This is a genomic window from Plantactinospora sp. BB1, from assembly GCF_003030385.1.
In the GTDB taxonomy this organism is placed as follows: Bacteria; Actinomycetota; Actinomycetes; order Mycobacteriales; family Micromonosporaceae; genus Plantactinospora.
The window spans coordinates 2410754-2468424 of record NZ_CP028159.1 but is presented as its reverse complement, the minus strand read 5'-3'; the positions used below and the strand labels follow the sequence as shown (position 1 = coordinate 2468424).

Annotated in this window: 44 protein-coding genes, 2 tRNA genes and 2 pseudogenes (2 of these 48 running past the window's edge); 14 read left to right on the top strand and 34 right to left on the bottom strand. The window is 72.8% G+C overall.

What is annotated here, in order from left to right; all coding sequences use genetic code 11:
- Positions 1–376: the 3' portion of a glycerol kinase GlpK gene (gene glpK / locus C6W10_RS10615; RefSeq protein WP_107263831.1), read on the top strand. 1145 nt of this gene lie to the left of the window's left edge; the window shows 376 of its 1521 coding nt (coding positions 1146–1521); the start codon falls outside the window, past its left edge; its stop codon occupies positions 374–376.
- 28 nt (positions 377–404) lie between these two features.
- Positions 405–1343 carry a phosphotransferase family protein gene (locus tag C6W10_RS10610; protein ID WP_107257922.1) on the top strand — a complete coding sequence of 313 codons (939 nt, stop codon included), beginning with the start codon at positions 405–407 and terminating at the stop codon, positions 1341–1343.
- A gap of 24 nt (positions 1344–1367) precedes the next feature.
- Here C6W10_RS10610 and C6W10_RS10605 read toward each other — a convergent pair whose 3' ends face one another.
- Together C6W10_RS10605 and C6W10_RS10600 are read right to left on the bottom strand one after the other, a co-directional pair.
- The gene (locus C6W10_RS10605; RefSeq protein ID WP_107257921.1) at positions 1368–1772 is read right to left on the bottom strand and encodes an MmcQ/YjbR family DNA-binding protein; all 405 of its coding nucleotides are present in this window, start codon (positions 1770–1772) and stop codon (positions 1368–1370) included.
- A 73-nt stretch (positions 1773–1845) separates the two neighbouring features.
- Complete coding sequence (locus C6W10_RS10600; protein ID WP_107257920.1) at positions 1846–2385, bottom strand: hypothetical protein; 540 nt, start codon at positions 2383–2385, stop codon at positions 1846–1848.
- Between the two features lie 152 nt (positions 2386–2537).
- On the opposite strand from C6W10_RS10600, the gene C6W10_RS10595 reads away from it, so the two are divergent.
- Positions 2538–6344 (top strand): PD40 domain-containing protein, encoded by a 3807-nt coding sequence (locus C6W10_RS10595; RefSeq protein ID WP_107257919.1) that lies wholly within the window; start codon positions 2538–2540, stop codon positions 6342–6344.
- Between the two features lie 21 nt (positions 6345–6365).
- Here C6W10_RS10595 and C6W10_RS10590 read toward each other — a convergent pair whose 3' ends face one another.
- From C6W10_RS10590 to C6W10_RS10550, 9 genes are all read right to left on the bottom strand, one after another.
- The gene (locus C6W10_RS10590; RefSeq protein ID WP_107257918.1) at positions 6366–9062 is read right to left on the bottom strand and encodes a sugar-binding protein; all 2697 of its coding nucleotides are present in this window, start codon (positions 9060–9062) and stop codon (positions 6366–6368) included.
- A gap of 587 nt (positions 9063–9649) precedes the next feature.
- Entirely contained in the window at positions 9650–10702 is a 1053-nt protein-coding gene (locus tag C6W10_RS10585) for an ROK family protein (RefSeq protein ID WP_234361691.1), read from the bottom strand.
- Positions 10699–12165, bottom strand: a complete 1467-nt coding sequence (locus C6W10_RS10580; RefSeq protein WP_107257916.1) for an argininosuccinate lyase — start codon at positions 12163–12165, stop codon at positions 10699–10701. The genes C6W10_RS10585 and C6W10_RS10580 overlap by 4 nt, the downstream gene beginning before the upstream one ends.
- 71 nt (positions 12166–12236) lie before the next feature.
- Positions 12237–13190, bottom strand: coding sequence for an amidohydrolase family protein (locus C6W10_RS10575; protein ID WP_199853907.1), 954 nt, complete (start codon positions 13188–13190; stop codon positions 12237–12239).
- Positions 13187–14017: a creatininase family protein gene (locus C6W10_RS10570; RefSeq protein WP_234361690.1), complete on the bottom strand. Its 831-nt coding sequence runs from the start codon at positions 14015–14017 to the stop codon at positions 13187–13189. The genes C6W10_RS10575 and C6W10_RS10570 overlap by 4 nt, the downstream gene beginning before the upstream one ends.
- Positions 14005–15801 (bottom strand): iron ABC transporter permease, encoded by a 1797-nt coding sequence (locus C6W10_RS10565; RefSeq protein WP_107257915.1) that lies wholly within the window; start codon positions 15799–15801, stop codon positions 14005–14007. Before C6W10_RS10565 ends, C6W10_RS10570 begins: the two co-directional genes overlap by 13 nt.
- Positions 15798–16871 carry an ABC transporter ATP-binding protein gene (locus tag C6W10_RS10560; RefSeq protein ID WP_107257914.1) on the bottom strand — a complete coding sequence of 358 codons (1074 nt, stop codon included), beginning with the start codon at positions 16869–16871 and terminating at the stop codon, positions 15798–15800. Before C6W10_RS10560 ends, C6W10_RS10565 begins: the two co-directional genes overlap by 4 nt.
- Positions 16872–17059: 188 nt before the next feature.
- On the bottom strand, positions 17060–18112 hold the full coding sequence (locus C6W10_RS10555) for an extracellular solute-binding protein (protein WP_107257913.1): 1053 nt from the start codon (positions 18110–18112) through the stop codon (positions 17060–17062).
- 33 nt (positions 18113–18145) lie between these two features.
- Positions 18146–19306 (bottom strand): ROK family protein, encoded by a 1161-nt coding sequence (locus tag C6W10_RS10550; protein WP_107257912.1) that lies wholly within the window; start codon positions 19304–19306, stop codon positions 18146–18148.
- 205 nt (positions 19307–19511) lie between these two features.
- On the opposite strand from C6W10_RS10550, the gene C6W10_RS10545 reads away from it, so the two are divergent.
- From C6W10_RS10545 to C6W10_RS10535, 3 genes are all read left to right on the top strand, one after another.
- Positions 19512–20687, top strand: a complete 1176-nt coding sequence (locus C6W10_RS10545) for a hypothetical protein (protein ID WP_107257911.1) — start codon at positions 19512–19514, stop codon at positions 20685–20687.
- 134 nt (positions 20688–20821) lie between these two features.
- On the top strand, positions 20822–21994 hold the full coding sequence (locus C6W10_RS10540) for a glycosyltransferase family 1 protein (protein ID WP_107257910.1): 1173 nt from the start codon (positions 20822–20824) through the stop codon (positions 21992–21994).
- A gap of 68 nt (positions 21995–22062) precedes the next feature.
- Entirely contained in the window at positions 22063–23214 is a 1152-nt protein-coding gene (locus C6W10_RS10535) for a glycosyltransferase (protein ID WP_107257909.1), read from the top strand.
- Here C6W10_RS10535 and C6W10_RS10530 read toward each other — a convergent pair.
- Positions 23195–24025: a phosphoribosylaminoimidazolesuccinocarboxamide synthase gene (locus tag C6W10_RS10530; protein WP_107263828.1), complete on the bottom strand. Its 831-nt coding sequence runs from the start codon at positions 24023–24025 to the stop codon at positions 23195–23197. The two genes, C6W10_RS10535 and C6W10_RS10530, sit on opposite strands and share 20 nt — an antisense overlap.
- Before the next feature lie 228 nt (positions 24026–24253).
- Between C6W10_RS10530 and C6W10_RS10525 the strand changes: the two genes are divergently transcribed.
- Positions 24254–25555 carry an ABC transporter substrate-binding protein gene (locus C6W10_RS10525; protein ID WP_234361689.1) on the top strand — a complete coding sequence of 434 codons (1302 nt, stop codon included), beginning with the start codon at positions 24254–24256 and terminating at the stop codon, positions 25553–25555.
- A 138-nt stretch (positions 25556–25693) separates the two neighbouring features.
- On the opposite strand, the gene C6W10_RS10520 is transcribed toward C6W10_RS10525, so the two are convergent.
- The 8 genes from C6W10_RS10520 to C6W10_RS10485 all read right to left on the bottom strand — a co-directional run bounded on the left by C6W10_RS10520 (position 25694) and on the right by C6W10_RS10485 (position 33682).
- Complete coding sequence (locus C6W10_RS10520; protein ID WP_107257907.1) at positions 25694–25945, bottom strand: hypothetical protein; 252 nt, start codon at positions 25943–25945, stop codon at positions 25694–25696.
- Positions 25946–26012: 67 nt separating this feature from the next.
- A complete protein-coding gene (locus C6W10_RS10515) occupies positions 26013–26516 on the bottom strand; it encodes a DUF1772 domain-containing protein (protein WP_234361688.1) in 504 nt (167 codons plus the stop codon).
- 145 nt (positions 26517–26661) lie between these two features.
- Complete coding sequence (locus C6W10_RS10510) at positions 26662–27858, bottom strand: NAD(P)/FAD-dependent oxidoreductase (protein WP_107257906.1); 1197 nt, start codon at positions 27856–27858, stop codon at positions 26662–26664.
- Positions 27859–27973: 115 nt separating this feature from the next.
- Positions 27974–28924 (bottom strand): RNA polymerase sigma factor SigJ, encoded by a 951-nt coding sequence (gene sigJ, locus C6W10_RS10505; RefSeq protein ID WP_107263826.1) that lies wholly within the window; start codon positions 28922–28924, stop codon positions 27974–27976.
- A 139-nt stretch (positions 28925–29063) separates the two neighbouring features.
- Positions 29064–29140 (bottom strand) — tRNA-Met (locus tag C6W10_RS10500).
- Positions 29141–29344: 204 nt separating this feature from the next.
- Positions 29345–29421 (bottom strand) — tRNA-Met (locus C6W10_RS10495).
- Positions 29422–29526: 105 nt separating this feature from the next.
- Positions 29527–32559, bottom strand: a complete 3033-nt coding sequence (locus C6W10_RS10490; RefSeq protein ID WP_199853354.1) for a UPF0182 family protein — start codon at positions 32557–32559, stop codon at positions 29527–29529.
- 106 nt (positions 32560–32665) lie between these two features.
- A complete protein-coding gene (locus C6W10_RS10485; RefSeq protein ID WP_107257904.1) occupies positions 32666–33682 on the bottom strand; it encodes a PDZ domain-containing protein in 1017 nt (338 codons plus the stop codon).
- Between the two features lie 182 nt (positions 33683–33864).
- On the opposite strand from C6W10_RS10485, the gene C6W10_RS10480 reads away from it, so the two are divergent.
- Positions 33865–35070, top strand: a complete 1206-nt coding sequence (locus C6W10_RS10480) for a zinc-dependent metalloprotease (protein ID WP_199853488.1) — start codon at positions 33865–33867, stop codon at positions 35068–35070.
- Positions 35071–35212: 142 nt separating this feature from the next.
- On the opposite strand, the gene C6W10_RS10475 is transcribed toward C6W10_RS10480, so the two are convergent.
- Both C6W10_RS10475 and C6W10_RS10470 read right to left on the bottom strand, forming a co-directional pair.
- Positions 35213–35812 carry a hypothetical protein gene (locus C6W10_RS10475; RefSeq protein ID WP_107257902.1) on the bottom strand — a complete coding sequence of 200 codons (600 nt, stop codon included), beginning with the start codon at positions 35810–35812 and terminating at the stop codon, positions 35213–35215.
- Between the two features lie 84 nt (positions 35813–35896).
- The gene (locus C6W10_RS10470; RefSeq protein ID WP_107257901.1) at positions 35897–36427 is read right to left on the bottom strand and encodes a M48 family metallopeptidase; all 531 of its coding nucleotides are present in this window, start codon (positions 36425–36427) and stop codon (positions 35897–35899) included.
- A gap of 515 nt (positions 36428–36942) precedes the next feature.
- On the opposite strand from C6W10_RS10470, the gene C6W10_RS37930 reads away from it, so the two are divergent.
- From C6W10_RS37930 to C6W10_RS10460, 3 genes are all read left to right on the top strand, one after another.
- Positions 36943–37110, top strand: coding sequence for a DUF5679 domain-containing protein (locus C6W10_RS37930; protein WP_165436864.1), 168 nt, complete (start codon positions 36943–36945; stop codon positions 37108–37110).
- 225 nt (positions 37111–37335) lie between these two features.
- Complete coding sequence (locus C6W10_RS10465; protein WP_234361687.1) at positions 37336–38505, top strand: hypothetical protein; 1170 nt, start codon at positions 37336–37338, stop codon at positions 38503–38505.
- A gap of 272 nt (positions 38506–38777) precedes the next feature.
- Positions 38778–40169, top strand: a complete 1392-nt coding sequence (locus C6W10_RS10460) for an AarF/ABC1/UbiB kinase family protein (RefSeq protein ID WP_107257900.1) — start codon at positions 38778–38780, stop codon at positions 40167–40169.
- Positions 40170–40284: 115 nt separating this feature from the next.
- Here the strand turns inward: C6W10_RS10460 and C6W10_RS10455 are convergent, their stop codons facing one another.
- From C6W10_RS10455 to C6W10_RS10440, 3 genes are all read right to left on the bottom strand, one after another.
- Positions 40285–40542: a hypothetical protein gene (locus C6W10_RS10455; protein ID WP_234359501.1), complete on the bottom strand. Its 258-nt coding sequence runs from the start codon at positions 40540–40542 to the stop codon at positions 40285–40287.
- 1 nt (position 40543) lies between these two features.
- Positions 40544–40909, bottom strand: coding sequence for a WhiB family transcriptional regulator (locus C6W10_RS10450; protein WP_101369728.1), 366 nt, complete (start codon positions 40907–40909; stop codon positions 40544–40546).
- A gap of 570 nt (positions 40910–41479) precedes the next feature.
- Positions 41480–43648: an ATP-dependent DNA helicase UvrD2 gene (locus C6W10_RS10440; protein ID WP_369938191.1), complete on the bottom strand. Its 2169-nt coding sequence runs from the start codon at positions 43646–43648 to the stop codon at positions 41480–41482.
- 141 nt (positions 43649–43789) lie between these two features.
- Here C6W10_RS10440 and C6W10_RS10435 point away from each other — a divergent pair, with 141 nt between their 5' ends.
- Positions 43790–44035 (top strand): mycoredoxin, encoded by a 246-nt coding sequence (locus C6W10_RS10435; RefSeq protein WP_107257897.1) that lies wholly within the window; start codon positions 43790–43792, stop codon positions 44033–44035.
- 59 nt (positions 44036–44094) lie between these two features.
- Here C6W10_RS10435 and C6W10_RS10430 read toward each other — a convergent pair whose 3' ends face one another.
- Positions 44095–45423 carry an MFS transporter gene (locus tag C6W10_RS10430; protein WP_107257896.1) on the bottom strand — a complete coding sequence of 443 codons (1329 nt, stop codon included), beginning with the start codon at positions 45421–45423 and terminating at the stop codon, positions 44095–44097.
- Between the two features lie 407 nt (positions 45424–45830).
- Between C6W10_RS10430 and C6W10_RS10425 the strand changes: the two genes are divergently transcribed.
- Complete coding sequence (locus C6W10_RS10425) at positions 45831–46805, top strand: helix-turn-helix transcriptional regulator (protein WP_107257895.1); 975 nt, start codon at positions 45831–45833, stop codon at positions 46803–46805.
- Between the two features lie 388 nt (positions 46806–47193).
- Positions 47194–47427: pseudogene (locus C6W10_RS10420) on the top strand (hypothetical protein); the annotation flags it as partial.
- 285 nt (positions 47428–47712) lie between these two features.
- Here C6W10_RS10420 and nudC read toward each other — a convergent pair.
- The 8 genes and pseudogenes from nudC to C6W10_RS10380 form a co-directional block, all read right to left on the bottom strand.
- A complete protein-coding gene (nudC, locus tag C6W10_RS10415) occupies positions 47713–48684 on the bottom strand; it encodes an NAD(+) diphosphatase (RefSeq protein WP_199853355.1) in 972 nt (323 codons plus the stop codon).
- Positions 48681–50006, bottom strand: coding sequence for a pitrilysin family protein (locus tag C6W10_RS10410; protein WP_107257894.1), 1326 nt, complete (start codon positions 50004–50006; stop codon positions 48681–48683). Before C6W10_RS10410 ends, nudC begins: the two co-directional genes overlap by 4 nt.
- Positions 50003–51316, bottom strand: a complete 1314-nt coding sequence (locus C6W10_RS10405; RefSeq protein WP_107257893.1) for a pitrilysin family protein — start codon at positions 51314–51316, stop codon at positions 50003–50005. The genes C6W10_RS10410 and C6W10_RS10405 overlap by 4 nt, the downstream gene beginning before the upstream one ends.
- 81 nt (positions 51317–51397) lie before the next feature.
- Positions 51398–52345 (bottom strand): hypothetical protein, encoded by a 948-nt coding sequence (locus C6W10_RS10400; RefSeq protein ID WP_107257892.1) that lies wholly within the window; start codon positions 52343–52345, stop codon positions 51398–51400.
- Between the two features lie 186 nt (positions 52346–52531).
- The gene (locus tag C6W10_RS10395) at positions 52532–52738 is read right to left on the bottom strand and encodes a hypothetical protein (protein ID WP_107257891.1); all 207 of its coding nucleotides are present in this window, start codon (positions 52736–52738) and stop codon (positions 52532–52534) included.
- A 69-nt stretch (positions 52739–52807) separates the two neighbouring features.
- Positions 52808–54323: pseudogene (locus C6W10_RS10390) on the bottom strand (DEAD/DEAH box helicase).
- A gap of 225 nt (positions 54324–54548) precedes the next feature.
- A complete protein-coding gene (locus tag C6W10_RS10385; RefSeq protein WP_101369720.1) occupies positions 54549–54752 on the bottom strand; it encodes a cold-shock protein in 204 nt (67 codons plus the stop codon).
- Positions 54753–55012: 260 nt separating this feature from the next.
- Positions 55013–57671 carry the 3' portion of an ATP-dependent DNA helicase gene (locus tag C6W10_RS10380; RefSeq protein WP_107263822.1) on the bottom strand. The gene runs 833 nt beyond the window's last position, so only the last 2659 of its 3492 coding nucleotides appear in the window; the start codon falls outside the window, past its right edge; the stop codon is at positions 55013–55015.

Here is a 57671-nt window from a genome sequence, read left to right as displayed (position 1 = left end):
GGCCCGGGCCGTGCTGGAGGCGAGCGCCTGGCAGACCCGCGAGGTGGTCGACGCGATGAACGCCGACTCGGACGTGGCGCTGCGCCGGCTCCGGGTGGACGGCGGGATGACCGCCAACGAGCTGCTGATGCAGTTCCTCGCCGACGTACTCGACGTACCGGTGGTCCGCCCCGAGGTCAGCGAGACCACCTGCCTCGGCGCCGCGTACGCCGCCGGTCTGGCGGTCGGCTTCTGGCCGGACCTGGCGACGCTGCGCGCGCAGTGGCGCCAGGACGCCGACTGGGCACCGGCGATGGAGCCGGCGCACCGGGACCGCGAGCTGCGCAACTGGCGCAAGGCGGTGGCCCGCACCCTGGACTGGGTCGAGGACGAGTGACGGCGCCGACGGACCGGGGCGAGCCCGGGTGACCGGTTCGCGGACCAGCGACGAGCTGCACACGGTCGCCGAGGCGCTGGGCAGCAGGGTGCTGGAGACCCGGCGGCTGGCCGGCGGCTTCTCCCACGAAACCTGCCTGGTCACCCTCGCCGACGGCGAGGTGGTGGTCCGGCTCGGCGGACCCGACCCGGCGGTCGAGGCCGCGGTCATGGCGACCGCCCGGCGGTACGTCCCGGTGCCCGAGGTGCTGCTCGTGCTGCCGGCCGCCGAGGGGGCCCCGGACGCCCGCCCGGCCACCGCCATCGAGTACGTCTCGGGCACCCCGCTGGAGCAGGTGCTCGCCGCCGACGGGTCGGGGCTGTCCGACCTCGGCGTCGAGGTGGGCCGGGTGGTCGCCGGCATCGGCACGGTGACGTACGACCGGCCGGGCTTCTTCGTCGACGAGCAGCTCACCGTGCGTACGGAGCCCCCGTGGTCGGCGCAGTTGCCCGAGGTCGTGGCGGGCTGCATGGCCGCGACCGAGCGGCTCGACCGGCCCACCCGGGACAACTGGACGGCCCTGTGCGGCAGCCACGCGCCGACGCTGGCCCGGGTGGACGACCACGCCCGACTGGTGCACGCCGACGTCAACCCGAAGAACATCCTGGTCAGCCGGGACGGTGGGAGCTGGCGGGTGGCCGCCGTACTGGACTGGGAGTTCAGCTATTCCGGCTGCCCGTACGCCGATGCCGCCAACATGCTGCGGTTCGGCGCCGACTATCCGGCCGAGTTCGTCAGCGGCTTCCGCGCCGGGTACGCCGCCCACCAGCCGGCCGACCTGCCGCTGCCGCCGGACTGGGCCCACCTGGGCCGGGTGTTGGACATGTTCGCGCTCAGCGACCTGGTCACCCGGCCCGCCGGAAATCCCGTCGCCGACCAGGCGGCCCAGGTGATCCGCCGCTGGGTCGAGGCGGGCCTACCGGACTGAATCGCCGGCCGGGGAAAGGCGACGTCAGCGGCCCGGCCCTCGGTCGTCGAGCCGGGCGACCCGGCGCGGCCCGGCGGTACGCCGGTAGCTGGCATCCAGCAGCTCCCCGATCTCGTCCCAGTCGGTCTGGTCGGTGAGGTCCACCCCGATCCACCCGTACGCGCCGAGGTACATCGGCAGGTAGCAGTGCTCCTCGGCCAGCAGCGCCGCACGTTCGTCGGGGTCGACCAGGACGATCACCGACTGCTCGTGCTGCCGGTAGCCGCCGTCGACCTTCACCGATCCGCCGTAGTAGGCGAAGACCTTGGTGGTGTAGAAGGTGGGACGTCCGTGCGAGACCTTCTCGGCCGCGTCCGGAAAGGCCAGCGCGAGCGACCGTACCCGGTGCAGCAGCGGATCCGACTCGTCGAACATGATCGGGTGTCCCATACCGGAAGCCTCGCACGGCGGGTGCCGCCCCGGGCAGGGACGGCACCCGACTGTGTGCGAACGCGTCAGCGACTCAGGTGTGGCAGAGGATGCCCAGGTCGTCGACCCAGGTCCCCAACTGCACGCCGTTGACGCCGATCAGCGAGACCCGGACCAGGATGTCCGTCGGGCCGTGGTTCCACGAGGTGGAGACGAAGGTGTACGGCGCCGCGCCGCTGAGCACCACCGTCTTCAGCGCCACGTACGTGAAGCTGTTCGGCTCGATGATCTCGAAGTTGATCTGCTGGGTGGCGAGTACCGGGTTCACCCAGATGCCCGCCGTGCAGCTCGTGGTCGGCGGCAGGAAGACCCGCCGGCCGACCGAGGAGAAGCCGGCGCTGCGCATCGAGATGAACCCGTCCTTGACTCCGTTGTGGGTCTGCAACGAACTGATCCCGCCGGTGCCGTCACCGACGTGACTGAAGCTCCAGTTCGCCGCCTGGTTGCCCTCGAAGCCGTCCTGGACGGTGATGATCGCGGCGCTGGCCGGGGACGCGGTCCCGGCGAGCAGGGCCACGGTCAGTCCGAGTAGCAGCGTCGCCACCCCGAAGCGCCGGGAGAAGATGGACCGCATTACTGATCACCTCGTGATCTGCCTGGTGGGGCGCCTGTCGCACCCCGCTGAGGAGATGTCTAGTCGCCGACTCGTTGTCCGGCTTCGGGCCGCAGACCCGGACAATCAACTCCGGACAGTCGACCGACGAGCTACCACGAGTGAGGAAGACAGTGCCGCGACCAGAGGCCGCACTCGGGCCCGGTACCCCGCAGGTGCGGGAGTTCGCCGCCGGGCTGCGCCTGCTGCGGGAGAAGGCCGGCATGCCCGGCTACCGGGAACTGTCCCGGCGGGCGCACTTCTCCGCCACCACCCTCTCCGAGGCGGCCGGCGGGCGGCGGCTGCCGACCCTCGCCGTCACCCTGGCGTACGTGACCGCGTGCGGCGGTGACCCGGCCGACTGGGAGGCCCGGTGGCGGCGGATCGCCCGGGACGAGTTGCCGGCCCCCACCCCGCCGCACCCGGACGACGCTCCCTACCAGGGGCTGCTGGCGTACGGGCCGGAGCGGGCGGAGTGGTTCTTCGGTCGCGAGGACGTCGTCGACGACCTGCGGCAGCGGCTGGCCGGCCGCCGGTTCGTGGCACTCTTCGGCGCCTCCGGCAGCGGCAAGTCCTCGGTACTCCGGGCCGGCCTGGTGCCCACCGTCACGAGCCGGCCGGAACAACCGCCGGTACTCGTGCTGACCCCCGGCCCGGATCCGGTCGGCGAGCTGGCGGTACAGCTCGCCCGGCTGCTCCGGATCCCGGCCGGCGCCCTCCGGGCGGACCTCGTCGCCGACCCGGCGCGGCTGCACCTGGCGGTCCGGCAACTGCTGGCCGACGCCCCCGCCGAGGCCGACCTGTGGCTGGTGGTCGACCAGTTCGAGGAGGTCTTCACGCTCTGCCGGGACGCGGACGGCCGGGCCGGGTTCGTGGCCGCGCTGCTGGCCGCCGTCGCCGCGCCGGACAGCCGGCTGCGGGTGGTGCTCGGGGTACGCGCCGACTTCTACGGCCACTGCGCCGAGCTGCCCGAGCTGGTGGCGGCGCTGGCCGACGCCCAGGTCCTGGTCGGGCCGATGACCGCCGCCCAGGTCCGGGACGCGGTGGTACGCCCCGCCGAGCGGGCCGGTGCGATGGTCGAGGGCGCCCTCGTCTCCACCATCGTGGCCCAGGTCGCCGGCCGGGCCGGTGCGCTGCCGGTCGCCTCGCACGTGCTGCTGGAGGCGTGGCGCCGCCGCCGGGGCAGCGCGGTGACGCTGGCCGGCTACCAGGCGGCCGGCGGGATCGACGGCGCGGTGGCGCAGACCGCCGAACGGGTCTGGCAGGAGTTCGACCCCGGGCAGCGACGGGCGGCCCGGCACGTACTGCTGCGGATGGTGGAGATCGGCACCGGGGACGAGTCGGCGGCACCACTGGACCGGCCCGGCCTGCCGACCGCCCGCCGGGTGGACCGGGCCGAACTCGCCGAGACGGACGCGCTGACCTCGGGCGTACTGGAGCGGCTGGCCGCCGCCCGACTGGTCACCCTGGACGACCGCTCGGTACGGCTGGCCCACGAGGCGCTGCTCGACGCCTGGCCCCGACTGCACCGCTGGCTCGCCGAGGACCTCGACGGGGTACGCGTGCACCGGCAGCTCACCCAGGCGGCGGCGGGGTGGCGGTCGCTCGGCCAGGACCCGGGCGGGCTGTACCGGGGGTTGGCGCTGTCCCGGGCCCAGGCGTGGGCGCAGGCGCACCCGGAGAGCCTGACCAGTGCGGAACGGGATTACCTGGACGCCAGCCGGCGGGCCGAGGACCGCCGGGCGACCGGTCGGCGGCGCCGCCGACGGCTGCTCGGTGCCGCGCTGGCGGTCGTCGTCTCGGTGGTGACGGTGCTCGCCTCGCTGGCGGTGGTGCAGGCCCGGCAGGCGCGGGCGCAGCGGGATCTCGCCGTACACCGGCAACTGGTCGCCGGGGCGCGGGCCCAGATGTCCCGCGATCCGCAGCTCGCGTTCCTGCTGGCCCGGCGCGCCTTCGAGGTGCGGCCGGACGCCGAGGCCGAGACGGTGCTGCGGCAGGCGACGCTGAGCTGGCGCGGGATCGAGGGGCGGCAGGTCTTCGCCGCGCCGGTCAAGCAGGCGGCGCTGACCCCGGACGGCCGGTACGCCGTCGCCGCCGGGGAGCGGAGGTCGATCCAGCTCTGGCAGCCGGCCGCGCCCGACCGGCCGCCGGTGACGCTGGCCCAGCCGGGCTCGGAGCTGCTGACCGCCCTGGCGATCAGCCCGGACGGTCGACGGGTCGCCAGTGCCGGCGAGTCCGCCTCGGTGCGGCTCTGGGACACCGCCGACCCCGGCCGGGCCCCGCTGCTGCTCGCCGGCCACCGCGGGCCGGTCCGCGACGTCGCGTTCAGTCCGGACGGCCGGCGGCTGGCCACCGGCGACGCGGCCGGCGTGGTCCGGATCTGGAAGCTGACCGGCACCCCACAGGCCCGCGCGCTGCCGGCCGCCCGCGGCTTCGTCTTCTCGCTGGCCTGGTCGCCGGATGGCCGGCGGCTCGCCGTGGCCAGCACCGGCGACCCGACCCGGATCTGGTGGCCGGCCGAGCCGGGCCGGGCGCCGACGCTGCTCGCCGACTCCACCGGTACCGCCGACGGTCTGCTGTTCAGCCCGGACGGCGGGCGGATCGTCGGCGTCGACAACGCCACCACCGAGGACGGCGGCGTACTGCGGATCTGGCCGGCCGACGGCGGCCAGCCGACGGTACTCGGCCGGCTGCGCAGCGCGTTTCCGGCCGCGTTCAGCCCGGACGGGCGCCGGCTGGTCAGCAAGAACGCGTACGGCGTGATCACGATCTGGGATCCGACCGGTGCCTTCGACCCGCTGCCGCTGCGCGGGCACGCCGGTACGGTCTGCGCGGTCGCGTTGACCCCGGACGGCCGGCTGGTCAGCGTGGGGCAGGACGGCACCGTCCGGCACTGGGACGTCGGGGGCCCGTTCGACCCGACGATCGCGCAGCCGCACGACGGCCTGGTGCACGCCGCCCGGTTCAGCCCGGACGGCAGCCACCTGGCCAGCGCGGGCATCTTCGACGGTACGGTCCGGATCTGGCCGGTACCGGTAGACCGGGCCGGACCGCCCTCCGCCGCCGGTTCCGCCGCCCCGGTCGTACTCTCCGGGCACGCCGGGATGACCATGGACGTCGCGTTCGCGCCGGACGGGCGGCGGCTGGCCAGTCTCGACGCGGCCGGCACGGTCCGGCTCTGGGACTGGCCGAGCGGGCGGCAACTGGTCGCGTTCGAGGCGGCCCGGGCGACCCGGGTGGTGTTCGGCCCCGACGGCCGCCGGCTGTTGACCAGTGGTGGCGGCGGCATCCGGCTCTGGGACCGGCTCGACGGCCGGCCGGTCGCGGTGGACCTGGCGCCGACCGGTTCGGGTGCGGCGTTCAGCCCGGACGGCGCCCGGGTGGCGACCGGCACCGAGGACGGCGGCGTACGGGTCCGGACCGTCGCCGGGGACGCTGTCGTCACCCTGCACGGCGGTGCCGATCCGGTCAGTTCGGTGTCGTTCAGTCCCGACGGCGCTTCGGTGGCCGGGCTGAGCCGGGACAGCACCATCCGGATCTGGCCGGCGACCGGGGGTGCCGCCCGGGTGGTGCTCCCCTCCGCCGGCCAGGGTGCCGCCACCACCCGGCTCGGCTACACCCCGGACGGGCGGCACCTGGCGATCCTCGGCGGTGGCGAGGAGCTGACCGGGATCCAGCTCTGGGCCGCCGGTGGTGCGACCGAACCGGTGACCCTGCGTACCCTCGGCCCCGGACCGCTCGGCTTCGCGTTCGCCCCGGGCGGTGAACGGGTCGCCACCGTGCACTCCGACGGCTCGGTACGGATCTGGCGCTGTGACGTCTGCGGTCCGGTCGACCGGCTGCTCGGCACCGCGGCCACCCGGGCCACCCGGCCGTTCACCCCGGACGAGCGGCGGACGTTCCTGTTGGACGGCGAGCGGCCGGGTGGGCCGGACGCGTGATCCGGCCCACCCGGCGGCGGGTCAGCGCGACAGCCGGTGGGCGAGTCCGGTCGTCGCGTCGTCGTGCTGGTAGGAGACGAGGACCGACGATCCGGCCGGCGGCGCGGTGTCGACCGGCAGCACCAGGGTGTGCCTACCGGAGCTGAGGTCCCGGGTGGTGCTGGCGAGGACCTTCGTACCGTCCCAGACGAAGACCCGGACGGTGCCGGACTGCCTGGTACGCAGGTCCACGCTGACGGATCCGCGCCTGGTCTTCACCTGCTCGACCCGTACCGTGTTCTCCGGCAGGGCCCGCCAGCCGCCGGGGGCGACCCCGTCCCTGCTGGACTGTGCGATGGTCTGCGGCGAGTCCACGCTCAGCGCCGCCGTCGCCGGGAAGATCGGCTCCTTCGGCGCCGGGTCCCGGCTCGGGTACCCGTCGAGGCGGGCGATCCCCCACCGCCACGGGTCGGCCCGGACACCGGTCCAGGTCGACCAGCCGACCCGGGTCTGCCCGGACAGGTCCTGGGTGTCGGAGTCGTTGACCAGGATCTCCAGGCCCATCCGGTTCGGGTCGACGGTGTCCGGCAGCACGTCGAACGGAATCTTCGCCTCGATCCGGTAACCGTTGTACGGGTCGGAGACGACCGACGCGACCTGCATGCCAGGCGCGGTCTCGGGGCCCGGACCCTGGTGGTTGTCCCGCTCCCGGGCGTAGCACGGCGGGTTGCCGTGCTCGGGGTCGTTGGTGGTCGGGAAGAGCGCGACGTTGAAGACCGTCGAGGTGTTTCCGGAGTTGCCCCGGGGGTCGATGCCGAACTCCACGTTGTCGTTGCGCCGGGGACGCTTGCAGTCCTCCGGCGGCAGGACCGAGCCGAGGACGTCGTCGGTGACGTTCAGCAGCACGTAGACGGCGTCGTCGGTGTAGGTCAGCTGCGCGGTGCCGGAGATGTCCGAGGCGGGTGCCGCGGGTCCCTCCCAGCGGGTCGAGATGTCGATGGTCTCCCCGGTGTACTCCCCCGGCCCGGCGGTACCGTCGACCGTCGGCGCGGTCGCCGCCTTCGGGATCGTGGTGACCGGGACGAGGTTCAGTGCCCCGTTCTCGACGGCGTCGCCGCCGTTGAAGCTGGTCTCGATCCCGACCGGGTAGGCGCCGTCGTTCGGTGCCCGGTTGGCGGTCGGCAGCGTCGGGTCCGTGTTGGTGACCGTGAAGGTGACCGCCGTACGCGCCCCCGGCCGCAGCCCCTGGTAGGTCTGCTGCGCCTCCGCCACCGAGAAGCCGGCCGGGAGGGTCAGCCGGACGGAGCCGGACTGCACCTGGTCGCTGTAGTTGGTCAGGTCGACCCGGATCGGGCGGGTGCCGCCGCTCGGCAGGCTCAGCAGCGACGGGATCAGCGCGTCCAGCGCCTTGACGTCGTGCTTCTCGGTCCACTGCCGGAAGTCGGCGATCTCGGGCAGCGGTTCGAGGGTGCCGCGTACCGGTGCGGTGGCCCGGACGACCGCGCTGTTGCTGCCGCTGCCGTCCTTCTTGCTGGTCATGGTGGCCTTGAGCGAGAACCGGTCACCGGCGACGAGCCCCTGCGGCGGGGTGACGGTGAACGTCGCCACCTTCGTCTTGCGGGTGGGGACGGTGCCGATGTCGCCGTTGCCCCTGACGGTCCAGCCGGCCGGGGCCGACAGGCTCACCCTGGCACCGGGGATCGCCCGGTCGGCGCCCCGGACGACCGCGTCGACCGTGAACGGACGTCCGGAGAGGACCTCCCAGCGTTCCGGTTGGACGTCCACTTCGGTACCGAGCGGAAGCCCGCCCCTGGCCTTGATGGTGGCGCCCTGTAGGGCCGCCGTGCCACCGGCCGTCGGGTCCGGGTACGGCGTACGGCTGTCGATCAGCGTGATCCGGTTGCAGCCGATCCTGGCCGGGTCGGTCTCGGCGTCGGCGCTGTTGCCCCAGCCCTGGCTGACGTACTCGCGTCGGGCCAGGACGTTGAGCTGGTTCCAGCGCATGTCGTCGTGCCGGGCCGACTGGTAGCCCTGCCAGGTGCCGAAGACGACGTTGGTCGGGTCGGACGGGGTGAACGGGGCGGTCTCGCAGGCCTGGCCGGTGGCGCCCGTGCCGGCGCCGCCGCTCTGGAAGATCCGCGCGGCCCGCCAGGGCTTGAGCCCCTCCTGCCTGATCTGCTCCGGGAACGCGTTCGGGTCGGCCGCGGCGTAGAACGCCTCGACGGCGAGCATCGCCGCCTTCTGGTGGTTGCCGTGGTTGCCCTGGGTGGCCGAGGGGTTCATCGTGATGATGACCTCCGGCCGGGTCGTCCGGAGTACCCGCACGATCCGCGACAGCGCGCTCTGGTAGCCCCAGATCTGCTCGGAGAGCGGGGCGCTGGCGGTGTAGTAGAAGTCGACGGCGTCGAGGTTGTAGATGTGGTCGATGCCCGCCCAGCCGGTCGCGCGGCGCTCCTCGGCCTCGCGGAGGATCCCGAGCGGCGGGCCCTCCTCCAGGCCGACGGCGTTGCCGCCGCCCTCGCCGCGGGTCATGGTGATGACCCCGGCCTCGATGTCGTGGTATTCGTTCCAGTATCCGAGCATGCCGAGTTGGCCTGCTTCGTCGTCCGGGTGCGCCCCGATGAACATGACGTCCAGGTCGACGGCGTCGTCGGACTTGGCCGCGGCCGGAGCCGCGCCAAGCAGGCTGAGTGATACCAGACCGCAAACCGCTGTTGCGATCTTGGCGCGCCATCTCATGTGCATACCTCCTCTTGAGGACTCTGTGCAGGTCGGCGCAGGCGTACCGGTGTTGCTGCCGGCGCGCGCCACGCGGACGGCGGAACCCCGACGCGGTACGTCGGTTCGCGGATTCACACGTGGGTCAACCGGGTGTCCGCCACGGATTCCGGTGGCGGCGTCGGATGCTCAGACACCAGCGGCGCTGGACGTCTGCGGTGGGTGAACGATCGGCGTTGGGGGCAGCGGGACGGTCGTCCGTACCCGCTGGAAGGCCTTCGCTGGGTAACGCTAAAGATCGTCTTGGGGCGAGTCAATCCTCTGGGCGCTCCTTTCTTTCTTCCGGGAAGAAATCAAGTGAACGTCCGAGCGCGATCCGCCATCCGCCGGTCGAACTCCTTGCCGGAGCCGCTAAGTACGACTTGTTCCGGCCGGCGATCGGGGCGGAAGACAGATACCAATGACACCGGAATAACGGACATAATTAATTTGCCCGAGGAACGAAGGTATCCGTCCGCGCAACTGCGGCCACCCGTCGGGAAGGGGCCCGCCGTCGCTTTCCGGATCGGCGGGTCCCTTCCCGACACACCTGGGCCGCTGTCGGAGGATCAGCCCCGATCCGGGGTGGACACCAGCTCGGCCGCCATCGTCACCGCGCCGAGCAACGCCGCGTCGTCCGGGAACCCGGAGAGCACGAGTTCCGGGCGGTACGGCAGAGCCTCCGTGAGACGCTCGGCGAGCAGTTCGCGGACCAGCGGGTTACCCGCCACCCCGCCGACCAGCACCACCCGGCGCGGGTCGATCAACAGGCAGCAGGTCACCAGGTGGCGGGCGAACTCGTCGAGCCGGGCCCGCAGCGCGTCCCGGGCCGGACCGGGACGGGCCGCCTCGGCACAGAGTGCCGCCGCGCCGCCGGTCAGACCGAACGTCGCCGCCAGCCGGTCCAGCGCGCCGCCGGAGAAGACCTGCTCCAGGATGGACTCCGGGCCGGACCAGCCGGTCACGGCGTACCCGATCTCGCCGGCCGCCCCGCGCCGGCCGGACAGCACGGTGCCCTGCGTCGTGACCGCGGCCGCGACACCGGTGCCGAGCCCGACCACCAGCCCGGGATCCGCGTCCCGCAGCAGGCCGAGGCGCAGCTCGGCCAGCGCCGCCGCGTTCAGGTCGTTTGCCACCGCCACCTGGGCGACGCCGAGCCGCTCCCGGACCGCGTCGGCCAACCGCAACCCCTCCCAGCCGGGTACGTTCGGCGCCAGGTCGATGCCGTCGGACCGGATCACCCCCGGCGAGGCGATCCCGGCGGCGGTGAGTTCGCCACCGGCCCGGGCGAGCAGCTTCGCCGCCAGCTCCAGCGCCCGGTCCAGCGCCTGCCGGGCACCGAGTTCCGCCTGCGTGGCGACCCGCTTCGCCACCAGCAACCTGCCGCCGTGGTCGGCCACCCCGACGGCCATCTTCGTACCGCCGAAGTCGATGCCGAGCAGCCGACCCGACGCCGCCACGGCGTCCGGTGCCGCCCCCGACATCCGGCGTACGCCGTCGAGGTCGACGACGCCGGGTTGGGTCGGCGCCGCAGCGTGCCGGGAATTGGGGCCGCCGCCGTCGGAGGTCTCGGGACCGGGAAGCCGTTGTTCGGACGAGGTCGGGTGGGACCGTACAGTCACTGCCCGAGCCGCCCGTCCACGGCCTCGTCCAGGGCCCGCTCGGCGGCGGCGAGCCGGCCCCGCAGGCCCGTCACCCGGGCACCGACCGCGTCGAGGCTGCCCCGCAGGATCCGGACCTGTGCCCGTACCGCCGCCGTGCCGGGACCGTCCGCCTGGGCGCGGTCCATGGTCAGCTCCGGGCGGACCGCGGCGGCGATCAGATCCGCCACCGCCGCGTCGTCGAGCGGGCCGGCGAGGCCGACCGTGCCGGCCGCGGCCCGGACCTGCTCGGCCGTCCAGGTGTCCGGGGTACCGGCCCGCACCAGGGTGCCGACCACCGAGTGTGCGGCCCGGAACGGCACGCCGTGCCGGGTCAACGCGTCGGCGGCGGCCGTGGTGGTCGCCCCCGACGCGACGATCTCGGCCGGTGTCGGCGGCTGCTCCGGTACGAGTTCGCCGAGGAACCCGCCGAGCAGCGCGAAGAACCGGTCGCCCCGGTCGCAGCTCTCCCAGAGCCGGACCTGTACGTCGGTGGTCGCGTTGTTGGAGTCCTCCCACCACGCCGCGCCCACGTTGTTCAGCACCGAGGCGGCGTCACCGGCCGCCGCGCCCGCCATCGAGACCAGGTGCTCCAGCACCACCGGGTTGCGCTTCTGCGGCATGATGCTGCTGCCCTGGGTGAAGTCCACCGGCGTGGCCACCCAGCGCCAGCTGAGCCAGTCCATCAGGGTGCGGGCCAGCCGGGCACCGGTGGCCAGCGCCTGGGCGTTGAGGGTGGCCACCCGGACCAGGTGGTCGGCCCCGGCCACCGCCTCGTACGAGTTGGTGATCAGACCGTCGAAGCCGAGCAGTTCGGCCAACCGGGCCGGAGAGATGTCCAGATCGGTACCGGCGAACGCGCACGAGCCCAGCGGCGAGCGGTTGAGCTGGTCCAGCAGGTCGGCGTAGGCGGTCGCCTCGTCGGCCAGCGCCTCGGCGTACCCGGCCAGGACGTGTCCGATCGTGGTCGGCTGGGCCGGCCGGCGGTGGGTGTACCCGGTGATCAGCACGTCGGCGTACCGGTCGGCGCGGTCCAGCGCGGTGAGCCCGGTGGCCAGCAGCCGGTCCAGTACGCCGAGCAGCTGCCCCCGCAGCACCATCCGGAACACGCCCGCGTCCAGGTCGTTGCGGCTGCGGGCGAGCTGGACGTCGAGTTCGGAGGTGGGTATCCCGCACACCTCGGCGAGACGCTTCTCCACCTGGAAGTAGGTGTCCTCCACACTGCCGTCGAACGGCGGCGGCGCGGCGGTGTCGGCCGCCAGCTCGCGCAGGCCGCGGAGCAGCCGGACCCCCCGTTCGGCCGGGATCAGGCCCTGCTCGACGAGCATCACCACGTGGGCCTGGCTGGCCTGCACCATCGGCCCGAACAGGTAGGGGGCGTGGTGGTCGTAGGTCGGCCGCAGGTGGTGCTGCTGGTAGGTGGTCAGCGACGGTCTGCTCGTCATGGTGTCCCTCGTGTCCGTTCGTTTCGCCGGAGGCCGTGCGTGGCGCTCCGGCAGGCGCGGCCCGACGCCGCTCAGCCGGTCAGGCCGAGCAGCCGCTCCGCGTTGCCGGCGAAGATCGCCCGCAGGTCAGCGTCCGGCATCCCCATCTCCCGGCAGATCCGCAACTGGTCGTCCAGGTACCGGCAGACGTAGCCGCGCGGGAACCAGGACGAGTCGCTGCCGAAGACGATGCGGTCCGGCCCGATCGTCTCGTAGCAGCGCTGGAAGAGGTCCTCCAGCGTCAGCTTGTACGGCATCCAGCGCACCCACTGGTTCGACCCGGACGTGTCGACGTGGATGTTGGCGCAGCCCCAGGCGGCGAAGAGCAGCTCCTGCACGTGCTGCACCCCGAAGTGCGGCACCACGAAGGCCAGCTCGGGAAAGCGCCGGGCCACCCGGGCCAGGTGGTTCGGGCTGTCGTACGGGCTGGCCGACATGCCACCCGCGCTGCCGTAGTGCCCGACGTGCACCAGCACCGGCACCCCGAGCCGCTGCGCCGTCGCCCAGCCGGGATCGAGCGCCGGGTCGTCCAGCGGCCCGCGCAGCAGCGGGGCGAAGATCTTCCAGCCGCGCAGCCCGCGTTCGGTGACCGCCCGCTCCAGCTCGGCCGCGGCTCCGGGCGCGAACGGGTCGTGGTGGGCGAACCCGAGGAACCGGTCGGGATGCCGGTCCACCAGGTCGGCCACCGCGTCGTTGCCGCCCCCGGTGACGAAGACCGCCCGGCGGATCCCGTGCTCGCGCAGCTCGGTCGCCCACCGGTCGGCCTCGTCCGGCCAGTGTTCGGCCGGCGGCTCCGGCTCCGGGAACGACCACGCCCGGCGCCACCGGGCCGCGTACGGGGCGGCGCCGGCCGCGCGTACCGCCGCCTCCCGCTCGCCGCCGGGGTGCATGCCGACGGCGCGTTCGGCGGCCCGTACGGTCTGGTCGGCGCCGATCCGGAAGTGCAGGTGGAAGTCGACGATGTCGAGCCCCCGGTCGATCGTCACGAATCCTCCTCGAAGGCGCCGGGCGGGCCGGGCGGCGGGGCGGCCAGCCAGGAGTCGACCACCTCACGCAGCCGGGTACCGGCCAACTCGCGGACCTGCCGGCCGATCGGCTCGGTCGCCATCGACACGTGCCCGGACCAGCCCGCCCAGGGATCCGGCCGGGACTCGACCAGCACGTACGGGTGCCCGGTCGACAGCTTGGGCCGGGGCGGCAGGTCGTCGACGGCGTCCAGGCGTACCGAGGCCGGGTCGAAGCCGAGCACCCCGGACGTCTCGTACGCGCCGCCGTGCCCCCGGGCCGGCCGGTCGCCGTACAGCTCGGTGGTCTCGGCCGGGGTGACCAGTTGGAACCAGTTGACCAGCAGCAGGCTGGCCCGGCGCCGGCCGGAGACCCACTCCATCGCCGCCCGCACCGTGGACATGTTGGCGTCGTGCCCGTTGACCACCAGCAGCCGGGGGAAGCCGGCGGCGACGATCCCCTCCAGCACGTCGCAGAGGTAGCCGACGGCCACCTCCGGGCGGATGGCGACGGTGCCCGGCCAGGGTCGGGTCTGGCCCGGGCAGGCGGTGTAGGGGACGGCCGGGAAGAGCACCCCCCGGTGGGTGCCGCCGGCAAGCTCGGCGGCGAAGCCCTCGGCCAGGATCAGGTCGGTGCCCAGTGGCAGGTGCGGGCCGTGCCACTCGACGGCACCGACCGGGAGTACGGCGAAGTCGGCCGCCGCCGCGACGGCCGGCAGCCGACTGCCCGACACCCGGCCGATCGGGACGAGTCCGCCGTCGGCCAACCACTCGCCGATCGGGTCGCCCTGCGGGATCAGTTCGTCCACCGCGCCGCCTCCCGGGACGCCCGACCGCCGCCCTCCAGCCGGCCGGAGACCACCATCACCACGAAGATCAGCGCCACCTGGAGCATTCCGTACGCCGCCGCCGTGCCGATCTCGAACGAGTACATCCGGTTGTTGATCGCCACCGAGATCGGTGCGGTACTGGCGGTGTAGATCAGCACCGAGGCGACGAACTCCCCGACCCCGTGCACGAAGGCGAGCAGCGCGCCGGCCAGTACGCCGGGGAGCATCAGCCGGAGCGTGATCGACCCGAACGCCCGGGGCCAGGAGGCACCGAGGTTGCGGGCCGCCTCCTCCAGCGACGGGTCGAGCTGGGCCAGCGCGGCCGAACTCGACCGGAACACCAGCGGCAGGAAGCGCACGAAGTACGCCAGCGGCATGATCCAGAACGTGCCGACCAGTACCTGTCCGAGGCTGAACGCGTTGCCGGTGCTGAACGCCGCGATCAGGTTGATCGCCACGACCGTGCCGGGCAGCGCCCAGGCGAGCATCACCGCCACGTCGAGCAGGCCGCGTCCGACGAAGCGGAGCCGGCGCACCGCGTACGCGATCAGCACGCCGACCACGACGCAGCCGGCGGTGGCCAGCAGGCTCATCTGCAACGAGTTGACGATCGGCTGGAACGCCTGCGGCTCGGTGAAGATGTCGACGAAGTTCTCCATGGTGTAGTCGCTGGGCAGCACCTGGGTGGTCCACGAGCCGTCGACCGAGAACGCCACCACCGCGATCGTGGCGACCGGGGCCAGCAGCACCACCGTGGCGAGCAGCGAGCCGACCAGCGCGAGCCAGCGGCCGACCGGGTTGCGGATCTCCCGGCGGTACGCGGAGACGCCCTTGGACTGCGACCGGTAGCTGCGCCGCCCCTCGTACCAGCGCATGCCGAGCAGGAAGAGCACCGAGACGACGCCGAGCACGGAGGCGTAGGTGGAGGCCATCGGCAGGTCGCCGTTGGTCCGGTTGATGTAGATCTGCATCGTCATCGTGCGGTCGACGCCGAAGAGCAGCGGCGCGGTGTACGAGGCGAGCGAGGTCATGAAGACCAGCAGCGAGGCGGAGACCAGCGCCGGGGTGAGCATCGGCAGCAGCACGGTGCGCCAGACCCTCACCCGGCCGGCGCCCAGGTTGTAGGCGGCCTCCTCCACCGAGGGGTCCATCCCGGCCAGCGCGGCGGAGGCGGCCAGGTAGAAGAACGGGTACATGGTGAAGGTGTGCACCACCAGCACCCCGGCGATGCCGTCGAACGGCAGCACCGGATTCTCCGTACCGAAGAGCTGTTGCAGGCCGCGCGGCAGGATCCCGGTCTCGCTGTAGAGCAGTTGGAACGAGATCGCGCCGATCAGCGGCGGGAGTGCCGCCGGGACCAGGATGATCGCCTCGATCAGCCGGCGGCCGGGGAAGGCGAAGCGCTTGAGCAGGAAGGCCATCGCGACCCCGACCACCCCGCAGAGCAGCACGCTGCCGGCCGAGATGCCCAGCGAGGTGAGCAGCGAGCTGCGGGCGACGCCGGCACCGGAGAGGAAAGCGGTGTAGTTGTCGACCCCGTCGCCGTCGGCGCTCTGTGCGAAGGTGGCCAGCATCGGCTGTACCACGTAGCCCCAGAGCACCAGCACCAGTGGCAACACCAGCAGGTACGGGAACCAGCCGCCGCCCGCGCCGCCGAGGAGCCGGTCGGCGAGCCGGGAACGCCGGCCGGCCGGCGCCGGACCGGCCGACCGGGACGGGCCGGTCCGGGGCGGCTGCGGGGCGGTGGTCGTCGGAACGCTCACGGGTGGACCACCCACATCCGTGCGGCCGGCACCTTCAGCCCGATCCGGTCGCCGACGGCCAGCCCGTCGGGTACCTCCACCGCGGCGACGGTCAACTCCTGACCCGAGGCGTCCACGGTCAGGTTGGTCGCCATGCCGGTGAACTCCAGGTCGGTGATCCGCCCGGCCAACGCCTCCCGCTCCTCCGGCCCGCAGAGCCCGATGTGCTCCGGCCGGATCGAGACCAGCGCGGTGCCGGACTCGGCCAGGCCGTGCTCCGGGGGTGCGGCGACGGTACGGGTCGTGCCGTCGGGCAGCCGTACCTCGACGGTCTGCCCGGCGGCGGCCAGTACCGGCAGCGACAGTACGTTGCTGCGGCCGATGAACCGGGCGACGAAGGTGGTGGCGGGGCGGTGGTAGATCTCCTGCGGCGTGCCGACCTGCCGGACCCGGCCCGATTCCATCACGGCGATCCGGTCCGACATCGCCATCGCCTCGGCCTGGTCGTGGGTGACGTAGATCGAGGTGAGGCCGGCGTCCCGCTGGATGCGGCGGATCTCCGTCCGGGTCTCCTCGCGCAGCTTGGCGTCCAGGTTGGACAGTGGCTCGTCCAGCAGCAGGGTACGCGGCCGGATCACCAGGGCGCGGGCCAGCGCCACCCGCTGCTGCTGGCCGCCGGAGAGCTGGTCGATCCGGCGGTCGCCGTACCCGGTCAGGTGCACCTGGTCGAGCGCCTCGGCGATCCGGGCGCGGGCGTCCGCCCCGCGGACCTTACGGATCTTGAGTCCGTAACCCACGTTCTGCGCGACCGACAGGTGTGGGAAGAGCGCGTAGTTCTGGAACACCATGCCGGTGTCCCGCTTGTTCGGCGGCTTGCGGGTGACGTCCTCGGTGCCGAACCGGATCCGGCCGGCGGTGGGAAAGTAGAAGCCGGCGATCATCCGCAGCGTGGTGGTCTTTCCGCAGCCACTCGGTCCGAGCAGCGTGAAGAACTCCCCGGCGTCGACGCTGAGATCGACATCGTCGACCGCTGCGGCGTCGCCGGCACCCGCGAAGCGTTTGCTGACCGACTCCAGCGTGACACCGATCATGAGTTCCCTTCCCCGCGCCCGGTCCGGGACGCGTCGTCTTCTGGTCGACCCGGCTGCCGCCGGTTGGTGCGATGCCGGCGGCAGCCGGGCCGCGGGGCCGGCGCGCCGGTCCGGTTCGACCCCCGCCACCGGCGCGCCAGCCTGGTGGTACCGGCCCGGATAGGTGGGCCGGGCCGGTACCGGAGCGGTCAGCCCTTGTTCTTGATCTCGGCGTTCCAGTGGTTGATCCACTCGGTCTCGTGCTTCGCGATCACGTCCCAGTCCACGTCCATCGGCTTCAGGCCCAGCTCGGCCAGCCACTGCGGCTTCTCGGCGATCTCCACCGCCGGGATCTGGAAGTAGTCGCGGGCCAGTTCGGCGCGGAGCGCGTCGTCGTAGAGGAACTCGATGAACTTCTGCGCGCCGGTGGTGTTGCCGCCCTTGATCGCGCCCAGACCGTCGACCAGGACCGGCGCGCCGGAGGCCGGCATCACGAAGCCGAACGGCATGTTCGACTGGTTGGCCTGCAACAGCACGTCCTGGAGGTTCCAGAGGCTGACCACGCCCTGCCCCCGGGACATCTTCAGGTAGAGGTCCGCCGGGTTGGCGGCGTACTCGGTGGTGTTGGCGTCCAGCTTGCGCAGCCAGTCGTAGCCGGGCTGCGGGTTGCTGCCGTCCGGGGAGAGCTTCTGGATCATCGAGGCGTAGATCGAGCGCATCGTGCCGGAGGCGGCCACGTCGCGGATGATGATCTTGTCTTTCCAGGCCGGCGTGATCAGGTCGTCCCAGTCCTTCGGCGCCTGGTCGGCCGGTACCGCCTTGTTGTTGTACATGATGACCTCGGGCAGCAGGATCTCACCGAACCAGCGGCCCTCCGCGTCCTTGTACTGGGCGTCCATCTTCGACGCGAAGGTCGGCTGCCAGCCGGCCAGCAGGTCCTCGGTGGCCCCGGTCGCCAGCGCCTGCTGGGTGCCACCCCACCAGACGTCGCCCTGCGGGTTGGCCTTCTCCGCCCGTACCCGCTCCAGGATCTCCTGGGCGCCGAGGGTGAGCACCTCGACCTTGCCCTGGTACTCCGGGAACTTCGCGGTGAACTTCCCGACCACGAAGTCCGCGACCTTCTTGTCCCGGGCGGTGTAGACGACGATCTTCTCGGCGGCGGTACCGCCGTCCGCGGCGTCGTCGTCGCCACCACCGCAGGCGGCCAGGCTGGTCATCATCGTTATCGCGAGCGCTCCGACGAGCACCGATCGGCGTCTCATGGGGTTACCTCCGGGGTGGGGAATTCATGCGGGTCAGAAAGATCCACTGGTGGCGGCCGGAGCCGCCGCAGCGGTGAGCGCGTAACTCACCGCGCCGTGCAGTACCGCCCGGTCGCCGAGGACGGCGCGACGGACCTCGGTCGCGGCCGGGGCGGCCAGCGAGACGAGAGACTGGAGCAGGTTGAGGGCGGCGTCGTCCAGGTCGGCGGCCGCACCGCTGAGCAGCACCCGGCCGGGGTCCACCACGCAGACGCAGGAGACGATCAGCCGGGCCCAGGCGCCGAGTACCTCGCGCAGATAGTCGTCCGCCTCGGCGTCGGTACGGCTCAACTCGACCAGTTCGCGGACCGGCGCCTGCGGTCGCCGGCCGGGACGCAGTGCGACGACCCGCTCGGCGATCGCGTTCTCCGACCACCGCGCCTCGAACGGGCCCACCCCGTCGTGGCCCTGGTCGCCCCGCTCCAGCGGCAGGAAACCGACCTCGCCGGCCGCGCCCGCGGCACCCCGGCGGACCCGGCCGTCCAGGATCAGGCCGGCGCCGATGCCGTCGGCCACGTGCAGCAGCAGCAGGTCGGTGACGTCGCTGCCGGCACCCGCGGCGTGTTCGCCGGCGGCCATCAGGTTGACGTCGTTGTCCACCACCACCGGCACGCCGAGCATCGCCTGGACGGAGTCGCCGATCGGCTGGCCCTCGATCACGCCGACCGACGGCGCCAACCGCACGGCACCGCCGGTGGAGACACCGGGCACCGCGATCGCCACCCCGCGCAGCGCCGGCATCCCGTCGCCGACCAGCTCCGGCACGAACCGGCAGATCGTCGTGACGATGTCGGTGTGCAGTCGGGCGTTGCGGTGCGCTATCACCGTCCCGTCGCTGTCGGCGATCTCGCAACTGATCCGGGACGGCTCCAGCGAGACCGCCGCGACCAGTTCGGCGCCGGGATTGAACTCCAACATGGCGCGCGGCCGGCCGGTACGCGAGGCACCCGGCCCCCGCTCGATGAGGTAGCCCTCGGCGATCAGGGCGCGCACCAGCGGCGTCAGCGTGGCGGGGCTGAGCCCGGTCAGCTCGGTCAGCTCGGCCCGGGACAGCACCCTGGCCTGTCGGGCCGCGGAGATCACCGAAAGGCGCTTGATCTCCTTGGACCGCTCCCGGCTCACGGGGCTGGTTGGCGGGTTGACCACGTCAGTCACTCTTCTTTCCTACGGCGAACGAACTATCTCCGTCAAGTAACGAATGGATCTCGCCCATCCCCGATCACCCCGCCGACCAGGACCTTCGCCTCCGAAGGGGTACGAGACGGGCAGCCCTCCCGGACACACCGCCGGTGGGTAGCGACCGGGGCGGCTCGACGGGCACGCCCGCCGGGACGCGCCGCCGGCAACTACCCTCGTCGACATGTCCTCCGCGCACCCCGGCTCCACTTCGGACCGCGAACCGGCCGCTCCCGACTCGGACCGCGAACCGGCCGCCTCCGGCGTGGAACCCTGGTCGCCCCCGATCGGCACCCGGCTCGCCGGGCTGGCCGGCCTGGCCGTCGCGGTGACCGCCTGGGCCTACACGCTGACCATCCTCACCCCCCGGATGCCGATCGTGGCGGACCGGGCACCGATGCCCGGCGGGGACGGCGAACTCTTCCTCTGGGTCGCCGAACTACGCTGGGCGGCCATCCTGCTGGCGGCACTCAGCCTGCTCACCGCGCTCGCACACCGGCGCGGCGCGCTGCTGCTGGCCGCCGGCACCGGCACCCTGCTGCTCGGGGTCGACGGGGCGGTGGAGCGCGCCGGCCTCGCCGGCAGCGTCGGCCTCGCGGTCACCCTGGGGCTGGGCGCCGCCGTACTGGCGCTGGCCGGTCGACTCGCCCGGTGGCGGGCACCCGGCATCCCGGCACACGTCGTCCGGCGCCGGCTCGCCATCGTCGCGGTCGCCGCCGCCTGCTGCGCCCCGCTGCCGCTCGCCCAGGGCACCCCCGGGGTCAACCACCCCTTCCTCCCCGCCGGGCTGCCGCTGGTCACCGCCGTACTCCCGGTCTTCCTCGTCGTACTGGCCGCCTTCGCGGTCGGCGCGGCCCGGCACCGCCCGCCGCGTCCGCTCGTGCCGCTGGCCGGCGCACTCCTGCCGGCGGCGGTACTCGGCGGATTCGGTACGGCCACCGGCGCCGGGGTCGAACCGGGGAACACCAGCATCGGGGTGCTGCTCGCCGTACCCCTGGGGGTGGTCGTGGTGGCCCTGCTCCGACTGCACCGGCCCGACCGCCGCACCGTGGCCCTCTGGACCGGACTCACCCTCGCCGGCCTGCCCGGCACCGTGCCGCTGGTCATCGTCTCCGTGGTCGTCTCGATATTCGTCTCGGCCCCGCTCTTCGCGCTGGCCGGCACGAGCTATCCGGCGGACGGCGTCGCCGTGCTGCCCGCCGCCGCCCTGCTGGCCCTGGTCGCCGGTGGGCTGATCGCCCCGCTCACCGTCCCGCACAGCGGCCAGCCGTCGCCCGCCGCCGCACCACCGTCCACCGCCGCGCCACTCCCCGCTGGCGCGCCACTCCCCGCCGCCGTGCCGGCCGCCGGCCAGCCCTGAACCGCCGCACCGACTCCGAGGGGGCGCGCCCGTCCGCGCCGCCGGCCGCCGGCTCCACGCTTCGTCGCTGACAGTTCGCCGGCAGGTCATTATGGCGTGACCTGTTCGGCGGGGACCTGCACGACGGTGAGCCCATGCGGATCGCGATCGTCACGGAGTCCTTTCCGCCCGACGTCAACGGGGTGGCGCACTCGGTCGTACGCGTCGCCGAGCACCTGGTACGGCGCGGCCACCGGCCACTGGTGATCGCGCCGCAACCGGCGGCCGGCGCCCCGGACGGTACCGGCGCGCTGCCCTATCCGGTGGTACGGCTGCCGTCGGTGCCGATGCCCGGCTACCCGCAGTTCCGGCTCGGCCTGCCGGGGCGGGAACTGGCGGCGGCACTGCGCGGGCACGGCACCGAGGTGGTGCACCTGGCCAGCCCGTTCGTGCTCGGCGCCCGGGGCGTCACGGTGGCCCGGGCGATGGGACTGCCCTCGGTGGCGGTCTACCAGACCGACGTCGCCGCCTACGCCCGGGCGTACCGGGTCGGGCTGACCGAGGCGGCGGCCTGGCGCTGGCTGCGTCGGGTGCACAACTGCGCGAACCGCACCCTGGCCCCGTCCAGTGCCACCGCGAACGCCCTGGCCGGGCACGGCATCCAGCGGATCTGGCTCTGGCAGCGGGGTGTGGACAGCGAACGGTTCCGGCCGGAGCACCGCAGCGCCGCACTGCGCCGCGCGCTCGCCCCCGGCGGCGAGGTGCTGGTCGGCTACGTGGGCCGGCTGGCGGTGGAGAAGCGGGTCGACCTGCTGGCCGGGGCGAGCACGCTGCCCGGGGTCCGGGTGGTGGTGGTCGGCGACGGTCCGGCCGGGCCGGCGCTGCGCCGGGCGATGCCGCACGCGCTCTTCGTCGGCCCCCGGCACGGCCGGCAACTGGCCCGGATCTACGCCAGCCTCGACGTCTTCGCGCACACCGGGCCGTACGAGACCTTCGGCCAGACGGTCCAGGAGGCGATGGCCAGCGGCCTGCCGGTGGTGGCGCCGGCCGCCGGTGGACCGCTGGACCTGGTACGGGACGGCCGGACCGGTCACCTGGTCCCGCCGGACGACCCGGACGCCTTCACCGCCGCGATCACCGGCCTGGTCGCCGACCCGCGACGCCGGGCGGAGTACGGCCGGGCGGGGCGGGCCGCGGTGCGCGGGCGCACCTGGGCGGCGATCGGCGACGAGCTGATCGGGCACTACACGGCGGTACTCGCCGAGGCGCCGGCGGTCGGCACTCCCCGTCCGGGCCGGCTGTTCCGGCTGCGGCAGGCGGCCGCGTGACCGGGCGGCAGCATCCTCCGCACCCGGCACGGAACCCGCACCGCCGGCCCGTGGGCCGAGGAGGCGGCATGCGGATCGTACGACTGGCCAACTTCATCACCGAGAGTTCGGGTGGGCTGCGCACCGCGCTGCGCCAGCTCGGCGCCGGGTACGCCGCCGCCGGGCACGAGCCGGTGCTGGTGATGCCCGGCCGGTACGACACCGACGAGCAGACCGGCCAGGGGCGGGTGATCACACTGGCCAGCCCGCCGGTACCCGGGATGGGCGGCTACCGGGTGCTCGTCGACCGGGTCCGGCTGGCCCGGCTGCTCGGCGAGTTGCGCCCGGACCGGCTGGAGATCTCCGACCGTACGACGTTGCGCTGGACCGGCGCCTGGGCCCGCCGGCACGGCGTACCCAGCATGATGGTGTCGCACGAGAGCCTCGACGGGCTGCTCCGGCTGCTCCCCGGCGGGCAGCTCCGCCGGGTGGCCGACCGGCTCAACCGACGTACCGCCGCCGGGCACGACCAGATCGTCTGCACCACCTCGTGGGCGGCGGCGGAGTTCCGGCGGATCGGCGCCGGCAACCTCCGTCAGGTACCGCTCGGCGTCGACCTCGACCACTTCCGGCCGGACCGGTACGACCCACGGCTGCGCGCCGGTCACGCCGAACCCGGCGAGCTGCTCCTGCTGCACTGCGGTCGGCTGTCGCCGGAGAAGCGCCCCGAGCGTTCGCTCGCCGCGCTGGCCGGGTTGCGGGACCGGGGCGTACCCGCGGTGCTGGTGGTGGTCGGCGACGGCCCGCGCCGGGAGCGGCTGCGGGCGAGCGCGGCCCGGGCGGATCTGCCGGTCCGCTTCCTGCGACACGTAGCCGACCGCGACCTGCTGGCCCGGCTGCTCGCCACCGCCGACGTGGTGCTGGCGCCGGGGCCGGTGGAGACGTTCGGCCTGGCCGCCCTGGAGGCGCTGGCCAGCGGTACCCCGGTGGTGGCGAGCGCGCAGAGCGCGCTGCCGGAGGTGCTCGGTCCGGCCGGGCTGGCCGCGCCCGGCGACGGGCCGGGGTACGCCGACGCGGTGCTGGAGCTGACGGGCCGGCCGGATCCGGAGCGCCGGGCCGCCGCCCGCCGGCAGGCCGAACGTTTTCCGTGGTCGGCCGCGGTGGCGGGCTTCCTGGCCGCGCACGACCTGCCGGTACCGGAGCTGCCGGCCGAACTGACCGCTACCAGCGGCGGCCGGTGAGCCGTTCGTACACCTCGACGTAGCGGGCCCGGGCGGCCTCGACGAACTCCGGCGGCATCTCCGGGGCCGGCCCGGTCTTGTCCCAGCCGGTGCCGACCGCCCAGTCCCGGACGAACTGCTTGCTCAGCGAGAGTTGCTCCCGGCCGGGCTGGTAGGAGTCGGCCGGCCAGAACCGGGACGAGTCGGAGGTGAGCAGCTCGTCGCCGAGCGTCATGGTGCCGTCCGCCGCCCAGCCGAGTTCGAGTTTGGTGTCGGCGACCAGGATGCCCCGGTCGGCGGCCAGCTCGGCGCCGCGCCGGTAGACGGCGAGGGTGATCTCGCGGAGCCGCTCGGCGGTCTCGGACCCGACCTTGGCCACCACGTCGTCGAAGGTGATCGCCTCGTCGTGCTCACCCTGCGGTGCCTTGGTGGTCGGCGTGAAGATCGGCTCCGGCAGGATCGACGCCTCCACCAGCCCGGGTGGCAGCGGTACCCCGCAGACGGCACCGGTCCGCTCGTACTCCTTGATGCCGGAACCGGTCAGGTAGCCCCGGGCGATGCACTCGACCGGGATCATCTCCAGCCGGCGGACCCGGATCGCCCGCCCGGCCCACTCCGCCGGCACGTCGGTGGCGGAGATGACGTGGTTCGGCACCAGGTCGGCGAGCTGGTCGAACCACCAGAGCGAGAGCGCGGTGAGCAGTTTGCCCTTGTCCGGGATCGGGGTCGGCAGCGCCACGTCGTAGACCGACACCCGGTCGGAGGCGACCAGGATCAGGTCGTCGCCGTCGGCGTAGACGTCCCTGACCTTGCCCGAATGCAGCAGTTCCACGTGCCCAAGTACATCACGGGCGCCGGGGGCGGGTCCGGTGCGGCCCGCGCCGGCCGGGCCGCCGGGCCGAGCCCGACATCCGGCCCGTTCCGGGCGGCGGTTGGGCGGATCCTGCCCGTACGGGCGTTGACACCCGCCGAGGCCGGCTGTGTAAATGATCCGGTTGCCGTCACAGCTGACCCGGTGTCGTCGTCAGGAGTTGTCGTGCCTCTTCCCCTCCCCTCCCCCGTGCCGAGCAGACCGCCGGCCGGCCGACTCGGCCGGCGCCTGGGTGCCGTGCTGCTCGTCGTCGTCATCGCGCTCGCCTCCGGCTGCACCGCCGAGGACGCCGCGCCCCAGGACGACAAGGTCGAACTCTCCGTCTTCTGGTGGGGCGGCGACCGCCGGGCCGAGTTGACCAAGCAGGCGCTGGAGGTCTACACCAAGCGCTACCCGGACGTCACCTTCAAGTTCACCTTCCAGGGCAACGCCGGCTACTTCGACCGGCTCTCCACCGAGGCCGCCGCCGGGAACGCCCCGGACATCTTCCAGATCGACGACAACTACCTCACCGAGTACGCGCAGCGGGAGATCCTGCTGGACCTGACCGACTACGTCCGGACCGACGTACTCGACCTGCGCAAGCTCCCCGCCGGCCTGGCGCAGTCCAGCCAGGTGACCGGCCGTACGGTCGCCGCCGCGGCGGCGGAGAACACCCCCGGCCTGATCTACAACAAGAGCCTGCTCGACCGGTACGACCTGCCCGAGCCGCAGATCGGAATGTCCTACCAGGACTACCTGGAGTGGGCCGAGCAGGTCACCGAGCGCACCGACGGCGAGGTCTTCGGCACCATGGACCCGTCCGCCGACTACAAGGCGCTCTGGCTCTGGCTGCGCTCGCAGGACAAGGAGCTCTACCGGGGCCGGCAGATGGGCTTCACCGAGAGCGACCTGACCCGCTGGTTCGAGCTGTGGGCGGACGCCCGGGAGCGCGGGGCGGCCCCTCCGCCGCAGGTGATCCAGCCCGCGAACAGCGGTGACGTGACCAAGCAGCTGGTGGCCAGCGGCCAGGCGGCGACCTCGTTCGTCTGGTCCAACCAGCTCCCGGAGTTGCAGAAGCTGACCAAGGACAAGCTCAAGGTGGTCAGCTATCCCGGCAACCCGGCCGCGCACTGGGCCCGGGCCTCGCTCTACTGGGCCGCCTTCCGGGGTACCCGCCATCCGGACACCGTCGTGCACGTCATCGACTTCCTGGTCAACGACGCGGTGGCCGGCGAGATCCTCGGCACCGAGCGGGGGCTCAGCGCCAACCTGGACGTACGGCGGACGGTGGAGGCGTCGCTGACCGACGAGAGCATGAAGCAGTCGGTGGCCTTCGAGACCACCATGACGGAGAAGTTCGGGCCGGCGCCGGTACCGCCGCCGAAGGGCCACGCCACGATCAAGCAACTGCTGATCCAGGCGGCGGAGAGCGTCCAGTTCGGCAAGGCTTCCCCGCGTACGGCCGCGGCGTCCTTCATCAGCCAGGCGAACGCCGCGCTGACGAGCTGACCGCCGGGAAGGGACCCGTCCACCGTTCTCCCCTTCGGCGGAGGGGTCCCCTTCCGGACACCCCGGAGACCGGGCCCGTCCGGCCCGCCGCACGGGGCGGGCGGCTGCCTGCCGGGCGGAGTCACCCGGCGGGGCTGTTCAGCGCTTTCCCCCCGACCGGCGGTTGCGCATGATGAGGACCAGGACGGCGACGATCACGCCGACCACGATCAGGCAGCAGACCAGTCCCCAGATCCCGAAGCTGCCCCGGGCCCGGCGCCCCCGGGCCGCCTCCAGCACCAACTCGCCGGGCCCGCTCGACGCCCAGGCGACGGCCGGTACGAACACTGTCAACGCCGCCGTACCGAGTACTGCGGTCAGGCGGACCCACCAGTTCCGGAAAATCTCCATGGCTACATCCTCGGGGCTACCCGCAAGTCCCGCCGGCAACGCGGCCGATCACCGGACGGGAACCCGCTCAGCCCCGCTGGCCGGAGCTGACGAGCGCGACAAGCAGAGATCCGAACGCCGTGCAGCTGAGTACGACCCGGACCAGGTTCCACGCCCGCCACCTCGGCTCGTCGAAGTCCCGGCGTACCCCGGCGAGGTCGGCGATCCGGTCCGGCTCCCCGGCCGCCTTGATCGCGTCGTTGCGCGGCACGTTCACCGCCAGGGTTATCACGATCACCACCAGGTTCAGCACGAACGCCGCGACGGTCCACGGCAGCCCGCCGTGCCGGGGCGCCGGCAGGTGCAGGGCGGCGGCGACACCGGTGAGGACCAGTGACCCGAAGAAGCAGGACATGAACCACGGGTTGATGATCGACTGGTCGATGGCCTGGAAGGCGCCCACGAAGGTTCGGTCGTCGGTCCGGCCCAGTCCGGGCATGATCGTGTGTGCGTACAGGACGAAGACGCCGGCCACCAGTCCGGTGGTCATCGCGGCGGCACCGAGTACGGCCCCGGTCAACAACTCGCCCACCCTCCCGTCGGTCCGCGCCGGCAGATCCGGCAGTGGCAGTATCACCGAACTGCCCGGGCCACCCAAGCCCGGCCGCGAGAACGGGCCGGCCCCCCAGACGATCTCTGGAGGGCCGGCGAGGACGTACGGTCCGAACGGTGGCGACTCAGCCGGCGGTGGCCGGCAGCGGTTCGGCCCCGACCGTCGCGGTGAGCCGACGGCGCCGGGACGGCAGCAGGATCGTCGGGTGGGCGACGCTCCAGGCGGCACCCGCGCAGACGAACTCCTTGTACCGCGCCGCCGTCCTGCCGGTCAGGGCGGAGGGCTTGGCCCGGTCGTCGGTGGTCACGAACTGGATGATGCCGTCGTGCCGGCCGAGGCTGACGCACTGCTGGACGTACCCGATCGTGTTGTCGGGCATCCTGCGGCCGGTCAGCCGCGCCGCGATGGCGTCGGCGGCCTTCCAGGCCATCGGGATGCCGGAGGCGCAGGACATCCGCAGTGGCCTGCCGCCCGCCCCCTCCGCCAGCCCGGCGTCGCCGACGGCGTACACGTCGGGGTGCGAGATCGAGCGCATGGTCTCGTCGACGACGATCTGCCCGGTGTCGGCGAGCGCCAGGGTGCTGGCGGCGGCGATCGGGTCGGCGGCGAAGCCGGTCGTCCAGACGGTCACCTGGGCCGGGATCCGCTCGGCGGTGCCGGTGAGCACGCCGGTCTGGTCGACGCGTACGACGTCGGTGTGCTCGTGGGCGGTGATGCCGAGCCGGTCGAAGACGCCGCGCAGGTGTCGCCGGGCCTTGTCGCTCAGCCAGTCGCCGAGGCCGCCACGGGTGGCGATCGCGACGTCGAGGTCCGGCCTGGCCTCGGCGATCTCGGTGACCGCTTCGATGCCGGTGAGGCCGCCACCGACGACCAGTACGGTCGCACCCGAGGCGAGGTCGTGCAGCCGCTCGCGCAGCCGCAGCGCGCCCTGCCGGCTGGCGACGTGCTGGGCGTGCTCGGCGACGCCGGGCACCCCGTGCTCGGCGACGGTGCTGCCGAGGGCGTAGACGAGGGTGTCGTAGCCGATCTGGTCGGCGCCGCCGTGCCCGTCCGCCAGGTCGACGGTCCTGCGGTCGGCGTCGACGGCGGTGACCCGGGCCGGTCGTACCCGGACGCCCGTGCCGGCGAAGATGTCGCGCAACGGCCGGGGCCGCAGATCCTGCCCGACCGCGAGCTGGTGCAGCCGGACCCGCTCGACGAAATCAGGGTCGGCGTTGACCAGGGTGATCTCGATGTCGTCGGCGTGGAGGCGACGGGCGAGGCGCCCGGCGGCGTGGGCCCCGGCGTAACCGGCCCCGAGGACGACGATGCGGTGCTTCATGGTTCCGCTCCTGTCTGCTGTGGCCTGCTCGCCTCCTGAACCGGATAGCGGCACGATCCCTGACAGGATTCGCTGTAAGCTGCGTCACCGGCCGGGGCCGGGCAGCTTCGCCAGATCAGCCGGGGCCGGACGGCTCTCCGCGATCGGAGGCGGCCCACTGCCGCGTCACGCGTTCCAGCTTCTCGGGGTTGGCCTGCACGTGGATCGCGGCCACACCGTCGGGGGTGACGTCGAGCGACATGACGCCGACCACCCGCTCCCCGACCGTGACCAGCACGCCGGGGCCGTCGTTGACGACGACGGCGTGCATGGTGAAACTCCCGCCGACCAGGGCCTCGAAGGTGGCCCGCTTGGCGTCGTTCGGCGCGAAGACGCCCCGCAGGAACCGCGCGATGCCGAGCGCGCCGACGACCGGGGTGCTGCGGGCCGGGACCCGGCCGCCACCGTCGGACATGCTCACCGCGTCGTCGGTCAGCAGCCTGACCAGCGGCTCGGTGTCCCCGCTGACGGCGGCGGCGAGGAACTCCTCGGCGATCTTCTTCGCGGCGGAGGCGTCGATCTCGATCCGGGTCCGGTCGGTGCTGACATGCTGCCTGGCCCGCCGATAGATCTGCTGGCAGTTCGCCTCGGTGATGTCGAGGATCCGGGCGATCTCGCCGTGCGGGTAGCCGAATGCCTCGCGCAGCACGTAGACCACGCGCTCGTTCGGCGACAGCCGCTCCATCAGGGTGAGCACCGCCATCGAGACCAGCTCGCGCTGTTCGGCGGTTTCGGCCGGGCCGAGCATCCGGTCCCCGGCGAGGAGCGGCTCCGGCAGCCAACTGCCCACGTACTTCTCGCGCCTGGCCCGCGCCGAGCTGAGCTGGTTGAGGCAGACGTTGCTGAGTACCTTCGTCAGCCAGGCCTCGGGCGTCTCGATGTGTTCCCGGTCGGCCGCCTGCCACCGCAGAAACGTGTCCTGGACCGCGTCCTCGGCGTCGGTCGCCGAGCCCAGCAGGCGGTAGGCGATCGCCTCCAGGCGGCCCCTGGAGCTCTCGAACAGATCGACCTCGTGCGAGCTGAGCATCGCCACCAGTTAAGCACGCCGGCACGAGGCGGCAACGCCGGGCGAGTCTCCTCGCCCGGCATCCACGCCGATGGCCGGGCCGGTCGGCAGGTGACGTGGAAACGGCCCCTCGGAGAAGATCCGAGGGGCCGTTTCTCGTTGGTAGCGGGGACAGGATTTGAACCTGCGACCTCTGGGTTATGAGCCCAGCGAGCTACCGAGCTGCTCCACCCCGCGTCGCCGGATGAAACCCTAGCCGAACCGGGCCGGAAGTCCAACTCAATAGAAACACCGGCAACGCAGAGAACACCGGCAGCGTCAGGAACACCGGCAACGTCACGAAGACCGGCGGTGCGAGGAACACCGGCGCGGTGCAAGGAACGCGGAAAAGCAAGAACCCGGCCCCATGGTGTGGGAACCGGGTTCTATCTGATGGTTCTGTGGTAGCGGGGACAGGATTTGAACCTGCGACCTCTGGGTTATGAGCCCAGCGAGCTACCGAGCTGCTCCACCCCGCGTCGGCTCGTTAACCCTAGCGCACACCGTCCACGGCCCGCAAAACAGGGCCGGAACTGCCCGGCGACGGCCGTGTCACCGCCGCCGGGCAGCCAGGTACGACCTGGTCAGCCGCTCGGCGATGCCGGCGCGCTGGGTGTACCGCCACTCGCCGCCGGTGAGCCGGCCGGGGCCGGAGACGAACCCGGAGCCGGTGCCCGGTTACCGCTCGCCCGCTGGGCGTTCTGGAACTCGGTCATCGCCTCGTCGAGCGCCTTGAGCGCGCGGCCGTACCGCTCGAAGTCGCCGGCGGTCTGGGCCGACCTGACCTCGGCGATCGCGGCCTGCACCTTGCCAGCGGCGGCGGCCAGCTCCGGAGTGAGCTGCGGGTTGGTGTCCGCCGGTGGCACCGTCGGAGTCGGCGTCGGCGTCGGGTTCGTGCCGCCGTCGGTCGGTGGCGGTGGCGTCGTCGGTGTGGTCGGGGCAGCCTTCTTGCCCTGCTCGACGAGCTGTTTGATGCCCTCTTCGAGGCTGTTCGCCAACACCACGTACTGACCGCCGTCGCCGTACGAGATCAGCACCCGTTGCAGCAGCGGATAGGCGTTCGTCTGGTTGCTCTTCACGTAGACCGGTTCGACGTAGAGCATCCCGTCACCGAATGGCAGCGAGAGCAGGTTGCCGTACTGCACCTGGGCCTGGTTCGAGGAGAGCAGGTTGAGTTCCTGCCGGATGTTGGCGTTGTTGGTCATCTTCTGGTGCACCTGGACCGGCCCGGAGACCGCCGTCTGGTCGGGCAGTTCCAGCACCTCCAGCCGGGGCTGGCCGTTCAGGTACGAGCCGCTGATCAGCGCGGCGAGGTTCTGCCGGCCGGCCGGGGTGACCGCCGAGGTGAGCTGGAAGCGTGGCGACTCCTGCCCCGGCAACTGGGTGTAGAGGTAGTACGGCGGCTGCCGCTCACCGGAGTCCGGCGCGTCCGGCGCGTTCGGCACCTCCCAGAAGTCCTGCCCGGAGAAGAACTCGGACGGGTCCGTGACGTGGAACTTCGCCAGCAGGTTGCGCTGCACCTTGAACAGGTCGGCCGGGTAGCGGAAGTGTGCCGCCAGGGCGGCCGGGATCTCCGACTTCGGCTTCACCAGGTTTCCGCCGAACGCCTTGTTCCAGGCCTTCAGCACCGGGTCGGCCTCGTCGAACTGGTAGAGCGTCACCGTGCCGTCGTACGCGTCGACGGTCGCCTTCACCGAGTTCCGGATGTAGTTGACGTTCTCCCGGGCGAGTTCGAAGGTGCCCAGCCCGGTCAGCTCGTCGGCGGTCTCCTGCTGGAGGTTCACCTGCTCCGCGTAGGGGTAGGTGGCCGCCGTGGTGTAGCCGTCGACGATCCACTGGATCCGCCCGTCGACCACCGCCGGGTACGGGTCGCCGTCCAGGGTGAGGAAGGGCGCGACCTTCTCCACCCGGTCCCGGGGGTTACGCACGTAGAGCAGCTTGGAGGCGTCGTTGATCGCCCCGGAGAGGACGAAGTTCGGCTCCTGCTCCTTGATCGCGTAGAGCAGCTGGCGACCGAAGGAACCGATCTCGACCCCGCCCTTGCCGGTGTAGGTGTAGTACTGCTCGCCACCGTCCCGGCCGGTCGGCCGGTCGAACTCGACCGGGTTGTTCCCCTCGGTCTGCCCGACGATCGCGTAGTCGCTGCCGTCCATCTGCTCGCCGTAGTAGATCCGCGGCTGGGTGGCCGGGATCGTCTCGGTCGCCGACGAGCACGCCTCCTCGGCCCGCTCGCCGAGGAAGCCGGAGACGAAGTACGGCTGCCCGCCGCAGACCACCTGGTTGGCGGGGGCGCCGACCAGGCCGTACCCGTGGGTGAAGACGGTGTGTCGGTTGATCCAGTTGCTCTGCTGGTCGGTCAGCTCCAGGTAGTTGATCTCTCGCATCCCGACGACGTAGTCCTGGGTCTCGCCGTTGACCTGGTAGCGGTCGATGTCGAGCTTCGGGCCGAAGTCGTAGAAGCCCCGCACCTGCTGGAGCTGGGTGTAGGTCTCGGAGACCAGTTGCGGGTCCAGCAGCCGGATGTTCGGCACCACCGAGGTGTCGGTGGCCAGCGACTCCGGCGGCTTCAGGTTCGCCGCGCTGTACGGCGCCATCACCGTGGTGGCGAGCCCGAAGGAGTCCCGGGTGGCGTTGATGCTGCGCTCGATGTACGCGGCTTCCTTGTCCTTGACGCTCGGCTTGACCTCGAAGGTCTGCACCGCCCACGGGTAGATGCCGCCGATCGCCACCGCCGAGATGCCGAGCAGGGCGAGCGAGATGCCGGGCCAGACGAGGTTCCGGATGAAGGCGTTGGAGAAGAGGATGATCGCCAGCGCGACCACCACCGAGATGTACGCCAGGATCTCCTTCGCCGGCAGCAGCGCGTTGATGTCGGCGTAGCCGGCGCCGTAGAGGTCGACGCCCTCGTTGAACTCCAGCAGCATCGCCCGCCGGTCGAGGACGTACGCCAGCGCCTTGAGCAGCACGAAGACCGCGACCAGCGTGGTCAGGTGGGCCCGGGCGGCGCCGGTCATCCGGTCACCGACACCCTGCAGCCGGACTCCGCCGAAGATGTAGTGCATCGCCAGCGAGCCGATCATGGCGAGCACCACGGCGGTGAAGCCGACGCCGAGCAGATAACGCAGGAACGGGAACTGGAAGACGTAGAACCCGATATCGATCTTGAATTCCGGGTCCTCGATGCCGAAGCTCTGCGAGTTGCGGAACAGCATCCACTGACCCCAGCGGGTCTGCGCGGAGAGGCCGGCGAAGAGCCCGACGACCACCCCGATCGCGGCCAGCCAGGTGCCGATCCGGGGCGCCAGCACCGAGCGGTAGCGCTCCAGGGTCACCTGCTCCGGCGAGTTCGGCCGGAGCACCGGCCGCAGCCGGTAGGCCAGCCACATGTTGCCGCCGACCAGCAGCGCCATGGCCAGGCCGATCACCACGAAGAGCAGGATCCGGGTGACCAGCACCCCGCTGAAGACCCGGGTGTAGGCGACCTCGTCGAACCAGAGCCAGTCGGTCCAGGCCTGGACGCCCCAGCCCAGCAGGGTGAGGAGCAGGAACACCCCGAGGAGTACGCCGACCGTGACGCGACCGCGTCGACTCATTCTTGGCAGGGGGCTGCTACGCATGACCACTGTTGGCTCCGCACCTTCGGCAATGACCGGCTCTGATCAGAGCACCTAGACTACGGGGTGTTCCTGAGTCCGACCGGTCCCCCTTCGGGCCTGCGGTGGTTCAGCACTTCGGCGGCTGGCCTCCGGCCCGAATCGTGTCCAGTGCGCTCAGCGCCTCGTCGAGGGTTCCGACCCGGGCCATCGGCAGCCCGGACTGGGCGTTGCGGACGGCCTCCTCGCAATTTCCGGCCGGTACCAGGAAATACTTCGCGCCCGCGTTCTTCGCGCCGACCAGCTTCTGCGGGATGCCGCCGATCGGGCCGACCTCGCCCAGGTCGTTGATGGTGCCGGTACCAGCGATGACCTTTCCGCCGGTCAGGTCCTCGGTCCGGATCTTGTCGATGATGCCGAGCGCGAACATCAGCCCGGCACTGGGCCCGCCGATGTCCCCGAGGTCGATCTTCAGCTCGAACGGGTGCGGTTGCCGCTGCTCGATCTCCACCCCGATCCGGGGCGGGTTGTTGTCGGTGGTCGCGCTGACGATGGTCGCGGTGGCCGGTTTACCGTCCCGGGTGTAGCCGATCTTCAGCCGGGAGCCGGCCGGCCGCGACCGGATCAGGTCGGTCAGGCTGCTCGCCACCACCACCGGCTTGTCGTCGACCGAGGTGAAGACGTCGCCGGCCTTGAGGATCCCCTCCGACGGGCCACCCGCGGTGACGCTCTTGACCACCACCTGCACCGGATAGCCGAGTTCGCGCAGCGCCGCCGTCTCGGCACTGGTCTGCGAGGCGGCGAAGTCCTCCGCGTTGCGCTCCTCCACCTGCTGCTGGGTCTGACCCGGCGGGTAGATCAACTCGTACGGCACCACGGCCTCGTCCGGGGAGAACCAGCCGGCGATCGCGGAGAGCAGCTTGACGTCGGGCTGCACGCCGACCGTGGTCAGCCGGAGTTGTCCGGCCGAGGTCGAGGTCTCCCGGCCGGACACCTGGATCACCTCTTTGTCGTCCTGCCGGCCCAGCGTGTCCACCGTCGGCCCCGGGCCGAGCACGACGTACGGGATCGGGGCGGCGAGTACGCCGATGCTGAGCAGGGCGGTGAGCACCGCGCCGAGCAGAACAGTGACACCGCGACGTCTCATGGCCGCCAAGCCTACCCAGCCGACACCTCCGGGCCGGCCCGCGAACCCGAGGTTCGCCCTCGGCGTGACACCTGGGCAGGCGGCGCACCCCCCGGCGCGCGTACCGTGGACGGGTGCCTGATATTCCGTTCGGCTTCGCCCTGCCGGGTGGCCAGCCGCCCGACCCCAACGACCCGCAGCAGATGCAGCAGTTCATGGCGCAGCTGCAACAGCTGCTCGCCGCGCCGGGCAGCGGCCCGGTCAACTGGGACCTGGCCCGCCAGGTCGCGGCCAGCCAGCTCTCCTCGGCCGGCGACCCGGCCGTCACGCCGTACGAGCGCAACGCCGTCGAGGAGGCGCTCCGGCTGGCCGACCTCTGGCTCGACCCGACCTCGGCACACCCCTCCGGCATCCGCACCTCCGTGGCGTGGAACCGGAACGAGTGGATCTACAAGACGCTGGACGTCTGGAAGAAGCTCTGCGACCCGGTGGCCGGGCGGATGGTCGCCGCGATGGGCGACCTGGTGCCGCCGGAGGCCCGGGCGCAGCTCGGCCCGATGCAGTCCATGCTGACCACGCTGGGCGGGGCGCTCTTCGGCGGCCAGCTCGGCCAGGCCCTCGGCTCGCTCGCCGCCGAGGTGCTCTCGGCCGGCGACATCGGCCTGCCGCTCGGCCCGGCCGGCACGGCCGCGCTGCTGCCGGCGAACATCCGGGCGTACGGCGAGGGCCTCGAACTCCCCGAGGACGAGGTACGCCTCTACGTCGCCCTGCGCGAGGCCGCGCACCAGCGACTCTTCCAGCACGTACCGTGGCTGCGCGGGCACGTCCTGACCACCGTCGAGATGTACGCCACCGGCATCACCGTGAACCGGGAGGCGATCGAGGAGGCGATGGGCCGACTCGACCCGATGAATCCGGAGTCGGTGCAGGCGCTCTCGGTCGAGGGCATCTTCACCCCGGAGGACACCCCGGCGCAGAAGGCCTCGCTGGCCCGGCTGGAGACCGCGCTGGCCCTGGTCGAGGGCTGGGTGTGCCACGTCGTCGACACCGCCGCCGCCGAACGGCTGCCGAACGTGAACCGGCTCTCCGAGGCGTTCCGGCGGCGCCGGGCCGCCGGTGGTCCGGCCGAGCAGACCTTCGCGGCGCTGGTCGGGCTGGAGCTGCGCCCCCGGCGGCTGCGCGAGGCCGCCGCGCTCTGGGCGGCGCTCACCGAGCACCGGGGCATCGCCGGTCGGGACGCGCTCTGGGGACACCCGGACCTGCTCCCGGCCGAGGAGGACTTCGCCGACCCGGACGCCTTCGCCCGGTCCCAACTCGACCTCGGCGACCTGGAGGACTTCGACTTCGGCAAGCCCGCGGCCGAGGACGACTCCGGCGAGCCGGGCTCGGAGCGACGCGACCCGGAGTGACCCGGCACCCCGGGGCTCGACAGCGGCGTGTCCCGGAGCCCCGGGCAGGCATGGACGGTGCTGTCCGGAGCTCCGGGCAGGCGTGATCGGTGCGGGTGACGGTCCGTCGGGGCCCGGGTGGCGGGCGGCGGGCGTCCCGGCGTCAGCCGCCGAGCAGTACCCGGGTGGTGTCCCAGCCCTCGACCGCCGGATCGAGCGTCGCGAGGTCGGCGGGGCCGCGGAGCCGCCGCCAGCCCGGCGTCACCGCGACCTCGGCCGGTCGCGGTGCGGCACCGCGCACCAGCTCCGCCCCGGCGGTGTCGAGGTCGAGGTCCGGCAGCCAGTCCGGTGCGGGTAGCCGGGTCGCCAGCCCGAGCAGTCCGGCGCCGGGGTTCGTCGCGGGGGCGACCGCGACGGGGCGGCTGGTCAGCGGGCGGAGCAGCTTGCCGAGGATCAGGCCGGGCACGTCGGGTGCGTCGGCGACGAGCACGGCGGCCTGGTCGTAGCCGTCCCGGGTCGCGGCGTCGAGCGCGGCACCGACCTGGTGGGTCGGCAGGTCGTAGACCGGCATGCCGGGCCAGGCGACCGCGTCGGCCAGCGCGCGGTCGGCGGCGGTGACGGCGATCGCCGGCTCCACCTGGGCCAGCGTGGCGACCAGGTCGACGGCGTCTTCGGCGAGTGCCGAGCGCCAGCGGGCCGGGTCGGTCCCGGGCGGCGCCCAGGCGACGGGTCCGAGCATCACCACGATCACACGGCGGGTCACCCGCCGACCTTACCGAGCTTCCGGGCCGGCCACCCGGCCCGGCCGCACCGCCCGTCCGGGCCGACCGGGCGCACCGGTACGGGCTCAGTCCGGCAGGACGATCCCGGTGGTCGCGGCGACGCCCTCCAGATAGCCCCGGGCCCGTTCCGTCTTCGGATAGCGCCCGACCAGTTCCCAGAACCGTGCGTTGTGACTGGGCACGACGAGGTGGGCCAACTCGTGCAGCAGCACGTAGTCGATCACCCACTCCGGCATCTCCTGGATCCGGTGCGAGATCCGGATGGTCCGGTCGGCCGGGGTGCAGGAGCCCCACCGCCCGTTCTGGTTCGTCACCCACCGTACGCTGGCCGGCACCGCCGCCCTGCCGTGCTCACTCAGATAGCGGTCGATCAACCGGCGGGACCGGAGCAGCAGCTCCTCGTCGGAGCGCCCGAGCCGCTCCTCCCGGGCGGCGAGCCGGGCGAGCATCCGATCCACCCACTCGGTCTCCTCGGCGCGGGAGAACTGGTCGGGGATGAGGACGACGACGCGCTCGCCGTCCCGGTAGGCGGACACCGTCCGGCGCCGACGCTGACTGCGCCGTACCTCGACGACCGGCTTCCGCAACCCCGCCATTAGCGGCCCGCGCAGCCCCGGGTTTCGTTCACGATGGAAAACTAATGCTTACTGACCAGGTCACCGCAAGAGTCAACCCATAGATAGCCGCCGGAAAAATACCGGTTAGCGGCGAGCCGTCCGGAAAAAATTCATTGCGGTGATCGCCCGCACGTCCATGATCGGCCCCGCTCGCCCCTCGCGGCGGCGTACGGGGCGAGCGTCGGAGGCAACGGTAAACGATCATCCGCCGACCTCGCCAGGCCCCCCTGATCAGCGATCTGACGTGGTTCATCCGGCGTGTCCCTGCGAAACTGACTTATCCGACCTATTCCGGCATGCACACTCTGGTCGTCGGCTTCCTCACAGTGTCGACAGATTGCTGACATGGAACTGCCCAGACCTGGGTAGGGTCCGCGGACCGGCGGTCACATCGGTGACCGCGGAGAAACCCCAGCGCTGGCGCCTACGTGGCCGCCCGCCGCCGGGCGCACGTCAGGCTCGCGAGAGCCGGCGGATGAGACGAGGAGGGCACCGTGGCCGAGAAGGCCCAGACCTACAACGGGTACTGCGTGAAGTGCAAGGAAAAGCGTGACTTCGAGGGCAACGTCGAGGTTTCCAAGACGGGCATGAACATGGCCAAGGGCAAGTGCCCGGTCTGCGGCACGACCGTCAACCGGATCCTCGGCAAGGCCAAGGTCTGATCATCGAGAACCACGCGGAACTGCGGGAAGGGGTGGCCGAGCGCCACCCCTTCCCGCTTTCACTGTCGCGCTACGGACACCCGGCGTGATGTCCGCGCGACGACAAAAGTTACCGATCGGTTGTGGATAACACCCCAGATCCTGTGGATAGAGCAGTGCACAGCCCCCAACCGCTGTGGACAACCGCTGCCCGCCCGCACCCGCGCGGTGACAGCGTGTCGCTCCATGACCCGAAGCGTGCTGCCCCGCCCGACCCTGCTGCCCGGACTCGCCCGACTCTGGCGTGACCGACACACCCTGCAACTCGGCCTGGACCCCCGGCGCGCCGTCCTGATCGAGGTCGCCGACCCGTCCGCCGCCCGGCTGCTCGACCTGCTCGACGGCAGCCGCAGCGAGCGGGCCGTCCTCGACCACGCGGAAACGATCAACGTGTCCCGCGACGACGCCCGTACCCTGATCGACACCCTGCGCGCCGCCGGCCTGGTGGTCGCCGCGCAGACCCTGCTCCCCACCGACCTGCCCGAGCCGGCCCGGCAGCGGCTCTCCGCAGAGGCGGCGGCGCTCGCCCTGCACGGCCGGGACTCGCCGGGCACCCCGGCCCAACTCCTCCGGCGCCGGGCGGCGGCCCGGGTCGTGGTGACCGGTCAGGGCCGGCTCGCCGCCCCGGTGGCGGTGACCCTGGCCCAGGCCGGCGTCGGTCAGGTGCACCCGGACCTGCGCGGCCGGGTCCGGCCGGCGGACACCGTCGGGACCGGACTGCTGGCCACCGACGTACGCCGGCCCAGCGCCGCCGCCGTCGTGGACGCGATCGCCCGGTCCGTGCCCGGCACCATCACCCGAGCCGTCCGACGCGGTACCGCCGACCTGGTGGTCCAGGTCGGGGCCGACCGCCCCGCCGGACTCCTCGCCGCCGGCTACGCCCAGCACCGGCAGGCACACCTGCTGCTGACCATGCGCGACGGCGTCCCGGTGGTCGGCCCACTGGTCCGGGCCGCCGGGTCGCCCTGCCTGAACTGCGTCGACCTGCACCGCCGGGACCGCGATCCGGGCTGGCCCGGCCTCGCCGCCCAACTGGCCGCCGGTGACGGCCAGGAACCCTGCCTGACCGCGACCCTGGTCACGGCGGTCGGGTACGCGGTCGGCGAGGTCCTCACCTTCCTCGACGGCGGTACCCCGGAGACGGTGGGCGGGGCGGTCGAGGTGACCGGTACCGGACGACTGCGCCGCCGCACCTGGCCGCCGCATCCGGCATGTGGCTGCACCCGACGGCGGCGCGGTACGCCGTCCCGCCCGGCGCCGCACCCACCGGAAGCCCCGCACCCACCCGAAGCGCCTCGCCCACCCGAAGCGCCGCACCCACCGGAAGGGCCGGCCGGGTGCCCGGGTCCCGGCTGAGAGCGTGCGGCGGACGTGCCCGGCACCCTCCACGTCGGCCCCGGTCCGGGGCCGGCGCCGGAACCGGCCGAACCGCCCGAGCGGGACAGAAGTGGACCGTCTCCCACGGAGCGGACCCGCGCGACGGGGCCGCCCAGTAGGGCACGGCGCGGGACGCGAGGTCGGATTCCGGCGCCCGGATCAGGTCCCGGCCGGTCGACGGCGGCGAGGACGTGGCCTGAGCCACCCGCCGACGGCGGACCGGATCTCGTCGAGTCGGTAACAATGATCTGGTGACCGACATCCCGCGCCGCGCCGTCTCCCGGACCGCCAAGCTCGCCGCACTGCCACTCGGCTTCGCTGGCCGGACCGTTCTCGGCGTCGGCAAGCGGGTCACCGGCCTCGCCTCCGAGGTGATCTCGAACGAGATCCAGCAGCGCACCGCCGAGCAGCTCTTCAGCGTGCTGGGCCAGCTCAAGGGCGGGGCGATGAAGTTCGGGCAGGCACTGTCGGTCTTCGAGGCGGCGCTGCCCGAGGAGGTCGCGGCACCGTACCGGCAGGCGCTGACCAAGCTCCAGGAGTCGGCTCCGCCGCTGCCGGCGGCCAGCGTGCACAAGGTGCTCGCCGAGCAGCTCGGGCCGGACTGGCGGTCGCTGTTCGTCGAGTTCGACGACAAGCCGGCCGCCGCGGCCAGCATCGGTCAGGTGCACCGGGCGATCTGGAAGGTCGAGAGCGGCAGCACCCCGGCCGTCCGGCGACGCGGTGCGAAGGCGGCGGCCAAGACGGGTACCCCGACCCCGGCGGGTCGGCCGGTCGCGGTCAAGGTGCAGTACCCGGGTGCCGGACCGGCGCTCCTCTCCGACCTGAAGCAACTCTCCCGGCTCGGTGGCATGTTCCGGGCGATCCAGCCGGGCCTGGACATCAAGCCGCTGCTCAACGAGTTGCGGGAACGGATCAGCGAGGAGCTGGACTACGAACTCGAGGCGGAGTCGCAGCGGGTCTTCGCCGCCGCGTACGCCGACGATCCGGAGATCTTCGTACCGGGTGTGGTCGCCGCCTCGCCCCGGGTACTGGTCACCGACTGGGTCGAGGGCACCCCGATGTCGGCGATCATCGACTCGGGCTCCGAGAGCGAGCGGGACCAGGCCGGCCGGCTGATGGCCACCCTGCACTTCTCCGCCCCGATGCGCGCCGGACTGCTGCACGCCGACCCGCACCCCGGCAACTTCCGGCTGCTGCCGGACGGGCGACTCGGCGTGATCGACTTCGGTGCGGTGGCCCGGCTCCCCGGCGGGCACCCGGAACCGATCGGTCGGCTGGTCCGGCTCGCCCTGGCCGGCGACGCCGAGGCGGTGGTGGCCGGCCTGCGCGAGGAGGGGTTCATCCGCCCCGACACCCCGATCGACGCCCAGGCGGTACTCGACTTCCTGATGCCGATCCTGCAACCGCTCTCGGTCGAGGAGTTCCGGTTCACCCGGGCGTGGCTGCGGGTCGAGGCGGCCCGGCTGGCCAACCCGCGCTCCCCGGCGTACCAGCTCTCGCGGCAGCTCAACCTGCCGCCGTCGTACCTGCTGATCCACCGGGTGACCCTCGGCTCGATCGGGGTGCTCTGCCAGTTGGAGGCGAAGGCGCCGTACCGGGGCATCGTGGAGCGCTGGCTGCCCGGATTCGCCCCGGTGGCCTGAACCGACCCGGGTACGTCACGGCGCCGGGCCGGCCACGACGGGATTCCTCCCGCCGCGACCGGCCCGGCTGTTAGGTGTCAGGTTCGGACACGTACCGACGGCGTGGGCCGACGGTTCAGAAGCTGCCCAGCTCGCGGGCGGCCCGGCGACGGGCCTCCAGCGCGATCGTGCGGGCGGATCGGGTTGCCTCAGTGCTCGTGGTGCTGCGACCGGCCTGAGGCAGGCGCATTCGAGCCCGTGACAACGCTTCGTGGATGAGATGCATCTTGGTGGCTCCGTCTCGGATGGGCATGGCAGTGATGGTTTTCGACACCGCGGCCATCGCGGTGTTCGGCGCCGATACCAGACCGGCGTTCGTACGGATCGGGTTCATGTCAGGCCGCCAACCGGACCGCGCTGCGCGACTCGGCAAGGCCACTGGCCGCCAGCCGCGCCTGGGCCTCGACCCGCAGCGCCGCGTCCCGGGCGACGTCCTCCTTGCGCGGGCGACCACGGGGCCGCTTGCGCGGAACGACCGCGCCACGCTCGAAGATCTCGCCGCCCCAGACGCCCCACGGCTCCTCCCGCTCCACCGCACCGGCGAGGCACTCGACGCGCAGCGGGCAGTCCCCGCAGAGCGACTTGGCCAGCTCCAGCTCGGCAGGCGAGTCGGCGAACCACAGGTCGGGGTCGAACTTCCGGCAGGGCAGGTTCGCCTCCAGCTCGACGTTCGCGTCGAGGGGGGCCAACGCCAGACTCATCGCCCGGTCACCTCTCTCTCGTTTCGATCTCGTAGATCGCTGTTCCGACTTACTTCGGCAGTGCGGAAATGACTAAGGCCGCGGATCCCGGTGTACGGGGTCCGCGGCCTCGAGGTGAGCCGGCTGGTCTGTGTTAGACCGGTCTCCCTCGAGGTGGAACCCCGCTGACATCCATCCGCTTGACGCCGACACGGATGCCATTGCCCGTGAATCCATTGGTCCCCTGGTGCTCAGCGGACGCGGGTGCCTGAACCAGCTCGGCCTGGGTCAGGACCTGGTGCGCCTGCGAGCGCTGGAGGAGTTCAGTGATCAGCATGCAGCCGACCTCTGACACCTGAGCGGGGGCAGCAGGCAGCGCCCACGGTCGCTGGGTGACATAGGTCGTCCCCATTGGGGCCACCTCCTGACTCTCACTCGTCGCCAACATCGGACTCGTCCCCCTCTTGAACAGCCTGAAAGCCGCCGCTCGCGAGGTGTGCCATGAGGCTATTCCTCCTCCCGGCGCGAGGGCAAACGAATTACGGCGAGAGTTCGGAACTTTCTTCCGACACCCGTCGACCGCCCCTCGGCTCAGCCCGGCGCCGGCTCGGTCGGCTCCTCCGTCAAGAGCACGTCCTGCACGCCGACACCGCTGATCAGGGCGAGCACCGCGTCGCCGTAGAGGGCGACCTTGCGCGGGCCGATCCCGGCGATGGCCAGCAGCTCCGCCGGCCGGCCGGGACGGCGTTCGGCGAGCGCGAGCAGGGTGGCGTCGGTGAAGACGACGTACGCGGGAACCTTCTGCGCCCCGGCGACCCGGGCCCGCCAGTCGCGCAGCCGGTCGAGCAACTCCTCGTCCAGGTCGGACGGGCAGGTGGCGCAGCGGCCGAGTTTCCGGTCCGCGCCGGCCAGCAGGGTCGCCCCGCAGACCCGGCAGGAGACGACCTGGGTACGCCGACGGTCGGGTTTCCGACTCCCGCCGGACGCCTCGACGGTGCGACCACCACCGCCGGAACGCTCGAACTGCGGCAGGAACCGGCACGGCCGCCTGGCCCGACCACCGGGCGAGCGCGCCGAGGCGTACGACAGCCAGAGCCAGTGGCGGGCCCGGGTCACCCCGACGTAGAGCAGCCGGCGCTCCTCCTCCAGCTGTTCGGCCGTCTTCGCGTAGCTGGTCGGCAGCGTGCCGTCGGAGAGCCCGACCAGGAACACCGCGTCCCACTCCAGCCCCTTCGCCGAGTGCAGGGACGCCAGCGTCACGCCCTCGACCGTCGGCACGTGCTGTGTGGCGGCCCGCCGGCCCAGCTCGGCACAGAAGTCCGCCAGCGACACCGGCCGCTCGACCGAGGCAGCCTCGCCGAGCGGCAGTACCACCGGGGTCGCCGCGTACTCCTCGGCGAGCTGGACCAGGGCGGCCAGCGCCTCCCAGCTCTCCCGGGCGGTGCCACCGGGCGGGGGCCGGTCGGGCGCCCAACCGACCGCCGACAGTGCCTCCACCACGGCCGGGACCAGCGGCGTCTCCCCCGGCGTCGAGCGGGTCGCGGAGCGGAGCGCGACCAGCGCCTGCCGGACCTCGGGCCGCTCGAAGAAGCGCTCGGCGCCCTGGACCTGGTACGGCACCTCCGCCTCGGCGAGCGCCTTCTCGTACGCCTCGGACTGCGCGTTGGTCCGGAACAGCACGGCGATCTCCCGGGCCGGCGTGCCGGCGGCGATCAGGTCGCGACAGCGCACCGCCACGGCGGCGGCCTCGGCCGGCTCGTCCGGGAAGATCCGCAGATCAGGCTCGGGGCCCGGCGGCCGCTGCCCGTGAAGTTCCAGCCGCAGCCGTGCCTCGGCACCCCGAGCCTGCCGGATCACCGCGTTGGCGAGCCCGACCACCTGCGGCGTCGAGCGGTAGTCCCGGACCAGCCGGACCACCACCGCGTCCCGGTGCTGGCGGGGAAAGTCGATCAGGTACGCCGAGGTGGCACCGGTGAACGAATAGATCGTCTGGCTGGCGTCGCCGACCACGGTCAGGTCGTCCCGGCCGCCCAGCCAGGCGTCGAGCAGCCGCTGCTGGAGCGGGTTCACGTCCTGGTACTCGTCGACCACGAAGTGTCGGTACTGTGCCCGGATCTGCTCGGCGACGTCCGGGTGCTCCTCGATCCCCCACACCGCGGCCCGGAGCATGTCCTCGAAGTCGATCACGCCGTTGGCCCGCTTGACCTTCTCGTAGCCGGCGTAGACCTCGGCCACCCTGGCCGGGTCGTGCGGCGTCTCGCGCAGCGCCTTGGCCGCCGCGACGACGTACTCCCCCGGCTCGATCAGGGACGACTTGGCCCACTCGATCTCGCCGGCCAGGTCCCGCGCGGCGGCCCGGTCGGTGCGCAGCCCGGCCCGGGCGGCGGCCAGGGTGACCAGCCGGACCTTGCTGTCCAGCAGCTCGGGCATCTCCCGGCCGGCGAGCAGTCGGGAGGCGAAGTAGCGGACCTGGCGCAGCGCGGCACCGTGGAAGGTCCGGGCCTGCACCCCCGGTACGCCGAGCGCGCCGAGCCGGGCCCGCAGCTCGGCGGCGGCCCGGGCGGTGAAGGTGACCGCGAGCACGTGCCGGGCGGCGACCTCGCCGGCCGTCACCCGGTACGCGATCCGGTGCGTGATCGCCCGGGTCTTCCCGGTGCCGGCGCCGGCCAGGATGCAGACCGGCCCGGCCGGAGCGGTCACGGCGGTGCGCTGCTCCGGGTCGAGTCCGGCCAGGATCCGTTCCACGCGCGAGTCAGCCACCACAGGTAGGAATCATGGCAGCCCCTCCCGACGTTGCACCTTTAGCCTGTGCGATCGGCAACCCGTCCGATCCGACGCCCGACCGGGCCGAACCGGTCTGGCCAGGCCGGGAAACGACTGAGCACCGCGGAGGTCTCGACGATGTTGACGATGTATTCCACGTCCTGGTGCGGCTACTGCCACCGGCTCAGGTCACAGCTTGACCGGGAGGGCATCGGCTACACGGTGGTGGACATCGAGCAGGATCTGGCCGCCGCGGAGTACGTGATGAGCGTCAACGGCGGCAACCAGACGGTGCCGACGGTGCGGTTCGACGACGGCTCGGCCCTGACCAACCCGTCGATCGTCGACGTCAAGAAGCACCTGGCCGCGCTCGCCGGAAGCTGACCGGGTCGGCGGTGGGCCCGGCGCGGGCCCACCGCCGCACGGTCCGTTCGACGGGGCGCTCAGCGGGGCCGGGATCCCGAGGTCGGCGACGCCTCCGCCGAGGGCGACGCCTCCGCCGAGCCGGCGACCGGCGGTACGTCGGGCAGGATCACGTCCGGCGCCGGTACGTTCGGCGCGACGTCGGAGCGGGTCGCCGTACCCGGGGCGGGTGGTGCGGAGAGGGCCCGCCCGGCCCAGAGGTACCCGGCCGCCATCGTCATCACCACCGCGATCACCACGAAGAGCAGTCGGTAGTCGACGAAGCCGACCAGCAGCGCGCCGGTGCCGATCGAGATCGCCTGCGGGCCGCTGATCAGCGCCTCGGAGGCGGCGGCGACCCGGCCGAGCAGCGGGCCCGGGGTGCGGCGCTGGATCAGCGTGTTCAGCCCGACGAAGGCGATCGGCAGGCCGAAGCCGAGCAGCACCAGGGCGACGAAGGCCAGCCAGATGGTCGGGTACGCCAGCAGCAGCGCACCGGGCGCGAAGAGCGCCACCCCGACGGCCAGCGCGGCCAGCTCGCCGAACCGGCGTACCACGGCCGGCGAGGAGAGCCCGCCGAGCACCCCGCCGATGCCCTGCACCGTGACCAGCACTCCCACGAAGCCCGGCTCCCGGCCCAGCCCCCGGTCCACGTACGCGAAGATCAGCGACTCGCTGAACCCCATCACCAGGACGGCCAGCGCGGCGCCGACGACCGCCCGGCGCAGCGCCGGCTCGCCGACCATGTGCCGCAGCCCCGCCCCGACCTCGGTCACCCAGCGGAGCTGGGCCGGGCCGGGCGTCCGCTCGGCGATCCGCAGCGCGGAGACCGCACAGGCGGCGGCGACGAACCCGATCATGCCGACCGTCGGCAGCGTCCAGCCGCCCGCCCCGGTGTAGAGGGCCGCCCCGGCCAGTGGTCCGACCAGCCGGAGGCCCTGCTTGACGGTCTGCAACGCGCCGTTCGCCTGGGCCATCAGCTCCTCGGGGACGATCTGTTTGATCAGCCCGTTCAGGGTCGCGCCGAGGGCGACGTAGGAGAGCCCGTACAGGGCACCGACGACGTAGATGATCCAGACGTCGGTACGGTCCCGGACCAGGAACAGCGGGGTGAGCATCACCGCCGTGACCAGGTTGGCGGCGAGGAAGAAGGGGCGGCGGCGGAACCGGTCGACCGCCCAGCCCACGATCGGGGCCAGCCCCATCGGCGCGACCATGGCGAAGATGGTGGCGCCCGCCATGCCGTCCGAGCCGGTCAGGTCCTTCACCCAGACGGCGAGCGCCAACAGCATGATCGACTCTGCCGTCATGCTGAACACCAGTCCGGCGAAGAGCAGCCGGAAGTCGGGGCGACGCAGGATGGTTCGCATGCGAGGGGTCCCTTTCGAGGTGGCGGCGAGCCGCTCGGGGACCGCGGACACCCGGGTTCGACGTGCTCACCGCCGACGGGTGGGGTCGCCGGCGCCGGGTCGCCCGCGGCGGCTGTTCGCCGTACTGGTTGGGGCGCGTTCTCTGCTGGCGTACGGCGGGGGGTCGTGGTTGTGAGAATTCGTCGCAGTCGATGGTGGCGGGGCGGCTGGTAGCGCTCGGAACTCGATCGGCTATCCGACGGCAGGGGGGTGGAAGCGTCCCGGAAAGCCCCCTCCATTTAGACACGCCGTTACCATTCGACGGCACGCCGTGAAGTACGAGCGGCATACTGGACCGCCGGGAGCGCGACCTGGACGGTCCGCACCTGCCCGGCGACGGGCTCGACGGAAACGAGAGCGAGGATCCAGTGCCTCCTGCTCAACCCAGCCCGATCCTGCGGCGGCGCAGGCTCGGCACGGAACTGCGCAAGCTGCGGGAGTCCGCCAAGCTCACCGGCGACCAGGTCATCGAGGCGGTGGGCTGGGCGTCGGCCTCCAAACTGTCCCGGCTGGAGAACGGCCGCAGCCGGCCCGACCTGCGCGACGTCCTCGACCTGCTGGACCTCTACAAGGTCACCGGGGCGCTGCGCGACGAACTGACCGCGATCACCAACGAGGCCGGCGACATCCGGGGCTGGCTGCGCTCGTACGCGACGATGACGCCCCGGCAGCGCGGTTACGCCGAGCTGGAGGCGGGCTGTGCGGAGATCCGCGAGTACAGCCCGGTGATCGTGCCCGGCCTGTTGCAGAGCAAGGGCTACGTCAACCTGCGCATCCTCTCCTCCCGGCAGCTCGTGGACGACCCCGACAGCGACGACACCGAGGATGCCGAGACCGAGGTGGCGGCCCGGATGGCCCGGCAGTCGCTGCTCACCCGCGAGGTCGAGCCGCCCCGCTACCACGCGGTGATCGAGGAGGCGGCGCTCGGCGGCCGGGCCGGGCCGCGCGAGGTGCTGCGCGCCCAGCTGATCCAGCTGCGCAAGCTCGCCGGACTGCCCAACGTGACGCTCCAGGTCCTCCCCACCGAGCAGACCATCGCGGACTGGTACCTGCCGCACACCGGGTTCTCGCTCTACCGCTTCGCCGAGCCGCAGGACCCGGAGACGCTCGCGATCGAGGGGCTGGCCACCAACCTGATGGTGACCGATCCCAAGGAGATCGCCACCTACTCGATGGTCTTCGAGTGGCTCCAGGACGCGGCGCTGAGTCCGGAGGAGACGATCACCTGGTTCGCCGAGACGGCGGCACAGCGCTCGTCGGCTCCCCGGAAGCCGGCCAGCCGTGACCCGGGAATGCCGCCCACCCAGCGCAGTCGCCGCTCCGGACGGCTGACCGAGCAGTAGTTCGCCCCCGATCCGACCCCGGGGCGCCGCCGTGTTCGACGGCGACTCCGGGTTCGGTGTCACGGCCGATCCCGGCGCCTTCCGCCGGTGCCGTACGGATCCGGGTTCCGAGCCGCCGGCTCCCGACGTGGGAGCCGGCGGCTTCGTCGTACGTCGCGGCGGGAGCTGACCCTGCGTGTCGACCGGCGGCGCCCTGACCTCCCGGCCGCCCAAGGGATGTTGACCCTGTGTCACCTGATCGGACGAGCAACTACTCCAATCGGCGCGTTTCACTTGCCCACCGGCCAGGAATGGGTGAACATAACCCGAGGGGACGTGGAAGTTCCACGTAATGACTTCGGTAGGTAATCGCAGGATCATCGTCCGTCACCGGCCTTCGGAGACACCCATGCGGTTTCTAATCGTTCGCACGGATATCCGTGCCGCCGCTGATGACGAGTTGGCCGCTGCCTGGGCGCAGGGGGAGCGCCTCCGCGACGAACAGACCTCTCCGGAACAGCGCCGTCAGATCGTCCGCGCCGAGGACCGGGACGCCGCCCTGCTGCTCGCCCGGGCACTGTCCAGTGTGGGCGCGGTGCGGTCCGGGCGCCAACGGGTCAAGGTGGTCCCGGTGGGCGAGCCCGACCGGCGGCACCGCAACCAGCCGTTCCGGGACCGGACCGCCGACCGGGTCCTGCCCGTGGACGCACCCGGACCGGGCCCGGTCGAGTTCGGCCCGCCGACAGTCGACCCGCAACCCAGGAACCTCGGCCCACAGTCGAGGTTCGGCTAGACGACCGTCGTCGACCGGGGTGGCGTCCCCCGCCACGCACCATGCCTGACCCGGCAACGACGGCCTATGATCTTGGCCCGTGATCGTCGCGGCAACGACGCTCGCGGGCCAAGATTTGTGCGGAACGCTCCCGGGCTACCGGGCATCCTCCAGCCAGCTCCGGATCAGGAACAACGCGATCGACGACGGCGGTGGCAGCGCCAACCGCAGCCCGTCACCGACCTCGACCGCCTCCCCGGCCAGCACCGTGGCGATCTCCCGCCGGCTGAACCAACCCGCGTGCGCGATCTCCGCCGGGTCCAGCCGGATCGGCCGGTCCGGGTCGGCGAGAGCGAAGAAACCCAGCATCAGCGAGGCCGGAAACGGCCAGGACTGGCTGGCGACGTACCCGATGTGATGCGGGACGAGGCCGACCTCCTCGGTGACCTCCCGGACCACCGCGTCCTCGGCCGACTCCCCCGGCTCGACGTAGCCGGCCAGGCAGGAATACCGGCGCAGCCCCCGCTCCGAGCGCCAGGCCGCGTTGTTGCCGAGCAGGCACCGCCCGCCGGGACCGGAGACCCCGTCGTGCACCAGCACGATCATCGCCGGATCGGTACGCGGCCAGAGCTGGTTGCCCGCCTCGTCCCGCCGGGACCAGCCGGCGTCCCCGACCACGGTGGACAGACCCGTCAGTGACGAGTACAGGTGCCGGGCGTGCCAGTTGGCCAGCGCCACCGCCGTGGTGAAGAGGCCGGCGTCCCGGTCGCTGAGCAGGTGCCCGACCTCGCGCAGGTTCGCCGGCCGGGTGCCGGCCAGCTCCGGCAGCGGCGCGTCGACCGCGAAGACCGGTACCCCGTCCGGCTCGACGCCGAGGAAGAGCCGGGCGGCCGGCGCGCTCTCCGCGGCCGCGTCCGGACCGAGCAGAACCAGCTCCGGCCTGCCACCGGCCGAACCGACCAGGCTCCGGCCGCCGTTCGCCACGTCCACCACCAACACCCGGGCCCGCTGCCACGCCTCGGCCAACCAGCCCGGGTCGGTACGCCGGTGCGCGGCCCGGTCGAGCGTGGACCGGGCCAGCGGCGGATGACCCGCCGGCAGGTCCGTCGGCGGTGGACCGGAGGTCACGATCCCGCGGCCTCGGTCCGGACCGGTCCCAGCACACCCAGCGGACCCTCCACCTGGCCGGCGTCGCCGAGCACCACCGTGGCCGCCCGGGCCGGAGCCAGATATTTCGCCGCCGCCGTCGCCACGTCGTCCCGGGTCACCTTCGCCAACCGGGCCGCGTGCTCGGCCAGGAACTCCAGGCGCAGTCCGGAACCGGCGTACGAGCTGGCCACCGCCGCCAGCCCGGCCTGGGTCGAGATGCCGAGCTGGAGGGTACCGAGGGCGTACTGCCGGGCCTGCTCCAGCTCGTCCTCCTTCGGCGGCAGCGAGGCCAACCGGCCCAGCTCGTAGACCGTCTCCAGCAGTGCCGGCCCGGTCACCTCGGTCGCCACCTCGGCGGAGACCATCAGCGTGGAACCGGCGACGGCGTGCTCGATCGACGAGTGCGGCCCGTACGTGTAGCCCTTGTCCTCCCGGATGTTCTCCACCCAGCGGGACGAGAAGTAGCCGCCGAAGACCAGGTTGGCCAGTTGCAGCGCGGCATGGTCGGGATGGGTGCGCGGCACCGCCGGCAGCGCCAGCCGGACCGACGACTGCACCGAACCGGGCCGGTCCACCAGCAGCAGCGGCCCCGGCTCCAGCGCCGGGATCGGCGGCAGCTCACCCGGCGCGCCGTCCCCGGTCCAGCCGCCGAGGGCCCGCTCCGCCGCGTCCAGCACCTTTGCCGGCTGTACGTCGCCGACCAGAAGCAGGATCGCCCCGGTCGGGCGTACCCGGGCGGCGTGCAGGCTGCGCAGCGCCGCCGGCCGGACCGCCTCGATCTGCTCCGGTTCCGGAGTCTGCACCGAGTACGGGTGCTTGCCGTAGATCCGCTTCAGCAGCGCCCTCCGGACCAGGTACGCCGGCAGGCTCTGCGCCATCCGGATCCCGTTGACCATCCGGGCCCGCTCGGTGGCGACCTCGTCGCCCGGGTAGGTGGCGCCGGTCAGCACCTCGGCGAGCAGCTCCAACAGCCGGTCCAGGCCGGTGACCAGGCCGGTGCCCGAGACCAGCAACCGGTCGGAGTCGAGCGCGGTGGAGAGCCCGCCGCCCACCTTCTGCAACTCGGCGGCGATCTCCACGGAGGACATCGTGGCGGTGCCGGAGAGCAGGGTCTGCGACATCATCAGGCCCCGGGCCAGGTGCGCCCGGCCGAACGGCAGCCAGAGCCGCACCTCGACCAGCGGTACGGCCGGCCGGCGCAGGGCGATCACGGTCAGCCCGTTGGGCAGGGTGCGCTCCACCTCGCGGGGCAGCTTGAGCTTGCGGGTCGGCCCGAGCGCGGGCAGCGTACGGACACTCATCGGGCACCTCCACCGGGTACGACCTCGATGGCGGCCCGACGCTCCGGACGCAGCGTGGCGGCGGCCGCCCGTACCTGCTCCTCGGTCACCTCGCCGACCAGCCGGGGCAGTTCGCCGAGCAGCCCCGGATCACCCCGTTGCTGTTCGAGCACGGCCATCTTCAGCGTCCGGCCGAGCGCCGCGTCGGTCTCCCGGAGCAGGTGGGTGGCCATCCGGGCCTGGGTCCGGCCCAGCTCGTCCGGTGCCAGCCCGTCGGTGGCCAGCCGGTCGATCTCCTCGTCGATGGTGCGCAGCACCTTGTCGACCTCGCTGTCGGCCGGCAGATGGGCCTCGATCAACAGTGCGGTCGGGTCCCGGACGTCGTACGGGTCGCCCATCAGCCCGAGGTAGCCGCCGACGCTGACCACCGAGCGGTCCCGCAGTACCAGCCGCTCCACCAGCCGGGACGCGTCGCCGTCGGTGAGCACCTCGGCCAGCACCACGTACGGCAGGTAGCCGGCGAAGTCGCCGATCGGGTCCGGCACCCGCCAGGCCGCCGCCACCGCCGGCAGCGGCGCCAGCCGGTCGGTGTAGGACTCCCGCCGCTCCCCGGTCAGGTCCGGCTCGGCGAAGTCGGGGCGGGTCGGCGCCGGCCGGGCAGGTACGTCGCCGAAGTGCCGCTCGATCAGCGCCGTCACCTCCGCCACGTCCAGGTCCCCGCCGACGGCCAGTACGGCGTTGCCACAGGCGTAGTACCGGTCGAAGAAGTCGGTCGCGTCGGCGATGCTGGCGCTCTCCAGGTCGTCGAAGGAGCCGTACCCGTCGTGCGCGTTGGCGAACGTGTCGAACATGACCGGCGGCAGCCGCAGCCAGGGGAAGCCGCCGTACGGCCGGTTCAGCACGTTGACCCGGATCTCCTCCTTCACCACGTCGACCTGGTTGCGGAGGTTCTCCTCGGTCAGCCTCGGCCCGCGCATCCGGTCCGCCTCCAGGAAGAGGGCCCGCTCCAGCGCGTTGCTCGGCAACGTCTCCCAGTAGTCGGTGTAGTCCAGGTGGGTGGAGCCGTTGAAGGTCCCGCCGGCACCCTGGATGTGCCGGAAGTGCGCCAGCTTCTCCAGGTTCTCCGAGCCCTGGAACATCAGGTGCTCGAAGAGGTGCGCGAAACCCGTCCGGCCCTCCGGCTCCGACCGGATGCCGACGTCGTAGACGACCGCCACGCCGACCACCGGAGCGCTGCGGTCCGGGGCCAGCACCACCCGGAGGCCGTTGTCGAGGGTGAACCGCTCGACCGAATGCTTCGTCGTTGGAATTCTCGATCTTCCCGCCGCCACGCACCGACCCTAGCGCGTCCCGCCACCACCGGTGGTCGGCCTCGGCGTACCTGACCACACCTCCGGCGTGCCGGGCTCGCCTCAGACGGGGCGGACCGAGGCGAGAGCGTGCTCGACCACCCAGTCGAACTCCCGGTGGGTCCCGGGTATCGAGACGTAGAGGACCGCGACGGTCGACCGACCCACGTCGATGCAGGCGACGGCGGCCAACTCGTCGGTGGCCCGCAGCCGTGGCCGGGTGAAGTGCAGCCGGAACACCGAGACCCAGGCCGGCCGCCCGCCCAGCGAGGTCCGCCCGTCCCGGATCGACTCCATCCGGTTCGGCTGCGGGTAGTACTCCGCCCGGACGTCGCCCGCCACCTGCCGGCCGACGCACTCCAGGTCGAAGGTGAGGGCGTCGTTCTCCGCCGCCGGCACCGCCGCCGACAGGATCGAGGCGTGGTAGTCGCTGAACCCGTCGTACTCCCGCTCGGTGACGAAGTGCTGCCCGACCTTGTACGGCACCTCCAGCGTCCCGGCACTCCACACCGTCCGCCACGGCTGCCACGGCGGGCCGTAGGTGGCGTAGGAGATTCCGGCCTCCGGGTCGACGGTCCGCTCCCCGCCGCGCGGCTGCCCCGGCGCGGCCGGCGGGACGACCGGGTCCGGGCCCGGGGCGGTCGGCCCCGGCGACCCGGGTACGCCCGGCGACGGCGCACCGGGTGCGTCCGGCGCCGACGAGCCGGGCAGCGGACACTTCCGGGCCAGCGGCGGCCGTACGTCCGTCGGTGCCGCCGGTCGGCTCCAGAGCGGGTCGACGCCGCCGGACATGGTCAGCCCCAGCACGACGACCAGCCCGATCACGAGTACGCCGCCGGCCGTACCGGCGAACCACCACAGCCGACGGTCCGGACCCGCCGGGCCGGGGGCCGGTTCGGGCGGTTCCGGCGGCGGTGCGGGCAGGCCGATCCGGGTTACGGCACCGGCGGCCCAGGCGGCGCCGGGTCGGCCCTCGGCGCCGTCGGTCCCCCTCGGGACGTTGTCCGGCATCTCCCTAGTGAACACCACCGACCGCCCGGCGAGCCGACCCGCCGACCGCTCGACAACCGGCGGGCAGCCGTACGCCCGACAACCGCCAGGCCACGGCACCCGACGACCGGCAGGGTCGGTGGACGCCCGACGACCGGGTAGGGCCGTCGGCGCTCGACAGCCCGGTAGGGCTGGCGACGGAGGCGGTCAGCCGTCTCCGGCGACCGTCATCTCGATCCCGTCGCCGGAGGTGGCCGGCGAGTGCATCTCGACCACCTCGACCTCGGGCGCCCCGGCGGCCAGGCCGTACCACGGGGTGAACACGACGACGGTGGCGAGGAGCAGACCGCTGACCGCGAGCAGGAGCACCACCAGGATCTCCCGCGTCGAGCCCTGACCGACACGCACGGTCATCGCAACCTCCCCCATCGCGACCCACCCCCGTGGCCGCTGGTTCCCCAGGACAGGATGGCCCGTCGATGGTTACTCCGCAGTCGCCCATCGGACCCGATCAGGTGTATTCGCGGGCATAGTTGTGCTGACCGATCGGAGCATCGACCGTCTCGCCCTTCGGGACGGGCGTTCGAGGGTCAGCACGCCCTCACCCGCCGTCACCGAACGCGGGAGCGGGAGCGCGGAAAGGACGGGAGCCAGGCAGGGCGACGCCGGGAGGGCGGTCGAGCGGTCAGGCGACCCGGCGAAGCCGGCGCGAGCGGGATGCCCGCCGACTTCCACCGTTCTCGGACCGCGGCTTCGGCACCGCGGCCGAAACCGTCGTCGCGGTCGTGGCGATCGTCGGCCGGCCGGCCGGCGCCGACACCGGAACCCCGGACGGGACCCGCGCTCCGGTCAGCTTCATCAGGGCCGGGTCACCGGGGCGGACCGCCAGCGTCTCGGGCCGGATGCCGGCGTCGCTGAGCAGGCGGGCCACCTCCCGACGCTGCTCGGGCAGGGCCAGGGTGACCACCCGGCCGGACTCGCCCGCCCGGGCCGTACGGCCGCCCCGGTGCAGGTAGTCCTTCGAGTCGGTCGGCGGGTCGACGTTCACCACCAGGTCGAGCCCGTCCACGTGGATGCCCCGGGCCGCCACGTCGGTCGCCACCAGGGCGGTCACCTGACCGGCCTTGAACTGCTCCAGGGTACGGGTCCGCTGCGGCTGCGACTTGCCGCCGTGCAGGGCGGCCGCCCGTACGCCCCTGGTCATCAGCTGTTTGGCCAGCCGGTCGGCGCGGTGCTTGGTACCGACGAAGAGCATCACCCGGCCCTCCCGGGCCGCGATCTGCGCCGTCGCCGTCGTCTTGTCCACCGCCTCCACCTGGAGGACGTGGTGGGTCATCGCGGTGACGGTGGCGGTCGTCGGGTCGACGGAGTGCGAGACCGGGTCGGTGAGGAAGCGGCGGACCAGCCGGTCGACGCCGCGGTCCAGAGTGGCCGAGAAGAGCATCCGCTGCCCGCCCGGCGCCACCTGGCGCAGCAGGTCGGTCACCTGGGGGAGGAAACCCATGTCGGCCATCTGGTCGGCCTCGTCGAGCACCGTGACGGTGACCTCGTCGAGCCGGCAGTCTCCCCGGTCGATCAGGTCGGCCAGCCGTCCCGGTGTGGCGATCACCACCTCCGCGCCGGCCCGCAGCGCCGTGGCCTGCCGGCTCAGCGAGAGTCCGCCGACCACGGTGGCGCAGCGCAGCCCGAGCGTGCGGGCGTACGGGGCGAGGGCGGTGGTCACCTGCTGGGCGAGTTCGCGGGTCGGGACCAGGACCAGCCCGAGCGGGCGGCCCGGCCGGGCCCGACGGCCGGCGGTACGGGAGAGCAGGGGCAGGCCGAACGCGAGGGTCTTGCCGGAGCCGGTACGCCCCCGGCCGAGCACGTCCCGACCGGCGAGCGAGTCGGGCAGCGTGGCGGCCTGGATCGGGAACGGCGTGAGGATGCCGTTCTCGGTCAACGCGGCGTGCAGGCCGGCGGCCAGCGGCGCGTCGGCGAAAGTCTGGATGGTGCGGGTCATTACGGACGGACCTTCCTCGAAGCGGTACGTGTCGAGGAAGGTCACCGGCGCCCGCCGCCGAGGCTCGGCCACCGGCGGCGGTGCGCCCGGTGACCGCAGCCACGGACCGGGAAATACGCGGGAGCCAGCCCGTGCCGTCGGGCGCGGGCTGGCCGCGTCACCACGCCGGTCTGGGCGCGGTGGTCGAACCTCTGCGTCGGGCTAGCGCCGCGCAGGAATGCTCGGTCAGATCGGGCGGATGTTCTCCGCCTGCGGGCCCTTCTGGCCCTGGGTGACCTCGAACTCCACCCGCTGGTTCTCGTCCAGGCTCCGGTAGCCGGAGCTCTGGATCGCGGAGAAGTGGGCAAAGACGTCGGCGCCGCCGCCGTCCGGGGTGATGAAGCCGAAGCCCTTGTCGGCGTTGAACCACTTCACGGTGCCAATTGCCATGTGTTTCGTCTCCTGACGGAACGTTCGGTCCGCACCTGTTGCGGACCGAGTAGTTGCCCACCGAACCGGTGGACGGCTGTCGCTCTGGTCGCCCCGCCCGGAGAACTCCGGACATAACAAAGAGCGCCTACGGTCACAATCCCGCAGGCGCACACAGAGTCTCTGGGAACCAAAACTGCAACGCCGCAACGTTAGCACACGATCGGCCCGACCGAGCGGATTCTGGCGATCAAATCCGACGAGCCGGCCCCCGGTGGGGCTCAGCCGCCCGCCGCCGCCTCCGGCACCTGCGCCACCAGCGCGGCCAGGCCGTCGGCGTCGAGCAGGTCCGCCGGACGTACGGTCACGTTCTCCCGTACGTAGTGGAAGGCCGCCCGGACCCGGTCGACCGGCACACCCGCCAGTTCCGCCCAGGCCAGCCGGTACGCCGCCAACTGCACCGCGGCGGCCTCCGCCTCGACCCCGGTCGGCTGTCGCCCCGTCTTCCAGTCGACGACGTCGTAGCGGCCGCCGGGGAGGGTGAAGACGGCGTCCATCCGGCCCCGGACCAGCAGCCCGCCGATCGACGTGGCGAACGGCACCTCCACCTCCACCGGAGTGCGCTCGGCCCACTCGCTGGCCAGGAAGCGCTCCTGCAACTCGGCCAGCGCCTCGTCCGGGGCGGCGTCCGAGTCGGCCGCCCCGGGCAGCTCGTCGACGTCGAGCAGCCGGCTGATCCCGTACCGCTGCTCCAGCCAGGAGTGGAACGCGGTGCCGCGCCGGGCGTACGGCTCGGGGCGCCGGGGCATCGGCCGGCGCAACACGCGGGCCAGCGCCGCCGGGTCCCGGCGCAGCGTCACGAGCTGCGAGACCGACAGGTGGCCGGGGAGCGCCACCTCGACCGGTCCGGAGCGGTCCGCCAGCATGTCCCGCTCGGCGAGCAGCAGTTCGGCCTCGCGCCGCCAGGCCGCCGCGACGGCCGCCGCCTCCGGGTCGACCGGCGGCAACTCCCCACCACCGGCGCCGTCCGCCGGGTCCTCACCACCGGCGCCGTCCGCCTGGTCGGTGCCGTCCGCCCGGGCGGGGTCGCCGGTCGCCTGGGTCGGCTCCGCCTCGGGTGGTTCTTCCGACATCAGGCGGCGGACCAGGGCGGCGGCCTCGGCGAGTACCGGCCGACGGGCACCGAGCGGGTCGGCCGGCCACTCGGCCCGGAGTACCACCTCGGTGGTCGGGTTGCTGGCGTCGGCCGCCGGCTCCGGCGCCCAGGCGTCGACCACGAAGCCGCTCTCGCCGGCCTCGGGCGTGGTCAGGCACCACTCGTACACCTCGGAGAGGAAGGTCGACGGGCCGCGTGGGCGTTTCGTCCCCTCGCCCCACCAGTAGCCGGAGCAGAGCAGCAGCCGGCGCGGCCGGGTGACCGCGACGTACGCCAGCCGGCGTTCCTCCCGCTCGTCGTGCGCCCGCCAGTCGTCGGTGAAGGTGGCCAGTGCCCGGGCCACCGCCTTCTGGTCGTCGGCGTCGTGCAGCGCCAGCTCGGGCAGCCCGTCCGCGTCGCCGCGCAGCGGAAACGGCAGCACCCCGAGGCCGAGCAGATAGTGGTCGGAGCCCCGGGCCGTACCCGGCCAGACGCCCCGGCTCAGCCCCGCCACCGAGACCACGTCCCACTCCAGGCCCTTGGCGGCGTGCGCGGTGAGGATCTGCACCGCACCCTCCACCACCTCGACCTCGCCCGGGGAGAGTCCCCGCTCCTCGTCCTCGGCGGCGGCGAGGAAGGCCAGAAAGGCGTGCAGCGGCGCACCGGCCGAGTCACCGGCGAACCGGGCCGCCACGTCGCCGAGCGCGTCGAGGTGCCCCCGGGCCAGGCCGGCGTCGCCGCCCCGGCCGTCGCTGCCGGCGCGGACCGCCACCTCGACGTCGAGGCCGATGGTCCGTTCGACGTCCGCGAGCAGGTCCGGCAGCGGCTGGTCCAGGCGGTGCCGGAGCAGGCCGAGTTCCTTGGCGTACGCCCGCAGCCGGGCGTAACCCTCCGCCGAGTACGCCTGCGCCGGCCCGAGGTCGGCCAGCGCCTCGACCAGGGTCGCCTCGTCGAGGCGGTCGGTGACGATCTCCGGCTCGTCGTCGTCGCCGTCGGAGCGGGGCAGTTCCCGGCGGGCCCGGGCGATCGCGGTGGCCCGGCGGTGCAGGGCGACCAGGTCACGCGGGCCGATCCGCCAGCGGGCTCCGGTCAGCAGCCGGAGCAGCGCGGCACCGTCGGTCGGGTCGGAGAGCACCCGCAGGGTGCAGACCACGTCCCGCACCTCGGGGGTGTCCAGCAGTCCGCCGAGGCCGACCACCTCGACCGGCAGTCCCCGGTCCCGCAGCGCCGCCTCGATCGCCGGGATCTGGCTGCGCAGCCGGACCAGCACCGCCGTCGTCGGCCGGGCCACCACCGGAATCTGCTCCGGCAGCGCGTCCGGCATCCGGGCCGCGCCCCGCCAGGCGGCGAGGATGCTGTCGGCGATCCAGTCGGCCTCGTCGGCGTACGTGTCGAGCAGCGCGCAGTGCACCGTGCCGCCGGCGTACCCCCGGCCGGTGCGGCCGGGGATCTCCTCGTCGACCCGGAACGCGGCGGCCAGCTCGGCGACCTGGGCTCCGGCGGCCCGCAGCGGCGCGGCGAGCCCGTTGGCGACGTCCAGGATCTGCGGCCGGTTCCGCCAGCTCGTGGTGAGGGTGCGCACCTGGGCCGGCGTACCGTCCGGCTGGGCGAACTCGGTCGGGAACCGGTCCAGGGTGCCGGCGCTGGCACCCCGCCAGCCGTAGATCGACTGGCACGGGTCGCCGACGGCGGTGACCGGGTGCCCGCCGCCGTAGAGCGAACGGAGCAGCACCACCTGGGCGTGACTGGTGTCCTGGTACTCGTCGAGCAGCACCACCTTGTAGCGCCCGCGCTCGATCGCGCCG

Excerpts from the sequence above, each read along its gene's own strand:
- C6W10_RS10605 (WP_107257921.1), bottom strand. The coding sequence starts at position 1,772 with ATGGGACACCCGATCATGTTCGACGAGTCGGATCCGCTGCTGCACCGG.
- C6W10_RS10600 (WP_107257920.1), bottom strand. The coding sequence starts at position 2,385 with ATGCGGTCCATCTTCTCCCGGCGCTTCGGGGTGGCGACGCTGCTACTC.
- C6W10_RS10590 (WP_107257918.1), bottom strand. The coding sequence starts at position 9,062 with ATGAGATGGCGCGCCAAGATCGCAACAGCGGTTTGCGGTCTGGTATCA.
- C6W10_RS10580 (WP_107257916.1), bottom strand. The coding sequence starts at position 12,165 with ATGACGAGCAGACCGTCGCTGACCACCTACCAGCAGCACCACCTGCGG.
- C6W10_RS10560 (WP_107257914.1), bottom strand. The coding sequence starts at position 16,871 with ATGATCGGTGTCACGCTGGAGTCGGTCAGCAAACGCTTCGCGGGTGCC.
- C6W10_RS10555 (WP_107257913.1), bottom strand. The coding sequence starts at position 18,112 with ATGAGACGCCGATCGGTGCTCGTCGGAGCGCTCGCGATAACGATGATG.
- C6W10_RS10545 (WP_107257911.1), top strand. The coding sequence starts at position 19,512 with ATGTCCTCCGCGCACCCCGGCTCCACTTCGGACCGCGAACCGGCCGCT.
- C6W10_RS10540 (WP_107257910.1), top strand. The coding sequence starts at position 20,822 with ATGCGGATCGCGATCGTCACGGAGTCCTTTCCGCCCGACGTCAACGGG.
- C6W10_RS10535 (WP_107257909.1), top strand. The coding sequence starts at position 22,063 with ATGCGGATCGTACGACTGGCCAACTTCATCACCGAGAGTTCGGGTGGG.
- C6W10_RS10520 (WP_107257907.1), bottom strand. The coding sequence starts at position 25,945 with ATGGAGATTTTCCGGAACTGGTGGGTCCGCCTGACCGCAGTACTCGGT.
- C6W10_RS10510 (WP_107257906.1), bottom strand. The coding sequence starts at position 27,858 with ATGAAGCACCGCATCGTCGTCCTCGGGGCCGGTTACGCCGGGGCCCAC.
- sigJ (WP_107263826.1), bottom strand. The coding sequence starts at position 28,924 with ATGCTCAGCTCGCACGAGGTCGATCTGTTCGAGAGCTCCAGGGGCCGC.
- C6W10_RS10490 (WP_199853354.1), bottom strand. The coding sequence starts at position 32,559 with ATGCGTAGCAGCCCCCTGCCAAGAATGAGTCGACGCGGTCGCGTCACG.
- C6W10_RS10485 (WP_107257904.1), bottom strand. The coding sequence starts at position 33,682 with ATGAGACGTCGCGGTGTCACTGTTCTGCTCGGCGCGGTGCTCACCGCC.
- C6W10_RS10480 (WP_199853488.1), top strand. The coding sequence starts at position 33,865 with ATGCAGCAGTTCATGGCGCAGCTGCAACAGCTGCTCGCCGCGCCGGGC.
- C6W10_RS10470 (WP_107257901.1), bottom strand. The coding sequence starts at position 36,427 with ATGGCGGGGTTGCGGAAGCCGGTCGTCGAGGTACGGCGCAGTCAGCGT.
- C6W10_RS10465 (WP_234361687.1), top strand. The coding sequence starts at position 37,336 with ATGACCCGAAGCGTGCTGCCCCGCCCGACCCTGCTGCCCGGACTCGCC.
- C6W10_RS10455 (WP_234359501.1), bottom strand. The coding sequence starts at position 40,542 with ATGAACCCGATCCGTACGAACGCCGGTCTGGTATCGGCGCCGAACACC.
- C6W10_RS10450 (WP_101369728.1), bottom strand. The coding sequence starts at position 40,909 with ATGAGTCTGGCGTTGGCCCCCCTCGACGCGAACGTCGAGCTGGAGGCG.
- C6W10_RS10435 (WP_107257897.1), top strand. The coding sequence starts at position 43,790 with ATGTTGACGATGTATTCCACGTCCTGGTGCGGCTACTGCCACCGGCTC.
- C6W10_RS10430 (WP_107257896.1), bottom strand. The coding sequence starts at position 45,423 with ATGCGAACCATCCTGCGTCGCCCCGACTTCCGGCTGCTCTTCGCCGGA.
- C6W10_RS10410 (WP_107257894.1), bottom strand. The coding sequence starts at position 50,006 with ATGAGTGTCCGTACGCTGCCCGCGCTCGGGCCGACCCGCAAGCTCAAG.
- C6W10_RS10400 (WP_107257892.1), bottom strand. The coding sequence starts at position 52,345 with ATGCCGGACAACGTCCCGAGGGGGACCGACGGCGCCGAGGGCCGACCC.
- C6W10_RS10395 (WP_107257891.1), bottom strand. The coding sequence starts at position 52,738 with ATGACCGTGCGTGTCGGTCAGGGCTCGACGCGGGAGATCCTGGTGGTG.
- C6W10_RS10385 (WP_101369720.1), bottom strand. The coding sequence starts at position 54,752 with ATGGCAATTGGCACCGTGAAGTGGTTCAACGCCGACAAGGGCTTCGGC.